General features: G+C 65.6%; 48 protein-coding genes and 1 pseudogene (2 of these 49 cut by a window edge). 21 read left to right on the top strand and 28 right to left on the bottom strand.

Annotation, left to right across the window (positions count from 1 at the left end; genetic code table 11):
* Window positions 1-1,600, top strand: the 3' portion of a protein-coding gene (locus D7S86_RS06405; protein WP_121084689.1) for a SulP family inorganic anion transporter. 119 nt of this gene lie to the left of the window's left edge; 1,600 of the gene's 1,719 nt are visible here — the last part of the coding sequence; its start codon lies off the left edge, out of view; the stop codon is at window positions 1,598-1,600.
* A 220-nt stretch (window positions 1,601-1,820) separates the two neighbouring features.
* Complete coding sequence (locus tag D7S86_RS06400) at window positions 1,821-3,197, top strand: MFS transporter (protein ID WP_240648017.1); 1,377 nt, start codon at window positions 1,821-1,823, stop codon at window positions 3,195-3,197.
* A gap of 39 nt (window positions 3,198-3,236) precedes the next feature.
* Here the strand turns inward: D7S86_RS06400 and D7S86_RS06395 are convergent, their stop codons facing one another.
* Both D7S86_RS06395 and D7S86_RS06390 read right to left on the bottom strand, forming a co-directional pair.
* On the bottom strand, window positions 3,237-4,322 hold the full coding sequence (locus D7S86_RS06395) for a hypothetical protein (protein ID WP_121084685.1): 1,086 nt from the start codon (window positions 4,320-4,322) through the stop codon (window positions 3,237-3,239).
* 94 nt (window positions 4,323-4,416) lie between these two features.
* Complete coding sequence (locus D7S86_RS06390) at window positions 4,417-5,427, bottom strand: DMT family transporter (protein ID WP_121085247.1); 1,011 nt, start codon at window positions 5,425-5,427, stop codon at window positions 4,417-4,419.
* Between the two features lie 364 nt (window positions 5,428-5,791).
* On the opposite strand from D7S86_RS06390, the gene D7S86_RS06385 reads away from it, so the two are divergent.
* Entirely contained in the window at window positions 5,792-6,709 is a 918-nt protein-coding gene (locus tag D7S86_RS06385; protein WP_121084683.1) for a LysR family transcriptional regulator, read from the top strand.
* A gap of 400 nt (window positions 6,710-7,109) precedes the next feature.
* Entirely contained in the window at window positions 7,110-7,337 is a 228-nt protein-coding gene (locus tag D7S86_RS30615; RefSeq protein WP_121085246.1) for a transcriptional regulator, read from the top strand.
* A 40-nt stretch (window positions 7,338-7,377) separates the two neighbouring features.
* Here the strand turns inward: D7S86_RS30615 and D7S86_RS06375 are convergent, their stop codons facing one another.
* The 4 genes from D7S86_RS06375 to D7S86_RS06355 form a co-directional block, all read right to left on the bottom strand.
* Window positions 7,378-7,623 carry a hypothetical protein gene (locus tag D7S86_RS06375; protein ID WP_121084681.1) on the bottom strand — a complete coding sequence of 82 codons (246 nt, stop codon included), beginning with the start codon at window positions 7,621-7,623 and terminating at the stop codon, window positions 7,378-7,380.
* 269 nt (window positions 7,624-7,892) lie between these two features.
* Window positions 7,893-8,354: a hypothetical protein gene (locus D7S86_RS06365; RefSeq protein WP_420813208.1), complete on the bottom strand. Its 462-nt coding sequence runs from the start codon at window positions 8,352-8,354 to the stop codon at window positions 7,893-7,895.
* A 204-nt stretch (window positions 8,355-8,558) separates the two neighbouring features.
* Window positions 8,559-9,464, bottom strand: coding sequence for a ferritin-like domain-containing protein (locus D7S86_RS06360; protein WP_121084679.1), 906 nt, complete (start codon window positions 9,462-9,464; stop codon window positions 8,559-8,561).
* Between the two features lie 251 nt (window positions 9,465-9,715).
* Window positions 9,716-10,366: a helix-turn-helix domain-containing protein gene (locus D7S86_RS06355; RefSeq protein WP_240648015.1), complete on the bottom strand. Its 651-nt coding sequence runs from the start codon at window positions 10,364-10,366 to the stop codon at window positions 9,716-9,718.
* 324 nt (window positions 10,367-10,690) lie between these two features.
* On the opposite strand from D7S86_RS06355, the gene D7S86_RS06350 reads away from it, so the two are divergent.
* From D7S86_RS06350 to fhuB, 3 genes are read left to right on the top strand one after another with little or no spacing between them, the layout of a single operon-like run.
* Window positions 10,691-12,994 (top strand): TonB-dependent siderophore receptor, encoded by a 2,304-nt coding sequence (locus D7S86_RS06350; protein ID WP_121084675.1) that lies wholly within the window; start codon window positions 10,691-10,693, stop codon window positions 12,992-12,994.
* Window positions 12,988-14,025 carry an ABC transporter substrate-binding protein gene (locus D7S86_RS06345; protein ID WP_158601874.1) on the top strand — a complete coding sequence of 346 codons (1,038 nt, stop codon included), beginning with the start codon at window positions 12,988-12,990 and terminating at the stop codon, window positions 14,023-14,025. Before D7S86_RS06350 ends, D7S86_RS06345 begins: the two co-directional genes overlap by 7 nt.
* Window positions 14,022-16,058, top strand: a complete 2,037-nt coding sequence (gene fhuB, locus D7S86_RS06340) for a Fe(3+)-hydroxamate ABC transporter permease FhuB (protein WP_240648014.1) — start codon at window positions 14,022-14,024, stop codon at window positions 16,056-16,058. The genes D7S86_RS06345 and fhuB overlap by 4 nt, the downstream gene beginning before the upstream one ends.
* 135 nt (window positions 16,059-16,193) lie before the next feature.
* On the opposite strand, the gene D7S86_RS06335 is transcribed toward fhuB, so the two are convergent.
* Window positions 16,194-16,430, bottom strand: coding sequence for a hypothetical protein (locus tag D7S86_RS06335; RefSeq protein WP_147432239.1), 237 nt, complete (start codon window positions 16,428-16,430; stop codon window positions 16,194-16,196).
* 188 nt (window positions 16,431-16,618) lie between these two features.
* Window positions 16,619-18,418 carry a methyl-accepting chemotaxis protein gene (locus D7S86_RS06330; RefSeq protein WP_205962755.1) on the bottom strand — a complete coding sequence of 600 codons (1,800 nt, stop codon included), beginning with the start codon at window positions 18,416-18,418 and terminating at the stop codon, window positions 16,619-16,621.
* 396 nt (window positions 18,419-18,814) lie between these two features.
* Between D7S86_RS06330 and D7S86_RS06325 the strand changes: the two genes are divergently transcribed.
* The gene (locus tag D7S86_RS06325) at window positions 18,815-19,585 is read left to right on the top strand and encodes a helix-turn-helix domain-containing protein (RefSeq protein ID WP_240648013.1); all 771 of its coding nucleotides are present in this window, start codon (window positions 18,815-18,817) and stop codon (window positions 19,583-19,585) included.
* 4 nt (window positions 19,586-19,589) lie between these two features.
* Here D7S86_RS06325 and D7S86_RS06320 read toward each other — a convergent pair whose 3' ends face one another.
* The 3 genes from D7S86_RS06320 to acs form a co-directional block, all read right to left on the bottom strand.
* Window positions 19,590-21,608 carry a sodium:solute symporter family protein gene (locus tag D7S86_RS06320; protein WP_121084669.1) on the bottom strand — a complete coding sequence of 673 codons (2,019 nt, stop codon included), beginning with the start codon at window positions 21,606-21,608 and terminating at the stop codon, window positions 19,590-19,592.
* A gap of 69 nt (window positions 21,609-21,677) precedes the next feature.
* Entirely contained in the window at window positions 21,678-22,091 is a 414-nt protein-coding gene (locus D7S86_RS06315) for a DUF4212 domain-containing protein (RefSeq protein WP_121084667.1), read from the bottom strand.
* Between the two features lie 117 nt (window positions 22,092-22,208).
* Window positions 22,209-24,191: an acetate--CoA ligase gene (gene acs, locus D7S86_RS06310; protein ID WP_121084665.1), complete on the bottom strand. Its 1,983-nt coding sequence runs from the start codon at window positions 24,189-24,191 to the stop codon at window positions 22,209-22,211.
* 523 nt (window positions 24,192-24,714) lie between these two features.
* On the opposite strand from acs, the gene D7S86_RS06305 reads away from it, so the two are divergent.
* The 5 genes from D7S86_RS06305 (at window position 24,715) to D7S86_RS06285 (ending at window position 29,501) form a co-directional block, all read left to right on the top strand.
* Window positions 24,715-25,614: a DMT family transporter gene (locus D7S86_RS06305; protein ID WP_121084663.1), complete on the top strand. Its 900-nt coding sequence runs from the start codon at window positions 24,715-24,717 to the stop codon at window positions 25,612-25,614.
* A gap of 199 nt (window positions 25,615-25,813) precedes the next feature.
* Window positions 25,814-27,337, top strand: coding sequence for a fumarate hydratase (locus D7S86_RS06300; protein ID WP_121084661.1), 1,524 nt, complete (start codon window positions 25,814-25,816; stop codon window positions 27,335-27,337).
* A 336-nt stretch (window positions 27,338-27,673) separates the two neighbouring features.
* Window positions 27,674-28,153: a bacterioferritin gene (gene bfr, locus D7S86_RS06295; protein ID WP_121084659.1), complete on the top strand. Its 480-nt coding sequence runs from the start codon at window positions 27,674-27,676 to the stop codon at window positions 28,151-28,153.
* A 23-nt stretch (window positions 28,154-28,176) separates the two neighbouring features.
* Window positions 28,177-29,034, top strand: coding sequence for a glutamate racemase (gene murI, locus D7S86_RS06290; protein WP_121084657.1), 858 nt, complete (start codon window positions 28,177-28,179; stop codon window positions 29,032-29,034).
* A 227-nt stretch (window positions 29,035-29,261) separates the two neighbouring features.
* Window positions 29,262-29,501: a (2Fe-2S)-binding protein gene (locus D7S86_RS06285; protein ID WP_121084655.1), complete on the top strand. Its 240-nt coding sequence runs from the start codon at window positions 29,262-29,264 to the stop codon at window positions 29,499-29,501.
* Between the two features lie 458 nt (window positions 29,502-29,959).
* Here D7S86_RS06285 and D7S86_RS06275 read toward each other — a convergent pair whose 3' ends face one another.
* Window positions 29,960-31,003, bottom strand: a complete 1,044-nt coding sequence (locus tag D7S86_RS06275) for a LysR substrate-binding domain-containing protein (protein ID WP_121084651.1) — start codon at window positions 31,001-31,003, stop codon at window positions 29,960-29,962.
* Between the two features lie 391 nt (window positions 31,004-31,394).
* Between D7S86_RS06275 and D7S86_RS06270 the strand changes: the two genes are divergently transcribed.
* From D7S86_RS06270 to hemP, 3 genes are all read left to right on the top strand, one after another.
* The gene (locus tag D7S86_RS06270; RefSeq protein ID WP_121084649.1) at window positions 31,395-31,799 is read left to right on the top strand and encodes an OsmC family protein; all 405 of its coding nucleotides are present in this window, start codon (window positions 31,395-31,397) and stop codon (window positions 31,797-31,799) included.
* A gap of 218 nt (window positions 31,800-32,017) precedes the next feature.
* Window positions 32,018-32,500, top strand: coding sequence for an SRPBCC family protein (locus D7S86_RS06265; RefSeq protein ID WP_121085242.1), 483 nt, complete (start codon window positions 32,018-32,020; stop codon window positions 32,498-32,500).
* A gap of 210 nt (window positions 32,501-32,710) precedes the next feature.
* Window positions 32,711-32,923 (top strand): hemin uptake protein HemP, encoded by a 213-nt coding sequence (hemP, locus tag D7S86_RS06260; RefSeq protein WP_121084648.1) that lies wholly within the window; start codon window positions 32,711-32,713, stop codon window positions 32,921-32,923.
* Between the two features lie 348 nt (window positions 32,924-33,271).
* On the opposite strand, the gene D7S86_RS06255 is transcribed toward hemP, so the two are convergent.
* From D7S86_RS06255 to uvrB, 5 genes are all read right to left on the bottom strand, one after another.
* Complete coding sequence (locus D7S86_RS06255) at window positions 33,272-34,687, bottom strand: 4Fe-4S binding protein (RefSeq protein ID WP_121084646.1); 1,416 nt, start codon at window positions 34,685-34,687, stop codon at window positions 33,272-33,274.
* A complete protein-coding gene (locus D7S86_RS06250) occupies window positions 34,684-35,520 on the bottom strand; it encodes an FTR1 family iron permease (protein WP_121084643.1) in 837 nt (278 codons plus the stop codon). Before D7S86_RS06250 ends, D7S86_RS06255 begins: the two co-directional genes overlap by 4 nt.
* A gap of 51 nt (window positions 35,521-35,571) precedes the next feature.
* Window positions 35,572-35,907, bottom strand: a complete 336-nt coding sequence (locus tag D7S86_RS06245; RefSeq protein WP_121084642.1) for a cupredoxin domain-containing protein — start codon at window positions 35,905-35,907, stop codon at window positions 35,572-35,574.
* Between the two features lie 16 nt (window positions 35,908-35,923).
* Entirely contained in the window at window positions 35,924-36,472 is a 549-nt protein-coding gene (locus tag D7S86_RS06240; protein WP_121084639.1) for an iron transporter, read from the bottom strand.
* A gap of 288 nt (window positions 36,473-36,760) precedes the next feature.
* A complete protein-coding gene (uvrB, locus tag D7S86_RS06235) occupies window positions 36,761-38,851 on the bottom strand; it encodes an excinuclease ABC subunit UvrB (protein WP_121084637.1) in 2,091 nt (696 codons plus the stop codon).
* 156 nt (window positions 38,852-39,007) lie between these two features.
* Between uvrB and D7S86_RS06230 the strand changes: the two genes are divergently transcribed.
* On the top strand, window positions 39,008-40,207 hold the full coding sequence (locus D7S86_RS06230; protein WP_121084635.1) for an amino acid aminotransferase: 1,200 nt from the start codon (window positions 39,008-39,010) through the stop codon (window positions 40,205-40,207).
* Window positions 40,208-40,409: 202 nt separating this feature from the next.
* On the opposite strand, the gene D7S86_RS06225 is transcribed toward D7S86_RS06230, so the two are convergent.
* Together D7S86_RS06225 and D7S86_RS06220 are read right to left on the bottom strand one after the other, a co-directional pair.
* A complete protein-coding gene (locus D7S86_RS06225; protein WP_121084633.1) occupies window positions 40,410-41,636 on the bottom strand; it encodes a patatin-like phospholipase family protein in 1,227 nt (408 codons plus the stop codon).
* 221 nt (window positions 41,637-41,857) lie between these two features.
* On the bottom strand, window positions 41,858-42,643 hold the full coding sequence (locus D7S86_RS06220; RefSeq protein WP_121085241.1) for a 3-hydroxybutyrate dehydrogenase: 786 nt from the start codon (window positions 42,641-42,643) through the stop codon (window positions 41,858-41,860).
* 423 nt (window positions 42,644-43,066) lie between these two features.
* On the opposite strand from D7S86_RS06220, the gene D7S86_RS06215 reads away from it, so the two are divergent.
* Window positions 43,067-44,038 (top strand): potassium channel beta subunit family protein, encoded by a 972-nt coding sequence (locus tag D7S86_RS06215; RefSeq protein ID WP_121084631.1) that lies wholly within the window; start codon window positions 43,067-43,069, stop codon window positions 44,036-44,038.
* Between the two features lie 156 nt (window positions 44,039-44,194).
* Window positions 44,195-45,040, top strand: coding sequence for a 23S rRNA (adenine(2030)-N(6))-methyltransferase RlmJ (locus tag D7S86_RS06210; protein WP_121084629.1), 846 nt, complete (start codon window positions 44,195-44,197; stop codon window positions 45,038-45,040).
* Window positions 45,041-45,246: 206 nt separating this feature from the next.
* On the opposite strand, the gene D7S86_RS29445 is transcribed toward D7S86_RS06210, so the two are convergent.
* From D7S86_RS29445 to D7S86_RS06175, 6 genes are all read right to left on the bottom strand, one after another.
* Window positions 45,247-46,410, bottom strand: coding sequence for a hypothetical protein (locus D7S86_RS29445; protein ID WP_158601873.1), 1,164 nt, complete (start codon window positions 46,408-46,410; stop codon window positions 45,247-45,249).
* A 117-nt stretch (window positions 46,411-46,527) separates the two neighbouring features.
* The gene (hydA, locus tag D7S86_RS06195; protein WP_121084623.1) at window positions 46,528-47,994 is read right to left on the bottom strand and encodes a dihydropyrimidinase; all 1,467 of its coding nucleotides are present in this window, start codon (window positions 47,992-47,994) and stop codon (window positions 46,528-46,530) included.
* A gap of 221 nt (window positions 47,995-48,215) precedes the next feature.
* Window positions 48,216-49,715: an NCS1 family nucleobase:cation symporter-1 gene (locus tag D7S86_RS06190; RefSeq protein WP_121084621.1), complete on the bottom strand. Its 1,500-nt coding sequence runs from the start codon at window positions 49,713-49,715 to the stop codon at window positions 48,216-48,218.
* Between the two features lie 114 nt (window positions 49,716-49,829).
* A complete protein-coding gene (gene preA / locus D7S86_RS06185) occupies window positions 49,830-51,116 on the bottom strand; it encodes an NAD-dependent dihydropyrimidine dehydrogenase subunit PreA (protein WP_121084619.1) in 1,287 nt (428 codons plus the stop codon).
* Between the two features lie 117 nt (window positions 51,117-51,233).
* Entirely contained in the window at window positions 51,234-52,595 is a 1,362-nt protein-coding gene (locus D7S86_RS06180) for an NAD(P)-dependent oxidoreductase (protein ID WP_121084617.1), read from the bottom strand.
* Between the two features lie 110 nt (window positions 52,596-52,705).
* Window positions 52,706-53,968, bottom strand: coding sequence for a Zn-dependent hydrolase (locus D7S86_RS06175; RefSeq protein WP_121084614.1), 1,263 nt, complete (start codon window positions 53,966-53,968; stop codon window positions 52,706-52,708).
* Between the two features lie 545 nt (window positions 53,969-54,513).
* On the opposite strand from D7S86_RS06175, the gene D7S86_RS06170 reads away from it, so the two are divergent.
* Both D7S86_RS06170 and D7S86_RS06165 read left to right on the top strand, forming a co-directional pair.
* The gene (locus tag D7S86_RS06170; protein WP_121085240.1) at window positions 54,514-55,239 is read left to right on the top strand and encodes a TetR/AcrR family transcriptional regulator; all 726 of its coding nucleotides are present in this window, start codon (window positions 54,514-54,516) and stop codon (window positions 55,237-55,239) included.
* Between the two features lie 154 nt (window positions 55,240-55,393).
* Complete coding sequence (locus D7S86_RS06165; protein WP_121084612.1) at window positions 55,394-55,882, top strand: VOC family protein; 489 nt, start codon at window positions 55,394-55,396, stop codon at window positions 55,880-55,882.
* A 130-nt stretch (window positions 55,883-56,012) separates the two neighbouring features.
* On the opposite strand, the gene D7S86_RS06160 is transcribed toward D7S86_RS06165, so the two are convergent.
* From D7S86_RS06160 to D7S86_RS06150, 3 genes and pseudogenes are all read right to left on the bottom strand, one after another.
* Window positions 56,013-56,162, bottom strand: a complete 150-nt coding sequence (locus tag D7S86_RS06160; protein ID WP_121084611.1) for a DUF3563 family protein — start codon at window positions 56,160-56,162, stop codon at window positions 56,013-56,015.
* A 456-nt stretch (window positions 56,163-56,618) separates the two neighbouring features.
* Window positions 56,619-57,002 (bottom strand): annotated as a pseudogene (cueR, locus tag D7S86_RS30115) (Cu(I)-responsive transcriptional regulator); the annotation flags it as partial.
* Between the two features lie 10 nt (window positions 57,003-57,012).
* Window positions 57,013-57,671: the end of a heavy metal translocating P-type ATPase gene (locus D7S86_RS06150; RefSeq protein WP_121084607.1), read on the bottom strand. The gene runs 1,588 nt beyond the window's last position; only the last 659 of its 2,247 coding nucleotides appear in the window; its start codon lies beyond the right edge, outside the window; it ends in the stop codon at window positions 57,013-57,015.

Genomic DNA, 57,671 nt, shown 5'->3' with positions numbered 1-57,671 from the left:
TATCCCTCAAGTGCTCGGCTATGCGCGCATCGCGGGCATGCCGACGGTCACGGGCCTCTATACGGCGTTCCTGCCGCTCGTCGCCTTTTCGGTGTTCGGGGCGTCGCGCCATCTCGTCGTCGCGGCCGATTCCGCGACCGCCACGATCTTCGCGAGCCGCGTCTCGACGATGGCGCCGATGGGCAGCGCCGAATATGTGACGCTCGCCGGCACGCTTGCGCTGCTGACCGCCGCGCTGCTGCTGCTCGCACGAATCTTCAAGCTCGGCTTTCTCGCCGACTTCCTCTCGCGCACGGTCCTGCTCGGGTTTCTGGCCGGCGTCGGCGTCCAGGTCTCGATCGCGATGCTCGGCGACATGACGGGCATGACGGTCCCGTATCCGTCGTCGCGCAGCCTCGCGCAATTCGTCTACGTCGCCGGGCATCTGCCGCAGATCCACACGCCGACGATCGCGCTGACGGCGCTCGTCGTGGTCGCGATCCTCGGGCTCAAGCGCGTGTTGCCGCGCGTGCCGATTCCGTTGATCGCCGTCGTCGCGAGCATCGTCGCGAGCCGGTCGTTCGATTTCGCGGCGCACGGCATCACGGTGCTCGGCCCTGTCGCCGGGGGCTTGCCCTCGCTTCGCTTCCCGATCGTCACCTGGCAGCAGTTTCTCGACCTGTTGCCCGTCGCGGCCTCGTGCTTCGTGATGATCGTCGCGCAAAGCGCGGCGGCCACGCGCGTGTTCGCCGAGCGATACCACGAGACCGTCGACACGAACGCCGACATTCTCGGGCTCGCGGCGGCCAACGCGGTCTCGGCGTTCAGCGGGTCGTTCGTCGTCAACGGCAGTCCGACGCAGACCGCGATGGCCGATCGCGCGGGCGCGCGCAGCCAGCTCGCGCAACTCGCGTTCGCGGCCGTCGTCGTCGTCGTGCTGCTGTTTTTGAGCGCGTGGCTCCAATACCTGCCGCACTGCGTGCTCGCGGGCATCGTCTTCACGATCGCGCTCGGCCTCGTCGATATCCGGGGCCTGCGCGGCGTCTGCGCCGAAAGTCCCGGCGAGTTCACGCTCGCGCTCGTCACGGCCGCCGCCGTCGTGCTGATCGGCGTCGAGCACGGCATCCTGCTCGCCGTCGCGCTGTCCCTGTTGCGGCATGTCCGGCACAGCTACCATCCGCACACGATGGTGCTCGAACCCGCCGAACCGAACGGGCGCTGGCTGCCCGTGCCCGCGAAGCCGGGCATCATGACGGCGCCGGGCCTCATGGTCTACCGCTTCGGCGCGGACCTGTTCTTCGCGAACGATCACTTCTTCGCGCTCGAAGTCACGCGGCTCATCGACGCCGCGCCCGACGCGATCCGCTGGTTCATCGTCGACGCGGGTGCGATCACGGACCTCGATTACTCCGCATCGCGCACGCTCGGCGAGCTCATCGAAACCCTGCACGCGCGCGATATCGCGATCGTGTTCGCGCGCGTGAGCCGCTATCTGCGCGAGGACATGGACCGCCACGGGCTCACACGGATCATCGGCGAGCCGCGGATTTTCTCGACAATGCACGAGGCGCTCGCCGCCGCGGGCGTCAATGCGGCGCTCCACGAATCGAGCCTGATGTGAAGACCCGCATTCACACGCTTAATGCACGAGGCGCTCGCCGCCGCAGGCGTCAATGCGGCGCTCCATGAATCGAGCCTCATCTGACGTGCCCACATTCACGCGCTCAATATTCGACATTCCGGTTTCCGGCGGCGCAAATCCGCCATACTCGCGCGGCGGACCATAGCCGCGCGGCCGGGCCGCCCCAGGTCCGGCTTACATAATCATGACGGAGACAACGATGAGCCCCTCGCAGACGATTGACGTCGGTCGCGTGATCGACAGCGGCCGCACCAACGCGCGCCAGATGACGTTGCTGATCCTGTGCGGCCTGTGTCTCGTGCTCGACGGTTTCGACGTGCAATCGATCGGGTATGTCGCGCCCGCGCTGATCCATGCGTGGGGCGTCCCGAAAGCCGCGATGGGCCCGGTCTTCGGCGCGAGCCTGTTCGGCCTGATGGTCGGCGCGCTCGGACTCAGCCTGCTCGCCGACCGGATCGGCCGGCGCCCCGTGATCATCGGCGCGACGTTCGCGTTCGGTTGCCTGATGCTCGCGACCGCCGGCGCAACGAGCATCCAGACGCTGCTCGCGCTGCGCTTCGTCACCGGTCTCGCGCTCGGCTGCATCATGCCCAATGCGATGTCGCTCGCCGGCGAATTCAGCGCCGCGCGCTTCCGCGTCACGAGCATGATGCTCGTCTCGTGCGGCTTCACGTTCGGCGCGGCGGCCGGCGGCTTCGTGAGCGCGGCGCTGATTCCCGCGTTCGGCTGGCCGTCGGTGTTTATCGCGGGCGGCATCCTGCCGTTGTGCCTCGCGATCGCGATGGTCTTCGCGCTGCCCGAATCGATCCAGTTTCTCGTGCTCAAGCAGCGCGTGACGGGCCGCATGCGCGAGAAAGTCGTCGGCTGGCTGCGCGATTTCGACCCGTCGCTGCCGATCGACGCCGACACGCGTTTCGCGGTCGCCGAACAGGCCCACGGCGGCGTGCCGGTCGCCGCGTTGTTCTCGCGGGGCCGCGCGGCGTTCACGGTGCTGCTCTGGATCGTGAACTTCATGAACCTCATCAATCTGTACTTCCTGTCGAACTGGCTGCCGACGCTGATTCACGACGCGGGCTACGACACGCGCACCGCCGTGCTCGTCGGCACGACACTGCAAGTCGGCGGCGTGATCGGCACCGTGCTGCTCGGCCGCATGATCGAAAAGCTCGGCTTCGTGCGCGTGCTCGTCTGCTCGTTCGCGCTCGCATGCGTGTCGATCGCCTTGATCGGTCAGACCGCGCACGCCCTGTGGCTGCTCGGCGCCGTGGTCTTCGTCGCGGGCTTTTGCATCGTCGGCGGACAACCGGCCATCAACGCATTCGCGGGCATCGGCTATCCGACCGATCTGCGCGCGACGGGCATCGGCTGGAGTCTCGGCATCGGCCGCATCGGCTCGGTCGTCGGACCGGTCGTCGCGGGTCAGCTCATCGCCTGGAACTGGTCGACGCCGTCGTTGTTCTTCGCGGCCGCGGTCCCCGCGCTCGCGTCGGCCGTGCTGATGGTGCTGCTCGGCCGCGCGACGCCGCGCGCGGAGAACGCCGGCTCGATTCGCGAGGCGATGCACGCGAGTCATTGAGCACGGCGCGCGCGGCGATGCGCATCGCTACGCGCGTCGCTAGTTAGCCGGGATCGTCACGATCGGCGCCTTGGTGTCCTGCGTCGCCTCGGCAAGCGCGATGATGTTCTGCACGACCGTGAACGCGTACTTCGAATCGAAGTCCGCGCGGTCGATCCAATACCAGTTCGCGTCGTATTCGATCGCGACATACGCGCCCGACGGCGCACCCGATCCTTCGTGCACGACGACCGTCGGACGCGTTTCGCCGCCGACGAGATGCACGGTCGGCTTCGTCTCGCCGCCGGCGATCGCGTCGTCGGGCACTTCGATCTGCGCACCGAGATTCGAGAGGATGCCGAGCACCGACCGCGTGACCATCGTGATCGTCGCGCCGCGCGGCGCGCTCGCGCCCGATGCGTTGACGATCTCGTAGGTCGCGGCGGTCTCCGGCAAATGCAACAAGCGACGCACGGTATCGATGTCCTGCCGGTTCTGCGCGGGCTCCGTCGTCGTGTTCGCGCCGAGCGTCAGCGAAATATGCTGGACCTTGTCGACATCCTTGTATTCGAGCGTCAATTCGCCCGCGAGCTGCAAGCGCCGCAGCGCGCGCAACAGCTCGAAGAAGCCCGGCGATCCGTCGCTGTTCGCGCCGCCGAGCGGCGCCGCGTTCTGCAGATCGCCGATCGATTGCACGGCCACGCGCAACAGCAGATCGATCGGCATGCCGCTGTCCGCCAGCGGCAGGATCAGCGACGTCGGCAACGGCCGGATATAGGCCGTCGCATAGGCCTCGCCCGTGACGGGCGTGAACGTGAACGTCGGATGGTTCGCGTAGGAGAACGTCGCCGTGCCCTCGGCGTAATTCGGTATCGAGCCCGAGCCGAGATTCAGGATCGGACCGCCGCTTGCGTCGAAGTTATAGGCCGCGATGATCTGGCTCACGGTCACGAACGAGGGCGCATCGCCGAAGCGCAGGCCGACGACCGTCGCGAGCATTTCGCGCTTCTTCGCGTCGCCGAGCGCGCGTTCGTAGTTGACCTGATCGGCACGCAGGCGCGACGGCCCGACGGTCGAGCATCCCGTCACGAAGATCGAGCATGCGCAGACGAGCGTTGCGCGGCTTACCCAAGCGAATGAAGTCATCGGTTTGCGGAGCGTAGAGTCGAAACGTCCCGCACATCAGCAAGCCGCGTACCTCGACCTTGCTCCGCATGACCGACGTGAGGCTCCGATGCGCTCAGGCCGCGACGCGTCGTCGCGCATCGCTCTCGTCGCGCGCATCGCGTGTGCCGTTCGCGCTTACGGTTCGCTCGAAGCCGACCGCAAGCAGCGACGCGACGACGATCAGCGTGCCGCCGATCCAGCCGATGACGGACATCCGTTCGCCGAGCCACAGGCAGGCAAACAGCGCGCCGAACATCGGTTCGCTGCCCATGAGCAAGGCGACACGCGTCGGGCTGCTGCGGCTGACCGCGTAGTTCTGGACGAAGAACGCGAAGACGGTACATCCGACGACGAGATACGCGATGCTGCCCCAGAACGCCCCATGTCCGGTCCATCCGGGCAATGGCGGCCAGTGACCATGACCATGACCATGACCACTACCGTGCGCGAGCGCGAGTCCGAGCACGATGCAGCCGAGCGACACGATGCAGGCCTGCGCGGCGGTCAGCGTCAACGGCGGGACCGCGTTCGCCTTCATGACCCGTTTCGACGCGCACGCGCTCAAGGCGCGCAACGCGGCCGCGAGCACCATCAGCCCGTCGCCGGGCGTGAACGCGAAGCCGCCGCCAAGCAGTAACGCACCGAACAGCGAAAGGCCCGCGGCGATCCATTCGATCGGTCGCGGCGCGCGCTTGAGCCACGCCCATTCGATCAAAGGTGTCAGGACCACGCACAGACTGATCAGGAACGCGGCGTTCGACGCATGCGTCAGCGAGACGCCGAACGTCTCCGCGAGAAAAATGCCGAGCATCAACAGACTCGCGCCGACGACGCGCGCAATCGCGGCGCGCGGCAAGGACACGAGCACGCGCAAAGCGGGCGACAGCACGACGCACGTGATGCCGAAGCGCAACGCGAGCAGGCCGAGCACCGGATAGATCAGGAGCGCGCCTTTGACGACGCCGTAACTCGTGCCCCAGATCAGCGCGACGGTCACGAGCAGCGCATCGATCAGGCGGGAGTGGGCGGCGACTCGGGCGCCGGCGCGCGAGGCGCGGCGGGACACAGCGAACACGGTATGCATGGGCGAGCGACCTTGGCGATAGGTCGACATTGTCCGGCCTCGCATCCGGCGCGATAATACGGCCCATCCGAATATCATTGATGCTTGAAATGCACAGATACACGGTGACGGAACGACGCGGCGGCCCGCCGGAATGCCTGGACTCGCCGTCCGGATTCAATGCAGTGGCTCGATGCAGTGGTCTGAGGCATTGGCCTGATGCAACGGCGCGAGGCAATCACCGATGCAGCGGCCTGATCCACGGACCCGATTCCCAAACTCAATCCCTCGACGCCATGCCCTGACCCGACGGCCGGACCGCACGGCACAGCGCCGGTCCGATACGTGCCGCGCCGGATCCCCGAGCCTTTGACGACGCCCCGCCATGAACCCGAACGATCTTCTCGGCTTGCTACCCGATCTCGCGACCTTCGCACGCGTCGTGGAGACGGGCAATTTCTCGGTTGCCGCGCGCGAACTCGGCACCACGCCGTCGACCGTGAGCCGGCAGATGAAGCGGCTCGAACACGCGCTCGGCGCGCGCCTGCTCGAACGCTCGACGCGCAGCATCCGACTCACCGAATCGGGCGCCGAGATCTATCGGCACGCCGAGGCGATGGTCGCCGCGGCCGCGAGCGCGGCCGACGCGGCGGGCCGGCTCCAGGAACGTCCGCAGGGCCGTGTCCGCGTGAGCGCGCCGATCTCGCTCGCGCGCAGCGTGATTCACCCGCTGATTCCCGGATTTTTGCGGGCCTACGCGGACGTCGACGTCCATCTGATGTTCACCGATCACGACGTCGATCCGATCCGCGACGCCGTCGATCTCGTGATCCGGCCGACCCCGACGCCGCCTCAGGGGCTCGCCGCGCGCCGGCTCGGCGCGATCCGCTGGATGCCGTGCGCCTCGCCCGGCTATGTACGCGCGCGTGGCGCGCCGACCGCCCCGCGCGATCTCGCGCATCACGATTGCCTCTATCTTGGCGAGACCGTGGACGACAACCGGCTCACATTCCGGCGCGGCACGCACACGCAGAGCGTCGAAATCCGGGGCCGGTATCTGGCGAACGATGTCGATGCGCGGCTCGACGCCGCGCGTCAGGACCTGGGCATCGCGATCCTGCCCGAATTCGCCGTGACGGACGCCTTGCGCGACGGCCTGCTCGTGCACGTATTGCCCGACTGGTCGCTCGAACCGCGCGCCTATAGCGGTCCGGTCTGGCTGCTCTATCCGCCGAATCGATATCTGCCACCGAAGGTGCGCGTGTTCATCGACTGGCTCGCGGCCCATCTGACGACGGACTGAACGCGAACGCGTGTCCTGATGAGGTGCGTATCGATCGATCTCATGCCCGACGGTCTATCGATGCGTGTTCGATATCTGTTATCGACATAGTCACATATCAAGACGGCAAACTCGAATCGCGCTGGATAGTCGTACGTGATGGTCATGCGCGATAGTCGCGAGTGATAGTCGCGAGTGATAGTCGCGAGTGATAGGCAGGCAGAAGATGACGCACCCGTCATCTTCCTTCGAACGCGTGACAACAACTGTGCGCACGCCGAAGGCCTTCGTCGCCCTAAAGCAGGCGGCATTCGATGAACAAAGCGCGAACCCGTTGATATCGATAGCGAAAAAGATCGTTTCCGTCGTTCAGGACCGATGTGTAGTCTCAAGCTACGTTGTCGCTCTGTCGCAGGTAACCATGATCCAAGCTCGCTCTCAAGCGCTTTCCTACAAGGGGTATCACCTCGCAGTCGAGGCACGCCCCGTATTCAACGGGTTGTTCGCGGCCAGCTTGACGCTCGATCCCGCCGATGCCCCCGGTGCGAACCCGATCCATTTCGACGCCGTCGACTATTTCTTCGAGCCCGATCACGCGCTGGCTTACGGTGCGCGTTGGGGACGCCTGTGGATCGACCAGCGGGCCTAGGCGGTCAGATAGGGATCGGCACGCGCGGCCGGCGCCCGCATCAACGCCCGTGCGTGAATACCGATGTCAAATGGCGCACGACTTCGCCGAACGCGCCGCTCACAGCGGACGTGAGCGATCCATGCGTCACGCCATGCATTTCCCGTTCGACGCACGCGAGCACCACCGCGATCAACAGCACAGCGACGACGCGTGTGACGGACGCGGACGCACGCGGCGCCGCGCCCGATGCGGGGTCCGCTGCGTCGTCGAAACGGGGAGACTCGCGATATCCGGAGACCTTCATGGCGTGGGCTCGCTCGGCTGGCATGCCCATAGTGTCCGTGAACGCCGAGCGACGCCGAACCATCGATTTCGCCTATCGATATCGCGGCCGCATCTAAGTCGCCCGCATCTAAGCCACCCGTATCTAAGCCACCCGTATCTAAGTCGGCCGTATCTAAGTCGGCCGTATCCAACTCGGTCGCGTCTAGGTCGGCCGTCAGACGCGGCCCCACCCCGTCGTGCGCGATAGGCCGCGTGTGCCGCGCCGGCGCCTTGCACACGGCCACGCCTCTACTTGCCCGACACGACGATCTTGAGTCGCGTATCGCCGGCCGTCGTCGCTGAAATTTCCGTGCGCGCACCCTTGGCACCGATGTAGAAATGCTGGAGTCCGGGCGTGTTCTGGTCGTGCGTCGCCTGAGGCAGACACGCGGCGATATCGGCCGCGACGGCTTGCAATGCGTCGGCGACCGAGCCCGCGCCGGGATTCGACGACCATTGGCATTCGTAGGTGTCGTGCGATCCCGTACATGAGGCGTCGGTTCCATACGGCTGAGCGACCGCACGTCCGTCGTCGGGGCCGAGTGTCGCGAAACCTTGCGGCGCGGCGGAAACAATGCGCTTGAGCGCCGCGCACGGATTCGGCGTGTCGTCCGCGCGCGATACGAGCGGCGCGGCGAGGACCCAGGCACCCAGCCCCATGACGATCGCGCGAACGGCCGTTTGTCTGATCGTGTGTTTCGAGCGTTTCATGATCGATCCTCCGCGTAGAGCAAAACCGCGTCGGACGCGCCACGTCACCTTGACGCGGCGCACACGGAAAGCTCGGGCCGCGAGGCCTCCGACACGCCTGCACAACAGCAAGAAGCGCGCCGCGGGGACCGTATCGCGGCCCTCGATCATTTCGAATCGTTACATCACCGGCATGCGTTCACGCAGTTGTGCTTCGTGCCTGCCCTAGCGAACAAACTTGCGTACCACGCGCGCGAGAAACGGCACGATGCGCGGCCGCAGCAAACGTGTGTCGTAACCGGCCATGCGGCGCGCGTTCTCTTCGAGGCACAGATCGATCATCTGCGCGAGACCCAATGCGTCGCCGACAGCGCCCGTCCCGCTGACCGTGAAATTCGTGTCCTGCTTCGCGTCGCCCGCGACGGCGTCCTTGTCGACACCCTTCGCGATACCGATCCGCTCACGCACGAGATGCACCCAGACCGCGGCCGTCTTCAACGCAAACCAGGGCCGTCGCCACCACGGCATATTGCGTCGGTACCACGCGGCCCAGTTCACGAAGAACAGGATATGGCGGCCTTCCTCCTGGATGACGGGCTCGAACGTCTCGACGAGTTCAGGCGGGAAATACCCGGAGCGCCGCGCGACCTCGAACAGGCCGAACGCAAAAAAGCTGTCGATGCACTCGCCATACCCGATCGCCATCCAGCCCCACTCGGGGTCCGTCGGCGGCGGATAGTCGGGCTCGGGAGAAAGCGTAATACCGTATGCCTCGACCAGCTTCGAGAGCACGGCCTTATGGCGCAGTTCCTCGTTGCCGTCCATCTCGAGCGCGCGCCGCAGCAAGGGGTCGTCGATCGTCTTCGCAAAGGTCTCGACGCTGATCGAGGCACTGCCTTCCTTCTGAACCGCCATGTCCCAGATCGGCAACGACGTCACGCGTTCAAGCGCATCGGGCGAGAGCGCCGGCCAATCGATCACCGCGGGTTTGTAGGGGTTGTGCGTCTCGAGCAGCATGTCGCAGAACATCTCGAGATGCGCGCGCGAGCCGATCTTGATGTGTCCGGGGTCGGGGTGGGACCAGTTCCGCATGGCGTGATCGGCTTGACCTTGCAGCAGGACATCGGACATGGGCATCCCTGTTGTTCAAGTGAAATGCGACACGGGGTACAGGCCGGCTCAAACACGACGCGCCGCCATCGAATGAGGATAGGTTAGCCAAACGCAAGCTTTCACGCAGTCCATGGATTCGGCACACCCCGTCGCAAACGTGAGCGGCGAATGCAGACGACGGCACGTGCACCCGCATAGGAGTGCCCGCATACAGGCGCCTGCATACACGCACGCACCTACGCGCAAACAGATCCGCAGGCAGGTTGGCTTCAGCTCTTCAAATAGCGCTGCGGCGTTTCACCCATCGCCCTCTTGAACATCGTGATGAATGCGCTCGAATTCCGGTAGCCGAGCTCGGTCGCGATCGTCGCGACGGCGAGGCCGCGCGCGAGGCGCGACACCGACTCGACGATCCGTAACTGCTGACGCCACTGACCGAACGTGAGGCCGGTCTCCGTCTTGAACAGACGGCCGAGCGTGCGCTCGCTCGCGCCGACGCGCTCGCCCCACTCGTCGAGCGAGTCGGTATTCGACGGCGCGGCGAGCAAGCCCTCGCAGATCTGCCGCAATCGCCGATCGGTCGGCAAGGGCAAGCTCCCTTCGAACGACTCGCGCGCACCGCGCATCTCCTCGATGAGCAAGGGCGTGATCAGCTCGGTCTTGAGCACGGAGTCCGAGCGCCGCTCCTCGACCATCGTCGTGACAAGCTCGCGCAACAGCGCCGAAATGACGAGCACGCGGCAATCGCCGCCGCGCCACGGCGACATCTCGGGCTCGAAGTAGACGCTATAGACCGTCGTATCGCCGATCGCCTGCAATTCATGCCCGACGCGCGAAGGCAACCAGAGCCCCCGATGCGGGCCCAGCGTCCATGCGCCCGCCGGCGTGATCACGCGCAGCACGCCGAACGTCGAAAACACGAATTGCGGCTGCTGGTGCGAATGCCAGCTTTCACTATCGCCATCACGATAATCATATGCACTCGCTATGATCGGACGCGATAGACGCCGGTATTGGGTGCCCGACAATTGTTGCCAGATGTCGCTCAAGGCCTCACCTCGTGGAACTTCCTGATCGAATCGCCAAAAGATGGCGGTTTCTCGAAATTGAATGACGATACGTCGCGGAACGCACGCACGTATTCTATGCCCCGGCGCGTTGAGTTGCGAACTAAGGTAGTAATGATTCTCAATAACAACTCAAATGACGTGCATCGAACACTGGCTTAACCGGGAACGAACGATATGAAACGGGGAAGAATTCAAGGCGCGCCGCGCGCGCATCGGCCCGCTGCGGGGCGCACGGCAGGCTTGCGGCGCCGCGCGGTGCCGCTCGCGATCGCACTGCTGCTCACCGACGCCGCATGGGCGCAATCAGCCGTGAGCGTGCCGGGCGCCGCTGCGTCGGGCGCCGCTGCGTCGAGCGCCACCGCACCGGCCGCCGCCTCGGATGCGACGGCGACCGATCAGCCATTGCCGGCCGTCGTCGTGACGGGCCAGCGCGCCGCCGACGGCGCCACGACCGGCTATGTCGCGCAAACGAGCACCACCGCGACGAAAACGTCGACGCCGCTGATCCGCACGCCGCAATCGGTCTCGGTCGTCACGCGCGACCAGATGGACATCCAGGATCCGCAAAGCGTCGCGCAGGCCCTGCGCTACACGTCGGGCATCAATCCCGAACAACGCGGCACGAACACCGATTCGCTCGAATATCTGTACGCGCGCGGCTTCCTCGTCGACGAGTTCTGGAACGGCCTGCGTACGCCGGGCCCCTCGGGCGGCTTCGGCTTCAACGTCACGAGCTTCGATCCGTACATGTTCGAAAGCATCGACTACGTGCACGGGCCCGCGTCGGTGCTCTACGGCCAGTCGTCGCCGGGCGGCATCGTCAATCTCGTGAGCAAGATGCCGACGTCCGATCCGTACCACGAGATCGGCTTCCAGACCGGCAGCTACGGACGCGTCCAAGGGTTCTTCGATTTCAGCGGACCGCTCGACAAGGACGGCACCCTGCTCTATCGCTTGACGGCCGATGGCTTCGACACCGGCACGCAGACCGACTTCGTGCGCGAGCAACGCATTGCGATCGCGCCGACGATCACCTGGCGGCCCAACACCGATACGTCGCTGACCGTCTTCGCGAACTATCAGAACGATCCCGAGGCGGGCATCTACAACTCCGTACCGGCCGTCGGCACGGTGCTGCCGGGCGTCGTGCAGTTGCCGCGCAGCTTCGATCCGGGCGAGCCCGACTACGACAGTTTCCGCAAGACGCAGGAATCGATCGGCTACACGTTCGAGCATCGCTTCGACGACACGTGGTCGGTCAAGCAGAGCTATCGCTTCCTGCATAACGACCAGACCGTTCAATACGTCGCCGACGATCTCGGCTATGTCAACAACGGCACCGAATTGGCGCGCGAGCCGTATCTGAACACCGGCACGGTCAACGCGCACACGCTCGACAATCAGGTCACCGCGCACTTCGCCACGGGCGCGCTCGACCATGAAGTCACGGCCGGACTCGACTATCAGAACATCCAGTTCGACCACTACTTCCTCTTCTCGCTCGACAATTCCCCTTCGTTGAGCGTGACGAACCCTCAGTACGGCCAGTCGATCGCGGCGCCGACTTTCGTCGCCGGTACATCGGGCGCGGAATCGGTCCGTCAGCTCGGCACCTATGCGCAGGACCATATCGATATCGGACACTGGTCGTTCCTCGGCGGCATCCGCGAGGACTGGACCGACGAAGACTTCGACTCGTATCAGAACGGCTCGCAGACGCATCAATCGAACCGCGCGTTCACATGGCGCGTGGGCGGCGTCTATCAGTTCGACTCCGGCATCGCGCCGTATGCGAGCTACTCGAAGTCGTTCCAGCCTCAAGTCGGCACCGACTACTACGGCAATGCGTTCGCGCCGACGACGGGCGAGCAATACGAAATCGGCGTCAAGTTCCAGCCGCATAACGCGACGAGCTTCGTGACCGTCTCGGCATTCCATCTGACCGAGCAGAACGTGCAGACGCCCGACCCCGTGCACTTGGGCTACGAGGTGCTCACGGGCGAGATCCGTTCGCAGGGCTTCGAGGCCGAGGCCCATGCAAGCCTCACGAACAACCTCCAGCTCATCGGCAGCTATACGTACACGAACCTGCTCAACACGAAGAGCAACGATACGAACGCGGGCAAGGTCCCGGTCGGCATTCCGCGCAATACGGCATCGCTCTGGGCCGACTACACGATCGATTCGAGCGTGCTCGGCGGCATGCTCGCCGGGGTTCAGGCCGGCGCGGGCATTCGCTATATCGGCGGCTCATACGGCGACCCCACCAATACGCTCTACACGACGTCGGCCACGCTGATCGACATCGCGCTGCGCTACGACCTGGGCCGCGCGTTCCGTTCGATGCACGGCTGGACCGCGACGCTCAACGTCAGCAATCTGCTCGATCGCCAGTACATCGCCTCGTGCCAGAACGATCTGATGTGCACGTGGGGCGAAGGCCGCCTCGTGCTCGCGGGGGTCAAGTATCAGTGGTAAGTCCGAACGGTCCGGCCAGCGCGCGCCGGCGCGCGCTGCTCTCGGCAATCGGCGCGGCGTGCGTCTGCGCGCCCGCGCGATCCGCGCTCGCTGCTGCTGCGTCGGCGTCGGCGTCGGCGTCGGCGGCCGACCGCACGATCGCCGACGCGGCGACGCCCATCGCGTCCGACGCGCATCGCGACGCCGGCGCGAACACCGGTGCCGCACCGCGCATCATTTGTCTCGACTGGCGGCTCACGGAACTGCTGGTTTCGCTCGGCGTGACGCCGGTCGGATCCGCGAACCCCGACGGGTTTCGCGCGCAGTTCCCGGCCTCGCCGCTGCCGCGATCGGTCGTTGACGTCGGCCTGATCTTCCAGCCGAACCTCGAACTCATGCGCGCGCTCGCGCCGTCGCTGATCCTCGCGACGCCCGCGCACGCCTCGCTCATGGCGTCGCTCGAACGCGTCGCGACGGTCCGCGTGATCGGCTCGCCGGGCTCGGGAAAACCGTACGCCGACGCCTGCGCCGATCTCCGCGCGCTCGGCGCGCTGCTCGGTCGCCCGACACAGGCACAGCGCGCGATCGACGCGACCGATGCCGCGCTCGACGCATGGCGCGATCGTATCGCCGCGTCGCCACGCGCCGCGCAACGGCCCGTGCTCGTCGCGCGCATCGTCGATCCGCTCGGCTGCCGTCTTTATGGTTCGACCAGTCTCTACGGCGATGTGCTCGCGCGCATCGGCGTGCGCAACGCATGGCACGCGGACGTCAACGGCGCGGGTTTCGCGACGGTGTCCGTCGACGCGCTCGCCGATCTGCAGGACGCGATCCTCGCGTATTTCGCGCCGCTGCCCGTCACGGTCTCGCGCGCCATGTCGCAAAGTCCGCTCTGGCGCATGCTGCCCGTGATGCGGCCCGGCCGCCAGGTCGCCCTGCCTTCCGCACCGCCGAACGGCGGCATCGCGTCGGCCGCGGCGTTCGCCGCCTCGCTGTCGACCGCGCTGCTCGCGCTCGCCGCGGACCGTCCCTCCGACGCACGCGGTCCATGAAGATGCTCACCCTTTCCACCCGCACCGGAACCGATCGTCCGACGCTGCGCATCGCGCTCGGTCTGTTCGCGCTCGCCGCGATGCTCTGCGCATACCGGCTGCACACGCTCGCCCCGCTGTCCGAATGGGCACGCGCGCTCGTCGCGCCCGACCCGCTCGACGCGCGACAGTTACTGCTCCACGACAGCGCATTCCCGCGCATCGCCGTCTGCCTGCTCTGCGGCGCGGCGCTCGGGCTTGCGGGCGCCGTCATGCAGCACGTCCTGCGCAATCCGCTCGCCGAACCGACCACGCTCGGCGTGTTCCCGGGCGCCTATCTCGCCGTGGCCGTGGCGACGGTGTTCGCGCCGTCGTGGCTCGATGCGGGACGCGAACTCGTGGCCCTCGCGGGCGCCGGCCTCGCGCTGGCGCTCACGCTCGCGATCGCCGCGCGGCGCGGACTCTCGACGCTGTCGCTGATCCTCGGCGGCATGATCGTGAACCTGTGCTGTTCGGCCACGTCGCTCGCACTCGCGATCCTCTACTACGACAAGCTCGAACTGCTCAACGTCTGGTGCGGCGGCGCGATGGCGCAACAGGACTGGCACGTGGCGGGCGGTCTGCTGATCCGCTTCGTGCCGTGTCTCGCCTGCATCGGCGTGTTGATGCGTCCGCTTTCGGCGCTCGACGCGGGTGACGACGTCGCGATGGGGCTCGGCGTCCCGCTTCGTGCGACGCGCGCGCTCGCGCTGGGCATCACGCTGCTGATCACCGCGTTCGTCGTCAGCGCGGTCGGTGTCGTCGGCTTCGTCGGGCTCGGCGCGCCCGCGCTCGCGCGTCTCGCGGGCGCGCGCCGTCTGCGCGACCGGATGATCTGGGCGCCGTGCCTCGGCGCGGCCTTGCTCTGGCTCGCCGACGATATCGCGCAAGCCCTGTCCGGCACGCGCGGCGTGCTCGTGCCGACCGGCGCGGTCACGGCATTCGTCGGCGCGCCGCTGATGCTCGCCCTGATCCCCCGGCTGCGTCGAAACGTCGCACGCCCCGCCGCCGCCACTTCAACGCCGCGCCCCGCGATGCGCGCGATCGATCATGCGGGCATGCCGTCACGCGCGATCGCGATCTGCGTCAGTCTCACGCTGCTCGCGCTCGCGCTGTCGATCGGCGTCAGTCGCGACGCGCACGGCTGGCATGTCGACACGGCGGCCTATGTCGGATCCGTGCTCGATCTGCGCATGCCGCATGCGATCGCCGCGCTGTCGGTCGGCGTGCTGCTCGCGCTTGCCGGCGCGATCCTCCAGCGCATGACGGCCAATCCGATGGCGAGTCCCGATCTGCTCGGCCTGAGCGCCGGCGGCACGCTCGGCGTGACGCTCGCGCTGTTCGCGAGCCAGGCGCCCGATGCGCGCGTGCTGCTCGAAGGCTGCGCGCTCGGATGCGCCGCGACGCTCGGCGTGCTGCTCGTCGTCGCACGGCGGACCGCGCAATCGCCCGACGCGCTGCTGCTCGCCGGTCTCGCGATCACGACGCTGTTGCAAGGCGTATCGACACTCGCGATGGCGAGCGGGAATCCGCGCCTCATGGTCTTGTTGAATCTGCTTGTGGGTTCGACCTACGGCGTGACGCCGTGGATGGCGGCGTGCGTCGCCGCGTTCGCCGCGGTCGCGCTCGCCGGCGTGCCGCTGATCCGGCGCTGGCTCGACATCGCGCCGCTCGGCGCACCCGTCGCGCGTTCGCTCGGACTCGACGTCGCGTCGTGCCGTCTCGTGCTTGTCGCCTGGAGTGCGCTGATGACGATGGCCGCGACCCTCGTGGTCGGCCCGCTGTCGTTTGCGGGACTCATCGCGCCGCATATCGCGCGCTCGCTCGGCGCGCGGCGGCCGCTCGCGCTGCTGTATGCGTCCGCCGCGATCGGCGCCTGCATGCTGTGCGTGTCGGACTGGCTCGCGCGGTGGGTCATGTTTCCGCGCGATATGCCGGCCGGCGTCATCGCATCGTTGATCGGCAGCGGGTATTTGATCGTCCGGATGATCGCGCGCGACACGCATGACGCGTGACGCACCCTCGTCCATCGCACGCCGCGCGAGCGACGCACGCGCGCTCGCGTACGCAGATACGCGCTCGCCCAGGCGAGGTCGCCGGCCCATGGACTTCGATCTGTCGCCCATACGACCGCGCGATGCGGCGCGCGATCAGCTCGCGTAGTAGTTGACCACGTACTGCGTCACACGATTCGCTTCGGCCAGACTGAACGCCTCGACCCGCTGCAGCTTCAGATCGCGGATCAGTTGCTGAAGCGCGCGATGTCCGGCCATCCGATAGGTCGGCGTGTTGATTTCGACGCGCTCGTTCGCGCCGCCCGACCCCGTGCGGACCATCGAGTGAAGCTTCTCGATCGCCGACCGGTCCGAGACAAAGTAGATAGCCATAAGGGTCTGCGCTACGCGGAGAGGGGGCGGCATCGGCGCGTCGCGCGCGGGCCGACGATTCGGCTCGCCATCGACCCGACGCGACGTCCGTCAAGCGCGATGCACACGCGATCGCGGTCCGTCACGACGCGCTCCGTATCGGCGAACCGTCCAAGGCGGACGCATGCGCGGCCGCCAGAACCGGTCGTTCAGAACGTGGCCCACTGCTCGGCGTCGGCATCCTTACCGCCCGCGGCGAGCGCCGTGTCGGGACGCGGGTCGGGACGCGGATCGGGTCGCGGGTCCGGACGCGGATCGGGTCGCGGGTCCGGACGCGGATCGGGCCGCGGTGCGCTTGCCGCCCGCGCCGCGCCCGCGCCCAGCGCAAGAGGCTTGGCCTTCACGTGCGCCTTCGCGGGCCGCGCGGCCGACCCGAACCGCTTCGGCAGCGCCATCGGCGACAACGACGTCCGGCCGCCGATACGGAAGAACGTCATGTCGGACTTCATCTTTGACGCCTGTTCTTCGAGCGACTGCGACGCCGCGGCGACCTGTTCGACAAGCGCCGCGTTCTGCTGCGTGACTTCGTCGATCTGGCTGACCGCCTGATGTACCTGGTCGATGCCCTTGCTCTGTTCGTCCGACGCCGCGGAGATCTCCGAGACGATGTCCGATACACGGCCGATCGCGGCGATCACCTTGTCCATCGTCTCGCCAACGTCGGTGGCCTGCCGCGCGCCGAGCTGGACCTTCGTGCTCGATGCCTCGATCAGCTCCTTGATCTCCTTGGCCGCGCCGGACGCGCGCTGCGCAAGCGTGCGGACCTCGCCCGCCACGACCGCGAAGCCGCGGCCCGACTCGCCCGCGCGCGCCGCCTCGACCGCCGCGTTGAGCGCGAGGATATTCGTCTGGAACGCGATCCCCTCGATCATCCCCGTGATTTCCGCGATCTTTGCGGAATCGGCGCGGATCTCGCTGACCGTCGTGACCATCATGCCGACCGCGGCATTGCCGGCCTCGGTCATATCGCTCGCATTGCGCGCGAGCATGTCGGCCTGACGCGCGTTCTCCGCGTTCTGCCGCACGGTCTCGGTGAGTTCGGTCATGCTCGCGGCCGTCTGTTCGAGCGACGCGGCCTGTTCCTCGGTCCGCGCCGACAGATCCATATTGCCCGCCGTGATCTGCCCCGACGCCACGGTGATCGAGTCACTCGAGTCGCGGATATTCGCGACGATGCCCGATAGCTGCGCACTCATGCGCTTCATCGATTCAAGCAATTCGCCGATCTCGCCGCCACAGTCGATGACGACTTCCGTATCGAGTCGGCCCTGCGCGATTTCACCCGCGATATCGGTCGCGTAGCGCAGCGGCCGCAAGATGCTGCGGATCATGTAGACCGCCGTGCCGAACGAAAGCAGCAGGCTGAACGCGATGATCGAGCACAGCAAGCTCATATCGCGCTGCACCTGATCGGCCGCATCCTTTTGACCTTGATCGGCTTGCATAACGTTGATCATGACGTCGGCGTCGAGCTGCGTCGCCAAATCCTTGCCGATCGGTGCGACATTGCCCGTTTGATATGCGCCCGCCTCGTCATACTTTCCCTGGTCGAGCAAGACCAGTTCCTGCAGGACGGTTTCGCGAAACCGCGGCAACACCGCGTCGACCTTGTCCGCGACGGCATGTTCCTTGTCGCTCGTGATCCCCGCCGGGTAATACGCCTTCCACTGCGCGTCGAGCCGCGCGAGCGAATCGCGCACCTGTTGCGACGACGTGTTGTTGTGCTCCGCTTGCATGCGCCACATCGCCAGACGCCCCGTCAGCATGCTCGCGCGCACGTCATTGAGTTGACTGATCGGCGTCACGTTCCCGGTGAAGACGCCGCTGAGCGTCTCGCTGAGCCGATAGACGCCTCGCACGCCGAATCCGCCCACGATCAGCATGCCGAACAGGCCGATCAACACCGTGACGATGATTTTTGCCTTCACCGTCGAAAGAATTTGATTCATCAAGATTGCACCCAAGAATTCGCCACACGACGCGCGATGCACGCGCGTCGTTGCACAGACCCCAATCGGCCGTTCGGCGCGCGAATCCCTTTCCGCATGCGCCCGTGCAAGGTGGCGATGATGCGATGACCTCAAACCCGAAAGTTTGACGACCGTCAGAGTTCGATCATCTCGATTTCATATCGGCGTCCGGATTCAATCGGATACCGAAATGATTGGATTCGATCGATTTTTGTCTTGACGAATCGCAAGTCGATTAATTTGATGAACATCTATGCTGGACTTGTGGTCGAAGCCGATCTTGACAATCATCGATACGATTGTTTTCAAGACAAAACGCGTCGCGCATCATGGATGTCGGCGCGCCCCGACCGCATTCAAGTATGGAGAAAATCGATGCCGCGCTGTTCTCGCTGCCCGCTGGCCCCGCTGTGCATTCCGACGGGTCTTGGCCAAGACGAGATCGGGCCGCTCGACGTCGAGATCGATCGCCGCGTCCGGATTCGCAAGGGCCAGCCCTTGTTTCGGCAGGGCGACGCGCATGCGCGCATTTACGCCGTGCGTTCCGGCACGCTGAAGGCACATCGCTACATCGAAGACGGGCGCGAGCAGACCACGGGCTTTCGGATGCAGGGCGACGTGCTGGGACTCGACAGCATCGACGAACCGCACCATGTGTCGACCGCGACCGCGCTCGAGGACTCCGAGATCTGCGCGTTGCCCGGCGCACGCGCGTCGGCCGATCATGCTCGGCCGGCCCTGATCGAGCGCCAGTTGCTGCGTCTCGCGAGTCGCGAGATTCGCCGCGACGACGCCGTGCGTTTCACATTGAGCGCGATGAGCGCCGAAGGGCGCGTCGCGTGGTTTCTGCTGAGTCTGTCCGAACGCTTCACGGCACGCGGGTATTCGGGTGTGGAATTCAATTTGCGCATGACGCGCGACGATATCGGCCGCTATCTCGGCATCCAGCTCGAAACCGTCAGCCGTTCGCTCTCGCGCTTCACGAACGAAGGATGGGTCGCGATCGCGCATCGGCGCGTGCGGCTGCTCGATCGCGATGCGCTCGGACGCATCGGCGCGGGCGCCGCCCCCGACAATGCGGCACACGCGGCCGCCGCGCGCGCGATTTCGCCGACCGCCGTATTGAGCGCGAGCATGTTCGTCTGATCGCTCACGGCTGCCGCAAGTGATCGACCAGCGCGAGCGTTTTCGGATCGGGGCGGCGATCGAGCAGGCTCGTGACAATCGACACCATGAAGCCCGCCGGGATACCGAACGCGCCCGATGCGATCGGCTCGATGCCGAACCAGCGCGGACCCGCGAAGCCGGTCACGCGCGTCAGGAACGGATACGTCGAGACGATGTAGTAGACGCAGACGCCGAGTCCCGCGAGCATGCCGAGGATCGCGCCCTTGCGTGTCATGCGCCGCCAGAAGATCCCGAGCACGAGCGCCGGGAACAGGCTCGATGCCGCGAGCGAGAACGCCGCGCCGACGAGGAACAGGATGTTCCCGATATTGAGCGAGGCCGTATAGGCCGCGAGCAACGCGACGCCGAGCAACACGAACTTCGACGTCGCGACACGCTTCTGGCTGCTCGCGTTCGGATCGACCATGTAGTAGTAGACGTCGTGCGATAACGCGTTGGACACCGTGAGCAGCAAACCATCGGCCGTCGACAACGCGGCGGCCAGCGCGCCCGCCGCGATGAGTCCCGAATAGACATACGGCAAGCCCGCGATTTCAGGCGCGGCGAGCACGATCATGTCGGGCTGCATCGACAATTCGCCCCAATGCACGATGCCGTCGCCGAGCACGTCGTGCACGGTCAGCAACGACGGCTCGATACGGCTCCATTGCACGACCCATTGCGGCAGATCGCTGAACGGGCGTCCGACGAGCGAAGTCAGCACGTCGTACTTGATGAGCACCGCCAGCACGGGCACGGTCAGATAGAACAGCGCGACGAAGAACAGCGTCCACCCGACCGAGCGACGCGCGGACGGCACCGACGTCGTCGTGTTGTAGCGCGTCAGAATATGCGGCAGGCTCGCCGTGCCGATCGTCAGACACAACAGCAACGCGACGAAATTGAGTTTGTTCGCGCGTTGCTCCGTGGCATCGCGCGATGGAAACGGCGTGCTCATCGGCACGGGCGGCGCGGCGCGCGCCAGCAGTTCGTCGCGCTCGGCGCTCCACCGGTTCGCGGCATCGGCCGGATCGCGCGGATACGTCGCGAGCGCCGCACGCAAGGCGTCGATCTCGCGCAAGGGCCCGTTTTCGCGGCGTAATTCGGCGATGTGCGCACTCAACGCATCGCGCTCGCGAACATACGAACCGGGCAGTTCGGCAATGCGTTCGTCGACGGCCTGCGCGCGGCGCAGGTAATACGCGCGCACGGCGCGCTCGGTGCCGTCGTCGCGCAGCCGTTGCTCGAGCGCGTCGATGCGCTGCATGAGCCGTCCGTAGTTCACCTGCGGCACATAGCCGAGACCGTCGCGATGCGCGATCAGCGAAACCGGCAACAGAAAGGCCGTGATCAGAATGATGTATTGCGCGACCTGCGTCCACGTCACCGCGCGCATCCCGCCGAGAAACGAGCAGACGAGCACGCCCGCGAGACCGCAAAAGATGCCGATCGAGAAGTCGACGCCGATGAAGCGCGTCGCGATGAGCCCCACGCCCTGGATCTGCGCGACGAGATAGACGAACGAGCAGAGGATCGCCGCGAAGACCGCGATGCCGCGCACGACGTTGCTCGAATAGCGTGTCGCGAGAAAATCGGGCAGCGTATAGCGCGCCATCTTGCGCACGTACGGCGCGAGCAGCAGCGCGACAAGACAATAGCCGCCGGTCCATCCCATCACATAAGCGAGCGCGCTATAGCCCGTTGCGTAGAGCGAACCCGCGAGGCCGATGAACGACGCCGCCGAGAGCCAGTCGGCCGCGGTCGCCATGCCGTTGAGCGCCGACGGCACGCGCCGGCCCGCGACGTAGTACTCGACGAGATCCGACGTGCGCGAAAACACGCCGATCAGCGCGTAGACGGCAATCGTAATGAACAGGAATACATATCCGATCCAGACGCCGGGTCCGTTCGCGCGTTCGATCCGCGCGAGGATCGCGATGAATGCGAGAAACCCGAGCGCGAACATCGCATAGTTTCGGAGGAGCCGTTGCGTCTCGTTCATTGTTCTTGTCTCGATCTGCGAGGCCGATCGGCACGATGCGATCGCTGCGACTCGCTTGACGCCGCACGATCAACGCGGCGGCGTCTGCGCGTTCGCGCGGGCGTCGATGCGTGCGTGGGGGCCGACGTGGGTCCGTCCATCGGCGCGCGCGTTGGCGATGGCGGTACGCAGACGCCGGTCCGCGAACGTCATGGCGCCGATATACGTGCCGACGAGTGCGAGATACGCGATCGTCGCGCCTTGCGCGCCGACATAGAACGGCAATGGCCATCCGGCGAACCGGATCGGCTCGATGCGTTCGGCGATCAGCGGAACGCCGAACGACACGAGCGTGCCGATGCCGAGCAACACGGCGATCAAACGGACATTGAAGCGCCAGTACGCGCGGCGCGCGGCGGCGATCGCGACGTCCGCGACGATGCCGGTCTCGATGTCGCTTGCGCGGTCCGCCGCGTTGCGCGCCTCGTCATCGAAAGCCGGCATGAGCGATGTCCGTTCGTGTGGAGTCGACGTGCCGCGGCGCCTTGGACGCACGAGACGGCGGGCTCGCGCAGACATCGCGCCCACCGTCCCGAACGTGCCGCGTGCGCGTGCGGCGCTTTATTTCGCCTCGCCGAGCTGCTCGAGGATCGCGGGGTTCTCGAGCGTCGAGACGTCCTGCGTGATCGCCTCGCCCTTGGCCAGCGAGCGCAGCAGGCGGCGCATGATCTTGCCCGAGCGCGTCTTCGGCAGGTTCTCGCCGAAACGGATGTCCTTCGGCTTCGCGATCGGTCCGATCTCGCGCGCGACCCATGCGCGCAGTTCGTTCGCGATGCGCGTCGCGTCTTCGCCCGAAGGACGCGTTTGCTTGAGCACGACGAACGCGCAGATCGCCTCGCCCGTCGTGTCGTCGGGCCGGCCGACCACGGCGGCCTCGGCGACGATCGGATTCGCGACGAGCGCCGATTCGATCTCCATCGTGCCCATCCGATGCCCCGCGACGTTGAGCACGTCGTCGATGCGGCCCATGATCGTGAAGTAGCCGCGCTCGGCGTCGCGCACCGCGCCATCGCCCGCGAGATAGAGCCGGCCGCCGAGCTCCTCGGGGAAATAGCTCTTCTTGAAGCGCTCGGGGTCGTTCCAGATGGTCCGGATCATCGACGGCCACGGCCGCTTGATCACGAGAATGCCCCCCTGACCGTTGGCCACGTCGCCGCCCGCCTCGTCGACGATCGCCGCGGCGATGCCCGGCAACGGCAAGGTGCACGAACCCGGCACGAGCGGCGTGACGCCCGGCAGCGGCGTGATGACGTGGCCGCCGGTCTCGGTCTGCCAGAACGTATCGATGACGGGACAGCGGCCGCCGCCGACTTCCGTGTGATACCAGACCCAGGCTTCGGGATTGATCGGCTCGCCGACCGTGCCGAGGATGCGCAGCGACGACAGATCGTAGTTTTTCGGCGCGACCTTCGGATCGGCATCCGACGCCTTGATCAGCGAGCGGATCGCGGTCGGCGCCGTGTAGAAGATCGTGACCTTGTGCTTCTGGATCATGTCCCAGAAGCGGCCCGCGTTCGGATAGGTCGGCACGCCTTCGAAGACGACCTGCGTCGCGCCGACGGCGGTCGGGCCGTACGCGATATACGTGTGTCCCGTGACCCAGCCGATATCGGCCGTGCACCAGAACACGTCGGTCGGCTTGATGTCGAACGACCAGCGCATCGTCAGCGCGGCCCAGAGCAGATAGCCGCCCGTGCTGTGCTGGACGCCCTTGGGCTTGCCCGTCGAACCCGACGTATAGAGGATGAACAGCGGGTGTTCGGCGCCGACCCACTCGGGCTCGCAGGTCGTCGATTGCGACGCGACGAGCGTCGCGAGATCGATGTCGCGGCCGGCCTGGTAGGCGACGTTGCCGCCCGTGCGGCGATAGACGACGACGTGGCGCACGGCCTCGGTGCCTTCGAGCGCGAGCGCTTCGTCGACGATCGACTTGAGCGGCAGAACCTTGCCGCCGCGCACCTGTTCGTCGGCCGTCAGCACGACGACCGCGCCCGCGTCGACGACGCGTTCATGGAGCGACTTCGACGAGAAGCCGCCGAACACGACCGAGTGCGTCGCGCCGATCCGCGCGCAGGCCTGCATCGCGACGATGCCTTCGATCGACATCGGCATATAGATGACGACGCGATCGCCCTTCTTGACGCCGAGGCTGCGCAGGCCGTTCGCGAGCTTGCAGACGCGCGCGAGCAGGTCCTGATACGTGACGCGCGTCACGGTGCCGTCGTCCGCTTCGAAGACGATCGCGGTGCGCTCGCCGAGCCCCGCTTCGACGTTGCGGTCGAGACAGTTGTACGAGACGTTGAGCGTGCCGTCCTCGAACCACTTGTAGAACGGCGCGTTGGATTCGTCGAGCCCCTTCGTGAACGGCGTATGCCACGCGAGCTGTTCGCGCGCGAGACGCGACCAGAAGCCTTCGTAGTCGCGCTCGGCTTCAGCCGTCAGTTTGAGGTAGGCGTCCATCCCGGAGATGGCGGCCTTCGCAACGAGCGCTTCCGGCGGATTGAAAACGCGGTGCTCTTGCAGAACCGATTCGATCGCAGACATCCACTGCCCCTATTTGAATTAAGCGTCGTGCGCCTTCGGGCGGCACGGCCCGCCGCGGGCGCGGGGCCCGGCGGCGCATCTCGATGACGGCCGCTTGGCTGACCGTCATTGTCTCCTTGGCCGACATCGCCGTTCGTTCGCGCCGCCGCGCGCCGATGCGTCGATAGGTCGACGCGCATCGCGCGGCCTGGCGGACCAACGCCCGATGAGGGCACGCCCACGATAAGCGAGCTCGCTTACCTGGCGCTTACTGCCATGCGTACTGCCGTGCCGGGCCGCCGTGGCGCGTCGATCCGCCGCGCAGGGCGACCGATCCGCTCCCGCGCCGACGCGGCTCGCTCATCGGGCCGTACACGCGACATTGTCCGCCGAGACGCACCGTCCGTCAGTCTTGCCCCGCTACCCTGCCCGGCGGCGCCCCGGACCGGCCCGCCGCGCAAGTGGACCCGATATGTGGACCCGATATCGCCGGCGCGCCTACAATCCTAGCCGATCTATCCCCATCGTTTAACCGGGTCTTGCCTTGAATCGCTATGTGCTGTTCCTGATCGCGTCGATGCTGTTCGTCGGAAGCAATGTCGGCATCGGCAAATCGATCGTGGCGACTGTGCCGATCCTGCTGTTCGCGCTGCTCCGCTTCGTGGTCGCCGTCGTCGTGCTGGCGCCGCAATACCGTCTCGCCAAGATGCGCCGCGTCTCGCGCGGCGAGTGGATCAATCTGTTCCTGCAGGCCTTGTTCGGCACGTTCCTCTTTACGCTGCTGATGCTCGGCGGCGTGCAGCGCACGACCGCGGTGGCCGCGGGCGTGATCACGAGCACGATCCCGGCCGTCGTCGCGCTGCTCGCGTGGGTGTTCCTGCGCGAACGCCCGGGCGCGCGCGCCGTCTCGGCCATCGTGCTCGCCGTCGTCGGCGTCGTGGTCGTCACGCTCGCGCGCGAGTCCGGTCAATCCGACGCGTCGGGCGCGAGTTCGCTGACGGGCAATCTGATGGTGCTCGGCGCGGTGTTCTGCGAATCGACGTATGTGATCCTTTCGCGCCGGCTGACGCAAACGCTGTCGCCCCTCGATATCTGTGCGTACACCCACGCGTTCGGGCTCCTGCTCATGGCTCCGTTCGGCATCGTCTCGCTGATCGGCTTCGACTTCGCTTCGGTGCCCGCGCAGACCTGGCTCATGATCGTCTGGTACGCGCTGTCGGCAAGCATCTTCTCGTTCTGGCTCTGGATGAAGGGCATTCGGCACGTGCCCGGGCAACTCGCGGGCGTGTTCACGGCGATGCTGCCCGTGGCGGCCGCGACGTACGGCATCGTCGTGCTCGGCGAGCGGCCGACGCTCGCCCACGGCATCGCGCTCGCCTGCGTGGTCGGCGGCATCGCGATCGCGAGCCTGCGCCCGCGCAAGACTCGACCGGCCGCGCCGTAACGCCCGCGAGCGGGCGGCACCGGCGCCGGTACCGCTACCGGGACTGCGCAGCCGGACGGGTGCACGGTACAATTGCGCGTTTTCCGCCGGCACGGCGAAGCGCGCGCACTCGACCGCGTGCGCGTCGTCGCGGCCCATAAAAAACGCCCCGCGACGCTACGAACGGTCCGCGCGGCCCCTCCTCACAAGCAGAACCGTCATGACCGTCATCAAGCAGGAAGATCTGATCCAGAGTATTGCCGACTCGCTGCAATACATCAGCTACTACCACCCGCTCGACTACATCCAGGCGCTGGGCCGCGCATACGAGCGCGAACAGAGCGTCGCGGCGAAAGACGCGATTGCGCAGATCCTGACCAACAGCCGGATGTGCGCGGAAGGCCGCCGCCCGATCTGCCAGGACACCGGCATCGTGACGATCTTCGTCAAGATCGGCATGGACGTTCGGTGGGACGGCGCGACGATGGGCGTGACCGACATGATCAACGAGGGCGTGCGCCGCGGTTACACGCATCCGGACAACGTGCTGCGCGCATCGATCGTGAACCCGCCCGAGGGTGCGCGCAAGAATACGAAGGACAACACGCCGGCCGTGATCCATTACGAGATCGTGCCGGGCAACACGGTCGAGGTGCAAGTCGCGGCCAAGGGCGGCGGCTCCGAGAACAAGTCGAAGTTCGCGATGCTCAACCCGTCCGATTCGATCGTCGACTGGGTGCTCAAGACCGTGCCGCTGATGGGCGCGGGCTGGTGTCCGCCGGGCATGCTCGGCATCGGTATCGGCGGCACGGCCGAGAAGGCGATGCTCATGGCCAAGGAATCGCTGATGGATTCGATCGATATCCAGGACGTCATCGCGCGCGGTCCGAAGGACTGGGCCGAAGAGCTGCGCATCGAACTCTATGAAAAGGTCAACGCGCTAGGCATCGGCGCACAGGGTCTCGGCGGCCTCGCGACCGTGCTCGACGTCAAGATCCTGTCGGCGCCGACCCACGCGGCGAGCAAGCCGATCGCGATGATCCCGAACTGCGCCGCGACGCGTCACGCGCACTTCGTGCTCGACGGCTCGGGCGTCGCCCGCCTCGACCCGCCGCCGCTCGACGCCTGGCCGAAGGTCAACTGGACGCCGAACACCGAAACAAGCCAGCGCGTCGACCTGAACACGCTGACGCCCGAGCAGGTCGCGGCGTGGAAGCCGGGCCAGACGCTGCTGCTGTCGGGCAAGATGCTCACGGGCCGCGACGCGGCGCACAAGCGCATCGCCGACATGCTCGCCGCGGGTCAGACACTGCCGGTCGACTTCAAGAACCGGGTGATCTATTACGTCGGCCCCGTCGATCCGGTCCGTGACGAGGCGGTCGGTCCCGCAGGCCCGACAACCGCGACGCGGATGGATAAATTCACCGAGACGATGCTCGCGCAGACCGGCCTGATCTCGATGATCGGCAAGGCCGAGCGCGGCCCGGTCGCGATCGAGGCGATCCGCAAGCACAAGGCCGCGTATCTGATGGCGGTCGGCGGCGCGGCCTATCTCGTCTCGAAGGCGATCCGTTCGGCGAAGGTGCTCGCGTTCGAGGACCTCGGCATGGAAGCGATCTACGAGTTCGACGTCCAGGACATGCCCGTGACGGTCGCCGTCGATTCGAACGGCACGTCGGTCCATCAGACCGGCCCGAAGGAATGGCAGGCCAAGATCGGCAAGATCCCCGTCGCGACGGCGTGATCGATCGGTTCGATCGGTTCGGATAGCGCGCGCAAGCGCGCGCGTCATCCGCCGCGGCACACCCGGCCGCCCCGCCGCCGCGTACGCGCGGGTCCGGCATGCCCGCCCCCGTGCGGCATGAATCGATCGACGCGCGGCGCAGACGTGACAGCGAACGCGCCTGCTCACGGATCGGCCGGCACGGGCGATGCGGTACGACACGCTTGGGCGGTCAAGCAGAAAACAAACGCCCGTGCACACGATCGTCAATTTGACGTCGTTGTGGCCTTAAAAGACAGCTATGTTTAAGCTTGCGTCCACGCCCCCAGGAATTGCGATAGTCAGGAGCTAAAGAAAATGCAAGGCGATAAAAAAGTCATCGAATATCTGAACGCCCAGCTCAAGAACGAGCTCACCGCCATCAATCAGTACTTCCTGCACGCACGGATGTATCAGCATTGGGGACTCGACAAGCTCGGCAAGCATGAGTACGACGAGTCGATCGGTGAAATGAAGCACGCGGACATGCTGATCCAGCGGATTTTCATGCTCGACGGCCTGCCCAATCTCCAGGATCTGCACAAGCTGCTCGTCGGCGAAGACACCGTCGAGATTCTCAAGTGCGACCTCAAGCTCGAACAAATCTCGCAAGGGACCTGCAAGGAGGCGATCGCCTACTGCGAGTCGGTGCGTGATTTCGTGTCGCGCGAAATCTTCGTGACGATCCTGCAGGACACGGAAGAGCATATCGACTGGCTCGAAACGCAGATCGACCTCGTCGAGAAGGTCGGCCTGCAGAACTACCACCAGTCGGGTATGGCCTCGTTCGAGTCCTGATTCCCGCGTTCGACGCTACGGCCATGATCGATTCGCGCGGTCCGGTCGGGGTCTTCGACTCCGGCCTCGGCGGACTCTCGGTGCTCCGCGCCGTCCGGGCCTTGCTGCCGCACGAGGACATCGTCTACGTCGCCGATTCGGGCAACGCGCCGTACGGCGGACGCGACGACGCGTTCATCATCGAGCGCTCGCTCGCGATCAGCGAATGGCTGCTCGGCCAGCACGCGAAGGCGATGGTCGTCGCGTGCAACACGGCGACCGCGCAAGCGGTCCATCTGCTGCGGACCTTGAGTCCGATCCCGCTCGTCGGCGTCGAGCCGGGCCTCAAGCCGGCGGCCGCGATCTCCAAAACGGGGGTCGCGGGCGTGCTGGCGACCGCATCGACATTGCGCAGCGAAAAATTCCGGCGCTTGCTCGACGAACATCAGACGCGCTGCCGCTATCTGTGCCAGCCCGGCCTCGGGCTCGTCGAGATGATCGAGCGCGGCGACACCGATTCTCCCGCCCTGATGGCGCTGCTCGAGCAATACCTCGCGCCGATGCTCGCCGAAGGCGCCGACACGCTCGTGCTCGGCTGCACGCACTATCCGTTTGTCGATACGGCCATCCGGCGCATTACGGGCGATCGCCTGACGATCGTCGATACGAGCGCCGCGATCGCGCAGCAGCTCGCGCGCTTGCTCGGCCGTCCGCTCACGCAAGCCGAATCGACCCCGGACGCGGCCGACCGTCCGCAAGGCCGGGTCCGGCTGTGTACGACGGGCGATCCGGAGCCGCTCGCGTATGTCGCGCGGACGCTGCTCGGACTTGAACAATCTGTCGAGATCCTTTCGATCCCTTCTCGCCATACCCACGACGGCAGCCCCGCGGTGTCGGTATAAATCGCTCGCGCCGCGTCGTGCGCGCGTCGATTTAACGCGTTGATCCTGAAGACTTTCACGGGTTCTGCTCGAATCGGCGCCGCCGCATCGGCGTGCCGATCGGGATCCCGCCCCCCATTGAATAACCCTGCTCGCGACCTGTTACAAAAAACGTGTAGACGGCACTTGCTCGCCACCAAGGATCTGAACAATAATAATTCGCATTAACGCTCAACGAGTTCCGAAGCATGATTGTGTGTGTCTGCAAGTCGGTGTCCGACCGCCATATCCACGGGGCCATCCGAGAAGGCGCCGAGTCGTTCGAGGAACTGCAATTCGAGTTGGGCGTTTCGCTTTGCTGCGGCAAATGCGAAGGTCATGTGCGCGGCATGCTGGAGGAAAGCGGCCTGTGCGCGACGGGCTGCCTGCACAAGGGCGAAGCCGTCGCCAGCGCGCCGATCCAGTTTTACGAGCGTGTAGCGGCCTGATCGCCCACGCGCGCGGCCACGCCGCGCAACGTCCTCGGTCCGCGTGACGCGCGGGCCTGCATCCCGATCTTCTCCCCAGCGCCCTGTCCGAGGGCTGCTTCGACGCCTTTTCCGCTATCCAAAAGTAAAGGCCCCCGCGTCGCGGGGGCCTTTGTGTGTGCGCACGCAGCGCATTCGGGCTTAGAGGTGACAGGCAACCTCATGTGGGTGCAGATCCCCTCCATGGCGGGATTGCCGTCGTCGACACGGTAACCGCCGTTCGCCCTATCGGGCTCACTAAGGATAGTGGCCTCTGTCTTCCGCACGGGCACCCCCAGTGCAAAAGTGCGTCTTCAATATAGACACGATGACCCGACGCGCCAAAGAACCATCGGTAATGTGCGACCCGTCGCAAATAGATTATTCGACGATGGCGCTGACGGGCCCGCGCGCGACTCGACAGCCTGCCGCGCCCGCCCCTATTCGACGATCTGCCCGAGCGAATCGCGGATCGCCTCGGCCGACGTCGTGTGAGAAGCGAGGATCGCGCGTTCGTGGATCGACAGGCGCGATTCGTCGAGCGAGCCGTCCGCGTTGCGCGGACATTTGGGCACATCGGGATCGCGAAACGCTTCGACGAGAAAATCGACGAACACGCGCACCGCGGGCGTGAGTCCTTGCCGCGACAGAAACACCGCATAGAAATTCGGTTGCGGCGACGACCATCCGGGCAGCACCGGCACGAGCGACCCTTCGGACATCGCGGTCGCGAAGTTCATTTCGGGCAGCACGGCGATGCCGATCCCGGCCTTGACGCTGTTGAAAATCGTGCCGATATCCGCCGTCACGAGACGCGGCGAATGCGGCACGTCGTGCGACTCGCCCGTCGGACTCACTAGATGGAATACATGACGGCCGTCCTCGACGGGCACATCGAGCGTATCGAATCGCGCGAGATCGTCGAGGCCCTTCGGCCGCCCGACCCGGTTTAACAAGGACGGCGCCGCGACGAGCAACTGCGTCGTCGTCATCAGCGGCCGGACGACGACGTTCTCGCTGCGCGGCGGTTCGGAGCGCACGCGCAGGGCCACGTCGATGCCGTCCTCGTAGAGATCGACGACACGGTTCGTCACACGGACCGAGATCCGAACCTCCGGATATTGGCTTAGAAAGCGCGGCAGAATCGGCGAAAGCAGCATATGCGAGACCGTCACCGGGCAACTGACGCGCACGGTACCGCGCGGCGCTTCGCGCAGTTGCGAGACCGTGTCGAGCGCCGCGCGCGCTTCGCCGAGCATGGCCGCGCAGTGCTCGTAGAACACGCGCCCGGCCTCGGTCAGCGCGAGTCGGCGAGTCGAGCGTTGCAGCAGCCGCACGCCGAGCTTCGCCTCGAGGTCGGACAGCCGGCGCGAGAGTCGTGACTTCGAAATACCGAGCACGCGCTCCGCCGCCGAAAATCCGCCGTGTTCGACGATCTGCGAGAAATACATCAAGTCGTTCAGATCGTGTGTCTGCCAATCCATAACTGTTCGCGCCGTGTGTCCGGCGTACGCACGATGCGCTTCGCCGGTGACCTGCCATCGAGATGCAACCGCCGTTATGATATTCCGCAACGGCTTGGGCGGCACGCGGCCATCCTGTCCACGGGTCGTCGCGCGCTTGCGCTGTCGTAAGACTGGACGGTCTCGGTAAGGTCGGCGGGTCACCAGCTCACCCGTCGCCGGGTCACCACGGATCGCCAGGTCCCCGGGTCGGTGGTCGGTGGTCGGTGGTCGGTGGTCGGTGGTCGGTGGTCGGTGGTCGGTGGTCGGTGGTCGGCAGGTTAGCGCCTCAGCGGATCAACAAGTCGGCAGATTGGCACGCCACGAGGCGTCGCCGGCATGCCGCACACTTTATTTTTTGATGGAGTTTCCGATGGAAGTCACCCAGGTCAGCGCCACGCTCGAGGGCCCGAACTACCGTGTACTGCTCGACGACGGCCACCATACGTGGCTCGGCGACGAGCCCGAGGCGGTCGGCGGCGGCGACCGCGGTCCGACACCGTTTGCATTGCTGCTTTCGAGCCTGGGCACCTGTACGGCGATTACCGTCAAGATGTATGCCGAGCGAAAAGGCTGGCCGCTCCACCGTATCGAGGTCAAACTGGCATTTTCATCGGACGCCAACGGATCGACGATCGATCGCGAAGTCGCCGTGTTCGGCGCGCTCGACGACTCACAACGCGAGCGCTTGCTTCAGATCGCGAATGCTTGCCCGGTCCATAAAGTGCTGAGTAAGCCGATCGAGATCCGCACGACGGCCGCCGACGTCGCCGTCTGAGGACGCCCGCGAAGTATCGACTGACGCGCGACGCCTGTCGCCAAACCGAGATTGACGGGTTGCAGGGTTCGGATGCGCCGCGTGTGCCGCACCGGGCGTGCGTATCGAATCAGCCATGTGTCGTGCGCATCGTGTGCGATGGACATTGCACCGGCGGCGCGTCAAGACGGCGCGTCAAGACGGCGCGTCAAATACCGCAAAGAAAGGAAGCCGTACCCTTGAATTTCGAACATCTGATCCAGATCAACGATCCGCTGAACCCGTTGCTCGATCCGCTGACGCGCGAGGAGGTCTGGCAAGGCTTGCTGCTGCGCGTCGAGAAGCCGCAGTTATTTGTCGCCGGACTCGACCAGTGCACGATCTTGCGTCGTGACGGCGACACGATCGAACGCGAGCTCAACTATGGCGTCGCGAAGGTACGCGACCGCGTCACGCTGACACCGAGCGAACGCGTGCGCTATGAGATCGCCGCCACGGACTCGCATGTCGGCGGCACGCTGACGATGACGATCGAAGCCCCCGACGAACTCCAGTTGTTCCTGCGCTTCGAATACGCGACGACGCTGCCCGAACCGCGCGGATCGGATGACCGGCAAACGATGGAAATCGTCAAATCCGCGTATCGCGAAGCCGATATCGATACCGTGCGCCTGATTCGCCAGTTTGCTCACGCCGGCCAACTCTCGGGCAGGCTCCACTAACCGACCGGAACGCCGCGCATCGACCCGGTCGCCCCCCTCGCCGCGACACAAACCCCGTCCGTCACGCGGGTCACATGACCCGCTTGCGCGCTGCTCCCCGATGGAAATGTAAAAAGCTATCGAGACGCGCAGGCCATTTAAACGGTCAACTTGCTAACGAGAATCGTTCTCATTACTATTGATTCATCGAAAGCAAGGAGCTGCCAGAACATGAACCTGAGCAACCCGCTGTCCCGCCCCAAATTGAAGCTACGCTCGGCCATCGCGAACAAGGATGCGGGCGGCGCTCCGGCCCAGACAGGTGAACGCGCGCTGAGCAGCGCGACCCTGCTGCAAGGCCAGACCACTGTCAATATTCACCACAACGGCGTGCGTTATCAATTGCGCTCGACCCGTAACGGTGGCCTGATTCTGACGAAGTAACGTCGTACCGAGTATTGTGGGGACCACCCTCTCGCAGGGTGTTCGGCTAGCCAGCCCACCTGGCCCGTTGACGCAAAAGACTAGACCCCTTCGGGCGTTGACGATCCACCAGCTAAGCAAGCCACGCCATTTTTTTGTCCCGACACATTGACCATGCACTAGCCGAACGGCCGCATGGACACTTAGGAACCCGCCCGGCGACCATGCCGGGCTCGCAATGTCGAACCCCTCGCTTCATGTCATTGAAGCGAGGGGTTTTGTTATTTGCGGCCCGAGATTAATAGACACAAGCAAGCGCGAGCAAGCGCGAAACGAGCATGTCGTACATGCCGACGCGCCCGCCGTCCCCTACCAATGCCAGAACATGAGCCACCACGCGCTGTCGACCACGGCCAGCGCGGCGGCGAAACACGCGAGCGCCGCACCCTTCGCGATCCAGTTCGCCGAGTGGCGGCCGACGACACGCACCGCGAGCCATGCACTCCACGTGTTGGCGATGCCCAGAATCAGCACGCGCACCGCGGATGCCCAGCTCAGGTCGAGATGCTCGGCCTTGAGAATCGTCAGCGTCGTCGCGGACAGGCCGAGAAACACCCCCGTGCCGGCCAGCGGAATCAACGCCTGTGCAAGGTGGTGGAGGCGCGTAAAGCGCCACGCGCCCAAGGCCCGGTTCCCGAGCGCGAGCAAGGCCAGCAGCGCGGTCCCGTAGACCGCGCCCGTCGCGAGGATGTAGCCGACGACGAGTCCGCCGTCGAGCCACGAAAACACGTCGTTCTGGTCCGGATAGTGTGTGAGCAGGAACCACGGCGCACTCGTATCGAGCGGCCAGAGGATATTGCGATCGATGAGCCAGCCCGCGAAAAACTGCTTGAGCTCGACGAACCACGGACTCGCGGTCCAGTGAAACGCCCCGATCGCAATCCCGAGCAGACCGTAGAGGATCAACGCGGTATCCCAGGCATTCGCCTCTTTCTCGCCGAAATGCACGACTTCCGTCGTCGGCGAGCGCAGGCTCAGCGCAATGGCGTCGCGATGTCCGCTGCAGCGCGCGCACATATGGCAGTCGGCATTGCCCTTCATATTGCGCAGCGGCACGAGCGGCGCGCAATTGATCGGGATGACGCGATGGCCGTGTTCGCCGTCCTTGTACGAACGCTTCCACGCGAGTTCGTCGACCTTGTAGTGAAACGGCGCCAGCCGCGCGAGCAGCGAAAACACGCCGTTGACCGGGCACAGATACTTGCACCAGACCCGCTTCTCGCGCCCATACAGATAGCCGATCACGATCGCCGCGGCCGTCGAACCGCCGAGCACGAGCAACACGGCCTTCGGGTACTGATAGACGCTGACCATTTGCCCATAGACCGTCGTCAGCGCGAACGCGACGAACGGCCAGCCGCCCCAGCGCATCCAGCGCGGGATCGCGGCGCCGCGGCCGAACTTGCTCGCGAACTCCGACAGCGTCCCCTCGGGACACAGTACGCCGCACCAGATCCGCCCGAGCAGCACCATCGACAACAGCACGAACGGCCACCAGATGCCCCAGAACACGAACTGCGCGAAGACCGTCAGGTTGTTCCAGATATGGGCGGTATCGCCGGGCAACGGCATCACGGCGGGCACGATGATCAAAATGCCGTAGACGAGCACGACGAGCCACTGAATCGCGCGGATGCTTTTCGCATGGCGCTGCATCCAGTCGCCGAACCGGGCCAGCCGGGTTCGATGGGATTGACCGAGCTCCGGCCCGAGCAGCGTGCTCATGCGGCGTGCTGTTGCGCCTGCTGCGCCGAACGGGCCCAACGCGTGAGCGCCCAGATCACGGCCCAATAGACGAGATACGCGACGACGTTCGTGACCGACGGATGTGCGCGATAGCCGGTCAGCGTCGCGACGAGACCGCCGAACGGATGCGAATCGTCGAGAATCGCGCTCGTATCCCAGAGCGTGCTGCCCGCGGGCAACAACTCCTTATCGATGAGCTTGTCGACGCCGAGTTCGAAAAGACCCGCCGCGAGGAAAAACAGCATGATCTCCGTCACGCGGAAGAACGCGCGCCACGAGAAGTACTTGCCGCCGAGCTGGAACACATAAAAGCTCAGGAACGCGAGGCCGAGCCCCAGCACGATCGCCAGCAACTGCATGCCGTCGACATGGCCGTTCTGGCCGAGCCCGATCCCGTAGAGAAAGATGACCGTTTCGCTGCCCTCGCGCGCGATCGCGAGTGCGACGAGAACCGTGATGCCCCACCAGTTCGCGTCGCGCGTGCTGCGTTCGAGCGAGGCTTCCATCTCGCGCTTGAGCGTGCGGCCGTGCTGGCGCATCCAGAGCACCATCTGCACGACGAGCACACACGCGACAAGCACCATCGCGATCTGGAAATAATCCTGCGCGTCGCCCGACATCGCCTCGGTGAACCACACGAGCGCGGCGCCGAGCGCCACGGCCGCGAGCACGCCGAGTCCGACGCCGGCCCACAGATAAGGCAGTCCCTTTCTCGCCGTCGCGTCGCCGTTGCGCAGCCACGCGTAAAGAATGCCGACCACAAGCAGCGCTTCGACACTCTCACGCCAGACAATGAACAGGATCTGCCCCATCAACCACCTCCTTCGTAGTGCTTCCTAGCCCTTCCCGGGACCTCGGTATCGCTATTTCGCGACGATGACGCCCTGACCGGTGGCCTGGTTGAAATCGTCGAAGAACTTGTACTCGCCCGGATCGAGCGGCGCGATCACGACGAACGACTCGCCGCCCGGCGCCAGGACTTTTTCCTTGCGCAACTGGACGCTCTCGAACTCGACGGCGCTGGTGCCCGAGTTCTTGATCGCGATCTTGATCCGCTTGCCGGCCGGCACCTCGATACGCGTCGGCGACACCTTGCCGTTCGACATATCGAGCTGAAACGTCGGCAGATCCTCGGCATGGGCAAGGCCCGACAACGTGGCGGTCAGCGCGAGCAGCGCGATCTTGCTGTTGACTTTCATGCTTGCCCCCGGCAGATCAGTAACCGCCCTTCTTGCCGATGCCCGCGAACGGGAAGTCGTATTCGAGCGTAATGGGCTTGAACCACGGACCCACGCCGGTTTCCTTGTCGACGTGACGGCCGAACGCCATATGGCCCATCTGCATCGGCGGTTCGACGACGAGCTTCAGATGATATTTGCCCGGGCCGAACAGCTTGACGTTGTCGCCATAGTGCGGACCGTCGTCGGCGACCATCGGCATCAGGTCGCCCTTGAGCGTTTGCGTCGAACCGACCTTCGTGAGTTCGTAATGGACCTGCAGATAAGGCATCCAATCGCCTTCGGCGAAGCCCGTCGGATTGTTCTTGACCGCGTGAATATCGGCCTCGAGGTGAACGTCCGAGTCCGATGCCTTGCGCATCATGCCTTCGGGTTCCATCGTGATCGGCTGCAGATAGACCGCGCCGATCTCCATGCCGCCTTGAATCGCATGCTGGCCAATCGGATATTCGGCAGCCTGCGCATTCATCGATGCGAGGGCGGCAAAGCCTGCGATCGCCATACCGGCCCACACGGCCTGTTTCATTTTTACCGTCATTCACGACTCCCAGGATTCACGACAGAGATACGACTCATTGCATAGATCGAGGAACAGCGCCGCCTACCTTACAGTTGAATATGCTAGCGGTAAGCTTAATGCGAACTATTCTCAATGACGCGAAGTTTAGCACCGTTCGCGGACAAACACAGTAAAACACCCGTCACAAAAAGGTCACGCGCGAGCCATCGCTGACGCGGCGCGCATCGCAGTGCGTCCGCCGGCGCGCGCGAGGTCGCCGCGCGCCTCGATCACGCCCCGCGCACTGTGTTCCCCTCACAGGGTGCCGGTCATCGACGAATCGCCGACGTTCGCGCCGAAGACGCGCTCGCGAAGCTTCGCGAGCTGGTCGCGCGTCTGGGCCGCCTTCTCGAACTCGAGGTCCTTCGCGTAGTCCATCATCTGCTTTTCGAGGCGTTTGATTTCCTTCGCGAGCTGCTTCTCGCTCATGTCCTCGTACTTCGCGCGTTCCTGTTCCGCCTTGAGCTCGGCCTTCGCCTCGGTCGCGTCGTAAACGCCGTCGATCAGATCCTTGATCCGCTTGACGACGCCGCGCGGCTGAATGCCGTTCGCCTCGTTATGCGCGATCTGCTTCGCGCGGCGCCGCTCGGTTTCGTCGATCGCGCGACGCATCGAATCGGTGATGCGGTCCGCATAGAGAATGGCCTTGCCGTTCACATTACGGGCCGCGCGGCCGATCGTCTGGATCAGCGAGCGCTCGGCGCGCAGAAAGCCTTCCTTGTCGGCGTCGAGGATCGCGACGAGCGACACCTCGGGAATGTCGAGCCCCTCGCGCAGCAGATTGATCCCGACGAGCACGTCGAACGTGCCGATCCGCAGATCGCGGATGATTTCGACGCGCTCGACCGTGTCGATGTCGCTATGCAGATAGCGGACCTTGACCGCATGCTCGGACAGAAAGTCGGTCAGTTGCTCGGCCATGCGTTTGGTCAGCACGGTCACGAGCACGCGCTCGCCGACCGCCACGCGCGCGTTGATTTCGGTCAGCACGTCGTCGACCTGCGTGCGCGCGGGCCGGACTTCGAGCGTCGGATCGACGAGCCCGGTCGGCCGCACGACCTGTTCGGCGACCTGACCCGAGGTGCGTTGCTCGTAATCGGCCGGCGTCGCCGAGACAAAGACGACCTGACGCATCTTGCGCTCGAACTCGCCGAACTTGAGCGGACGGTTGTCGAGCGCGGACGGCAGCCGGAAACCGTAGTCGACCAGGTTCTCCTTGCGCGCGCGGTCGCCGTTGTACATGCCGTTGAACTGGCCGATCAGTACGTGCGATTCGTCGAGCAGCATGAGCGCGTCGCTCGGCAGGTAATCGACGAGCGTCGGCGGGGGTTCGCCGGGCGCCGCGCCCGAGAAATGCCGCGAATAGTTCTCGATGCCCTTGCAGAAGCCGAGTTCCTGAAGCATCTCGAGATCGAAACGCGTGCGCTGTTCGAGCCGCTGCGCCTCGACGAGCTTGCCGTCGCGATAGAAGAATTCGAGCCGTTCGCGGAGTTCTTCCTTGATCGTCTCGATCGCGCGCATCACCGTGTCGCGCGGCGTCACGTAGTGCGACGACGGATAGACCGTGAACCGCGGAATCTTGCCGCGCACGCGGCCCGTCAGCGGATCGAAAAGCTGGAGCGTCTCGATCTCGTCGTCGAACAGCTCGACACGCACCGCCATCTCGGCGTGCTCGGCCGGAAAGATATCGATCGTGTCGCCGCGCACGCGGAACGTGCCGCGCTGGAAATCGGTCTCGTTGCGCGTGTATTGCATCGCGATGAGCCGCGCGATCATGTCGCGCTGCCCCATCCGGTCGCCCTGGCGCAGGGTCAGGACCATCTGGTGATATTCGCTCGGATTGCCGATCCCGTAGATCGCCGAGACCGTCGCGACGATCACGGTATCGCGGCGTTCGAGCAGGCTCTTCGTCGCCGAAAGCCGCATCTGCTCGATATGTTCGTTGATCGACGAATCCTTCTCGATGAACAGATCGCGCTGCGGCACATACGCTTCGGGCTGGTAATAGTCGTAATACGAAACGAAGTACTCGACGGCGTTGCGCGGAAAAAATTCCCGGAACTCCGCGTAGAGCTGGGCCGCGAGCGTCTTGTTCGGCGCGAACACGATCGCGGGCCGCCCGAGCCGCGCGATGACATTGGCCATCGTGAAGGTCTTGCCCGACCCCGTGACGCCGAGCAGGGTCTGGAACGACAGCCCGTCCTCGATCCCCTCGACGAGCGTGCCGATCGCGCCCGGCTGGTCGCCCGCGGGCGGAAACGGCTGGTAGAGCTGATACGGCGAATCATCGAACGTCGCGAACTTCGATTCGTCGAGAGCGGTATCACTTTCCCACGTGTCGGTCATCTTCGATAAAATAGGCGCGGTTGCGCCTGGAATGGGCTGGCCCGTGGCGGGCCGAATTCGACATTCTAGCCCGTTCGCGCAATCAGGTCGGGCTCCCGCGCCCCACCCCGCGACCGTGATTCGCCTTTTTCACCTCTATCTGATCCGAGCAGGCACATGACCTTGTTTTCCGCCGTCGAACTCGCCCCGCGCGACCCGATTCTGGGCCTCAACGAAGCCTTCAACGCCGATTCCCGTACGACCAAAGTCAATCTTGGCGTTGGCGTCTACACGAATGACGAAGGCAAAATTCCGCTGCTGCGGGCGGTTCGCGACGCCGAGAAAGCCCGCGTCGATGCCGCGCTGCCGCGCGGCTATCTGCCGATCGACGGAATCGCTGCCTACGACTCGGCCGTTCAGACCCTGCTGCTCGGCGCCGATTCGCCGCTCATCGCGGCCGGTCGCGTGCTGACGGCGCAAGCCCTCGGCGGCACGGGCGCGCTCAAGATCGGCGCGGACTTCCTCAAGCGCCTGAACCCGAACGCGAAGGTCGCGATCAGCGATCCGAGCTGGGAAAACCACCGCGCGCTGTTCGAATCGGCCGGTTTCGAAGTGCTCAGCTATCCGTACTATGACCCGTCGACGTATGGCGTGAACTTCGCGGGCATGATCGCCGCGCTCGAATCGTACGCGGCGGGCACGGTCGTCGTGCTGCACGGCTGCTGCCACAACCCGACCGGCGCCGATCTGACGCCCGATCAATGGGCGAAGGTCATCGAAGTCGTCAAGGCGCGTCAGCTCGTGCCCTTCCTCGATATCGCGTATCAGGGCTTCGCCGACGGCATCGACGCCGACGCGACGGCCGTGCGTCAGTTCGCGAAGGCCGACCTCGACTTCTTCGTGTCGAGCTCGTTCTCGAAGTCGTTCTCGCTGTACGGCGAGCGCGTCGGCGCGCTTTCGATCGTGACGTCGAGCAAGGACGAATCGGCACGCGTGCTCTCGCAGCTCAAGCGCGTGATCCGCACGAACTACTCGAATCCGCCGACGCACGGCGGCTCGATCGTCGCCGCGGTGCTCAGCAGCCCCGAACTGCGTCAGACGTGGGAAAACGAACTCGGCGAAATGCGCGACCGGATCCGCACGATGCGCACGTCGCTCGTCGACAAGCTCAAGGCCGCGGGCGCCTCGCGCGACTTCGGCTTCGTCGCCCAGCAACGCGGCATGTTCTCGTACACGGGCCTGAGCACCGAACAGGTCGATCGCCTGCGCACCGAGTTCGGCATCTACGCAGTCGGCACGGGCCGGATCTGCGTCGCGGCGCTCAACACGAAGAACATCGACGCGGTCGCGAACGCGATCACCCAGGTGCTCAAGTAAGTCGAAGCAGTCCGGCGCGGAGCCGTGCCGGCATCGCGACACGGCCCACGCGCCGCCGCAGTCACAGGGCCACGCCCTGACCCAGCGCCCCACGGCGCCTTGAGATGCACATCCACCGCTCGGTCTTCGAGCGGCGAGCGGGTGCGTTTCACGGCTCGCGGGGCGTTTGCATTGCGGAACGCGAGACGGACCCTCGCGTGCTTCACCGGTGATCGCGGTGAATATCGTGCGTGATGAAGCCCGCTTCGTTGTCGGGCAAGTCGAGCCAGTCCGGATGATCGAGCGTCGCGCGCATGTCCGCGAGTCCGGTGTCCCAGTGCGCGCGCATCGTCGAGTGTCCGAACTGGAAGTCCTTGAAGTGCCCGTCGTATTCCTTGGCCTGGTAAATCACGTGCACGACGTTGTAGCGTTTGCCGCACGCGAGTTCCTCGGCCACGCGGCACCAGTGATCGTTCGCGCGCACGTCGGGCGGCACGCGATCGAGCACTTGATGGAGGACATGACGGAACCGTTGCGATCGCTGCAACATATCGGTGACGAGACGCGTGCGGCTCGAATACTGGATGTCCTTTTGCCGGCCGCCGACATCGGTCAGATTGTCGGGCACGGGGCCGAGCGCGCTCCATAGATCGACCTGGAACGCGAGCGTGTCGCGGCGCGGCGTCGTCTGCAGCACGCGCGTCAGCGGCGTGTTCGACATCAATCCGCCGTCCCAGTAGTACTCGCCGTCGATCTCGACGGCCGCAAAGCCGGGCGGCAGCGCACCCGACGCCATGAAATGCTCGGCGCGCAAGCGCTCCTTCCGATTGTCGAAGTACACGAAGTTGCCGGTCCGCACATTGACCGCGCCGACCGATACGCGGATGTCGCCGTCGTTGATCCGGTCGAAGTCGCACAAGCGTTCGAGCGTCGCCTTGAGCGGCCGGGTGTCGTACCAGCTCGCGGTCGCGGGGTCGTGCTTGGACAACGGAGACGGCGGCGGCATGCGCGGCACGAAGAAGCCCTTCTGGCCTTCGAGCACGGTCTGCACGGCCTGCCACGTCGTAAAGCCCTTGCGCACGAAGTCGCTCGCATGGAACAGCGCCTCTTCGAGCCCCGACGGCACCGACAGGCCATAGGCCGGCGTACAGACCAATTCCCAGAATTCGACGAGACGTTCGAGACGATGCTCGGGCGGATTGCCCGCGATCAAGGCCGTGTTGAGCGCGCCGATCGAGATGCCCGCGATCCAGTCGGGCGCGATGCCCGCTTCGTCGAGCCCCTGAAACACACCGGCCTGATACGCGCCGAGCGCGCCGCCGCCCTGCAGGACGAGCGCGACGGTTTCGTACGGCGGCAATGCGATGCGACGCCGCGCGTGTGAATGGCGGGGCGCGCCGTCGGGTGATGCGCCGTTGCCCTGTGCCTTGTCATCCGTCGATTCCGCCATATCCGGCCTCCACGATCCGTAAACACGCCACGTCTCAGCACATTGCGGGCCGCGCATTGCAGCGCATGGCAGCGCGCCACGCGGCGCGTGCACATCGACCCGATGGGCGGCCGCGCATGGACGCGCAGCACCGACGCGCCGCCGATACGCCCGCCTGCCGATCGGCCTCGGACGCGGCCGCCCGTGCGGCCGCGCCTCGTCGACTGACTGCCCTCGTCGACTTACTGCATATACCAGCCGTGGCTCACGAGGAACGACTGGCCCGTCAGCGCGGCGCTCGGGAACGTCGTCAGGAACAGCACGGTCTGCGCGACATCCTCGACCGTCGTGAACACGCCGTCAACGGTGTTGCCCAGCATGACCTTGCTGATCACTTCGTCTTCGGTGATGCCGAGCTCCTTCGCCTGCTCGGGGATCTGCTTGTCGACGAGCGGCGTGCGCACGAAGCCCGGGCAGATCACATGCGAACGCACATTGTGCTTCGCGCCTTCCTTCGCGAGCGTGCGCGACAGACCGAGCAAACCGTGCTTCGCGGTCACGTACGCCGACTTCAGCGGCGACGCCTCGTGCGAGTGCGCCGAGCCCATATAGATCACGATGCCGCCGCGATCGTCCTTGTACATGTGCTTGAGCGCGGCCTTCGTCGTCAGGAATGCGCCGTCGAGATGGATCGCGAGCATCTTCTTCCAGTCCGAGTACGCGTAGTTCTCGATCGGATTGACGATCTGGATGCCGGCGTTCGAGATCAGGATGTCGACCGAGCCGAACTCGGCGGCGACCTGATCGATGCCCGCGTTGACCGCGTCTTCGTCGGTCACGTTCATCGCGATGCCGATCGCCTTGCCGCCGCCCGCCTTGATCTCGTTCGCGACCGCATTGGCGCCGTCGAGGTTCAGATCGGCAATCGCGACCGCTGCGCCCGCCTTGGCGAGCACAAACGCGATTTCCTTGCCGATACCGCTGGCAGCGCCCGTTACCACTGCAGTCTTTCCGTCGAGTTGCGACATGGATGAATCTCCTTGTTCGATGAATGGCATGGAAAATCGATTGCGGCAGCGCACACCGACGCGCCCGACGCCCTGCGTCGCAACGCGCGCGCCTGCCGGATAGATGCGCAAGCCCAGCCCTGCGAGGATCGGCAGGCCTGCGGCACCCCCTCGTACGAGCGGTCCGTTGTCACGAAAGCGAACGGAGCCGCGCGTTATTGTGCTCCCGCAGCGTGACATTCGCCGATCAGGGCGGTCAATCGACGGCCGTCGAATCCGTCCACGCGCCGCGCCGGTCGTTTCGACCTAAACCCATACTGTCGGCAGGGTCGGCCCGCGGCCGGCGCGATCCCGTTTACAGTGCTCGCGGTTGCGCGCCCGCATGGAGTCTGCGGCGCGCGACTCGACCTTGATTTACTTCCCCCCATTAGAAGGATGACGTCAATGGAATACCGCCGTCTCGGCCGCTCGGGCCTTCAAGTCAGCGAACTGTCGGTCGGTTCGTGGGTGACGTACGGCTCGCAGGTGGATCAGCGCGCCGCGCGCGAATCGCTGGCCGCCGCCTACGATGCCGGCATCAACTTTTTCGATAACGCCGAGGCCTATGCGGCCGGCGAGTCGGAATCGATCATGGGCCGCGCGCTCAAGGAACTCGCGTATCCGCGCGCCAACTATGTGGTCTCGACGAAGTTTTTCTGGGGCCTCGACAATCGCCCGAACCGGTATCACACGCTGAACCGCAAGTATCTGCTCGACGCGATCGACGGTTCGCTCAAGCGACTCGATCTCGACTACGTCGACCTCGCGTTCTGCCATCGCCCCGATCCGAACACGCCGATCGAGGAAACGGTATGGGCGATGAGCGACATGGTCACGCGCGGCAAGGCGCTGTACTGGGGGACTTCGGAGTGGAGCGCCGACGAGATCCGCGCGGCCTACGAGATCGCCGAGCGTCATCATCTGCACAAGCCCGTCATGGAACAGCCGCAGTACAACCTGTTCCACCGCAAGCGCGTCGAGACCGAATATGCGCGTCTCTATGAAGACTACGGCCTGGGTCTGACGACCTGGAGCCCGCTCGCGTCGGGCTTGCTGACGGGCAAGTACCGCAACGGCATTCCGGCCGGCAGCCGCGCGGGGCTCAAGGGCTACGACTGGCTCCAGCAGCAAGTGCTCGACCCCGCGAAGAACGCGATCGTCGGCAAGCTCGAGGACATCGCGAAGGAACTCGGCACGAACGTCGGCACGCTCGCGCTCGCGTGGGTGCTCAAGAACCCGAACGTCAGCACGGTCATCACGGGTTCGTCGCGTATCGAGCAATTGCACGAGAACCTCAAGGCCGCCGAACTCGCGAAGCGCATCACGCCCGAGATCAAGCAGACGATCGAGGAAACGGTCGGCAACGTGCACCTGTGAGCTTGAGCGTTCCGACGTCCGTCCCGCGTCCCGGTGTCGCGTCGCCTATCCGGTGACACGACCCGCGGCGACGCGAGACGCGCGAAACGCGGCGCACCGCCCACGCGCCGGCGCGCGACTACAATAGCGGCCTTTCCCGTCGCTATCGTTCCGCCCATGTTGAGTTACCGCCACGCGTTCCATGCCGGCAATCATGCCGACGTCCTCAAGCACCTGATCGTCGTGCAGGTGCTCCGGTACATGGCGCAGAAAGACAAGCCGTTCTGGTACATCGACACGCATGCGGGCGCGGGCGCCTACGCGCTCGATTCGGCGCAGGCGACGAAGAACGCCGAGTTCGATACGGGCATCGGTCCGCTCTGGGACCGCACCGACCTGCCGCCCGCAATCGCGGATTTCGTCGACGAGGTTCGCGGCATGAATCCGGACGGCGCGCTGCGGTTCTATCCGGGTTCGCCGTATCTCGCCTGGAACGCGATGCGCGAACAAGACCGCCTGCGCCTGTTCGAGCTCCATCCGACCGAAATCGACGTGCTGCGCGAGAACTTCCGCGACGCCGGACGGCGCGCGATGCTCTATGCGGGCGACGGTTTCGCGGGCATCAAGGCGCTGCTGCCGCCCGCGCCGCGACGCGCGTTCGTGCTCATCGATCCCTCGTACGAAGACAAGAAGGACTACGCGCGTACGATCGAGACGCTCGACGCGTCGATCCAGCGCTTCGCGACCGGAACGTATGCTGTCTGGTATCCGCAGGTCCAGCGCCCGGAATCGCAACGCTTCCCCGAGCAGCTCAAGCGTGTGCTGCCGACCAATTGGCTCCACGCGAGCCTGACCGTGCGCAAGCCGTCCGCCGACGGCTACGGCCTGCACGGCAGCGGCATGTTCGTGATCAATCCGCCCTATACGCTCGAACCGCTGCTCAAGGACACGATGCCGTATCTCGTGCGCCATCTCGGCCTCGACGCGGGCGCGACCTTCAAGCTCGAATCGAAACTGAGCTGATACGCGATCGGCCGTCCTTCGGGACGACGGTCGCGACGACGGCGCGGCCGTAACGGGTCGGGATCGGGTCGGGATCGGGTCGGGATCGGGTCGGGCCGGGGCCTGCGTGTAAGTGCCGGCACCGGTGCCAGGCCAGTGCCAGGCCCATGTGGATGTCTGTCCCGCGCGCAGTCAGTGTCGGCGTCGTGACGAGCGGAACGCTGCCGTCAGACGGTCGGTCCCGACGGCGTGAGGCCGCGAATCGGACCGCCCGCGCCACGACCGGGCGCGACTTGCGACGCCGCATTGGCGGCCGCGGCCGACGAAGCCGACGAGGCCGCGGCGCCTGCCGCAGGTGCCTGGGCCGATGCGCCATATTGCGATGCCCCGGCCGCGGAACCGCCGGCGCCGCTCTGCTGACTCACGCCGCTCGCGTTGCTCTGTTGCGCCGATCCATTCGTGCCGCTCGTCTGAGCCGAACTCCCCGAGCTGCTTTGCTGCGCCGAACTTCCCGTGCCGCTCTGCCGCCCCGAGCTGCTTGTGCCGCTTTGCTGGCTGGCGCTGCTTTGTTGGCTGGATCCTCCGCTCTGCGCCGACGACCGATTCGCACCGCCGGCGCTCTGCGTCGATCCCGACGCGCTACCGGAACCGGTACCGCCGCTCGTCCCGCTCGCGCTTGTATTGCCGTATCGGCTTCCGTTGCTGCTACTGCCGTTGGCACGGGTGCCGCCGCTGTTGCTGTTGCCGCCGTTGGCACCGCTACTGCCGTTGGTGCTTGTGCCGTTGGTGCTTGTGCCGTTGGTGCTCGTGCCGTTGGTGCTCGTGCCGTTGCTCGCGCTGCCATGACCGCTCGTCGTGCCGCCATAGCTGCCCGTGCCGCCATATCGGCTGCCCGTACTGCCGGTACGATTCCCGGTGCTGCCCGCGGCCCCATACGCGCCGCTCCGACCGCCCGTCTGGCCACCGCCATAGCGTCCGCCCGGCGTCACGTTGATATAGGGAACGAATGGCAGATTGCCCGCGTTCTGCGAGCCGTCGTCGCCGGCGGGCCGCGCAGGGGTGGCCGGCGTGGCGGGCGCCGGCGCGCCCTTGGCCTTGGGAGGCGGCTTGAGCGTGATGATCTTGTCGCGCTTGGCCGGATCGCCGCCGACGCGGTCGTTCGGGAACGGCGCGGTTTCGTAGGTGGTCGCGGGCGCGCTCCCGGACACGCCGTTCTCGCTGTCATAGACGGTATCGGGCCGGGTGCCCGACACGCGTCCCGTACTGTCGATGACGACGGCGCCCTGCGCCGATGCGACGCCGGGCGCAAGCGCCACGCCACCCACGACGCCGATCATTGACACGAACACGCGCGCCGCACGCATGCCCCGATATTCTGGACGAGCGTCCATGATTGCTGCCCCGAAAGCCCCAGTCTTGTTTTCCGGGGCCGGATCGGCGACGCGCGCTCGGGTCGATCGACAGCCCCAGGCTGCCGCGGCGACCCTCGCGCGATCGATCGGCACCCCCTAGGCTGCCGTCGCGACGCTCGCGCGCGGCCGATCGACAGCCACCGGTTCCTTCGACTGATTGAGCAACCGGGTTGCCTCGAAGTATGCCGGATTCGGCGGGCGTTTGAGGTATCGTCCCGCGCCGCGCTCGGCACGCAGATCGCCGTCGGTCCAGACGAGCTTGCCCTGCGACACCGTATGCGCGGCCACGCCCCGGACCGTCATGCCCTCGAAGATGTTCGCATCGACGTTCTGATGATGCGTCTTGACCGAGATCGTGCGCGTGGCCTGCGGGTCCCATACGACGAGATCGGCGTCCGACCCGACCGCGACGGCGCCCTTGCGCGGGTACAGATTGAAGATCTGCGCGGCATTCGTCGACGTGACCTTCACGAACTCGTTCGGCGTGAGTCGTCCCGTATTGACGCCGTGATGCCAGATGACCGACATCCGGTCCTCGACGCCGCCCGTGCCGTTCGGAATCTTCGTGAAGTCGTCGCGACCCATCGCTTTCTGCGACGCGCAGAAACAGCAGTGGTCCGTCGCGGTCGTCTGCAGATGCCCCGCGGCGAGCCCGGCCCAGAGCGCATCCTGATGATGCTTGGGGCGGAACGGCGGACTCATGACGTGCGCGGCCGCGCGGTCCCAGTCCTTGTCGCGATAGACCGAGTCGTCGATGACGAGATGGCCCGCGAGCACTTCGCCGAACACGCGTTGCCCTTCGCTGCGCGCGCGCGCGATCGCATCGAGCGCATCCTTGGCCGACACGTGCACGACGTAGACGGGCACGCCGAGCACCTGCGCGATCCGGATCGCGCGGTTGGCCGCTTCGCCTTCGACCTCGGGCGGACGCGAGAGCGGATGGAATTCGGGCCCCGTCATGCCCTTCGCGATGAGCTTGCGCTGGAGCCGGAACACGAGCTCGCCGTTCTCGGCATGCACGGTCGGCAATGCGCCGAGTTCGAGCGCGCGCGAGAAGCTGTTCACGAGAATCTCGTCGTCGGCCATGATCGCGTTCTTGTAGGCCATGAAGTGCTTGAAGCTCGACACGCCGTGCTCGTGCACGAGCGTCCCCATGTCGCGATAGACCGACTCGTCCCACCACGTGACCGCGACGTGGAATCCGTAGTCCGCGGCGGCTTTCTCGGACCAGCCGCGCCAGTCGTTGAACGCCTCCATGAGCGGCTGCTTCGGATTCGGGATCACGAAGTCGATGATGCTCGTCGTGCCGCCCGCGAGTCCGGCCGCGGTCCCCGTGAAGAAATCCTCGCTCGCGACGGTGCCCATGAAGGGCAGCTCCATATGCGTGTGCGGATCGATGCCGCCGGGCATCACATACTGCCCGCCCGCGTCGACGACCTCGGCGCCCGACGGCGCGTCGAGCCCTTCGCCGATCGCGACGATCACGCCGTTCTCGCATAACACGTCGGCGCGATACGTCTGGTTCGCGTCGACGACCGTACCCCCTCGAATCAGCAATGCCATTGCTTCGCCTCCCGATCACTCACCTCAGTGGGCCGGCCCCCGCGGGCCGACTCGAACACGTCAACCGACTCGTCGGGCCGGACCGCGCCTGTGTGCGGCCCGACCCCTGCCAACGTCACCATCGATGCTTCACATCCGGTCGCGCATCGCGCGTCGACACACCGCGACGCGACATCGACGCACACCGCTCAGGCATCCATCACGCTTCGATCACGCTTCCATCACGCATTCGCGATCGTCGGACGCGGGCTCTTGCGCATCTTCATCAGCACGCCGTAGACGACCGCGGCGATGACGAGCCCGATAAACCACGCATACGTATAGATGCTCTTGAACGCATCCGACACGCCCGGGAACGCATCGGGAAACGCCGTGTTCAGAAAGCCCGGCACATTCGGCAGCACGCCGAGCACGAGCGCGATGATCGCGGCGAGATTCCAGCCCTTCTCGTACGAGTAGATGCCGTTCTCGTCGAACAGCTCGCGATGACTGAGCTCGGTTTTGCGGATCAGGAAATAGTCGACGACCATGATGCCCGCGATCGGGCCGAGCAAGGCCGAGTAGCCGACGAGCCACGTGAAGATGTAGCCCTGCGTCGACGCGAGAATCTTCCACGGCATCATGACGATCGCGATGAACGCCGTGATCAGGCCGCCCGCCTTGTACGAAATGCCCTTCGGCCAGAGGCTCGAGAAATCGTAGGCGGGTCCGACGAGATTCGCCGCGAGGTTGCAGCACATCGTGTCGAGCGTAAGGATTACGAGAGCGATGCCGACGCCGACGCCCGTCATGCGGCTCGTCAGATCGACGGGGTCCCAGATCGCCTTGCCGTAGATGACGACCGTGGCCGACGTGACGATGACGGAGACGACCGAAAGCAGCGCCATCGGGATCGGCAGGCCGATCGTCTGCCCGACGATCTGGTCATGCTGGGTCTTCGCGAAGCGCGTGAAATCGGGAATATTGAGCGCGAGCGTGGCCCAGAAACCGACCATCGCCGTGAGACTCGGCCAGAACGTGACCCAGAACAGGCCGGCTTTCTTGCCGCCCTCGGCGAACTGCGACGGCATCGAGAGCATCGTGCCGATGCCGCCCGCCTGCGCGCAGGCCCACCAGACGAGCGCGATACACATGACGACCTTGATCGGCGCGGACCAGCTTTCGAGTCGACGGATCGAATCCGTGCCGTGCACGATGAAGTAGAGCTGGATCGCCCAGAAGATCAGGAAGCAGACGGCCTGCCCGGCCGAGATCCCGATGACCGGCAGCGGCGAGCCCTGCAGCACGTTGCCGAACAGGATGTTCGCGAGCACGTAGATCGCGCTGCCGCCGAGCCACGTCTGAATCCCGTACCAGCCGCACGCGACGATCGCGCGCAGCAACGCGGGCAGCTTCGCGCCCTGCGTGCCGAACGAACTGCGCACGAGCACCGCATACGGAATACCGTGCTTCGCACCCGCATGACCGATCAGCAGCATCGGGATCAACACGATCGCATTGCCGAGCAGCACCGTGCCGACCGCCTGCCACGGCGACATGCCTTGCTCCGTGAGGCCGGCCGCCAGCATATAGGACGGAATGCACATCACCATTCCGACCCATAGCGCCGAGAAGTGATACCAGCGCCATGTCCGCTGCTCCGGGCCGGTCGGCGCGAGGTCGTCGTTGTACAGCTCGCTGGCTGTCGCCAGACCGGCCGACTGCCTGTCGTTTTGCGTCATGAGTGTGCTCCGTCAAGTGTTGGGTCGAATTGTTGTTCTGGAATCACGTCCGGTGCTGCCCTTGCGTTGCCCTCGGTGCTGCTTGCTGCGTCATGCCGATTTCGCGCCCATGCGTCATGCCGCCTTCGCGTCGTCCGATGCGTTGACGCGCATCGGATTGTTCGGGTGTTCGGTCCAGTTTGCATAGCCGCCCGTATCGACGCGCTCCATCGTGATGCATCCGTCGACGGGACACACATGGAGGCATAGATTGCAGCCGACGCAATCCGCGTCGACGACTTCGAAATGACGCTGACCATCCTTGCTGCTCGTGATGGCCTGATGCGATGTGTCTTCGCATGCGATATGACAGAGCCCGCATTGGATGCAGCGGTCCTGGTCGATACGCGCCTTGATATCGTACTTAAGATTCAGATATTGCCAATCGGTGGTGTTCGCTACGGCGCGCCCGCGGAAATCGTCGAGCGTCGCATAGCCCTTCGAATCCATCCAGTTCGACAGTCCGTCGGCCATGTCCTCGACGATCCGGAAGCCGTAGTGCATCGCGGCCGTGCAGACCTGGACGCTGCCCGATCCCAGCGCGATGAACTCTGCCGCATCGCGCCATGTCCCGATGCCGCCGATGCCCGAAATCGGCAGCCCGGGCGTCTGCGCGTCGCGCGCGATTTCGGAGACCATGTGCAGCGCGATGGGTTTGACCGCGGGACCGCAATAGCCGCCGTGCGCGCCCTTGCCGTCGACGACCGGCGTCGGCGCCATCAGATCGAGATCGACCGTCACGATCGAATTGATCGTGTTGATCAGCGACACGCCGTCCGCGCCGCCGCGATACGCCGCGCGCGAGCCGAGCCGGATGTCGGTGATATTCGGCGTGAGCTTGACGAGGCACGGCAGACGACTGCCCTCCTTGACCCAGCGCGTGACCATTTCAATGTATTCGGGGACCTGCCCGACCGCCGAACCCATGCCGCGCTCGGACATGCCGTGCGGGCAGCCGAAATTCAACTCGACGGCGTCCGCGCCCGCGTCCTCGACCATCGGCAGGATCGACTTCCAGTCCGCTTCGTTGCACGGCACCATGAGGGACACGATCATCGCCCGATCGGGCCAGTCGCGCTTGATCTGGCGAATCTCCGCGAGATTGACGGCAAGCGGCCGATCGGTGATGAGCTCGATATTGTTGAAGCCGGCCATGCGCTGGCCGTTCCACGTCGTCGCGCCGTAGCGCGAGCTCACGTTGACGACGTGCGGGTCGAGACCGAGCGTCTTCCAGACGACGCCGCCCCAACCCGCCTCGAATGCGCGGTTCACGTTATAGGCTTTGTCCGTCGGCGGCGCGGAGGCGAGCCAGAACGGGTTCGGAGAACGAATGCCGGCGATCGTGCAAGTCAGGTCTGCCATGGCGAGTCCTTTGCGATGCGGGGTGTGCGGCCGGGGTGCGTCGAGGACGCGCGCGGCCGTCGTGTTCGTCGAATAGGTGTCCAGCGTGCGCGGCCTGTGCGTGGCTCAGGTCCGCACTCAAGCGGCGCGAGGCAAGGCGGCGTTCAACGCGCGGTCGATCGCGGCCGCCGCGCGCTTGCCGTCCTCGACGGCCTGCACGGTCAGGTCGAGACCCGTCTGCGCGCAATCGCCGCCGGCCCATACGCCGCGCAACGAGGTCGCGCCGTGCGCGTCGACTTCGATCTTCGCGCCGGATCGCGCGAGCAACTCGAAGCCCGCGCCAAACGGCACGAGCGTCTGCCCGATCGCCGTGAGCACCGTGTCGGCCGCCACCGTGAACGTATCGCCCGTGCCCTTGAGCGCACCGTCCTCGACGACGGTCTGCTCGAACACGACACCGGTCACCACGCCGCCGTCGGCGAGCACACGCACCGGGCGCGCATGGTCGACGATCGTGACGCCGTTCTTTTGCGCGAACTCGCGCTCGGCCCACGTCGCGCTCATCGATTCGAGCCCGCGCCGGTAGACCATCGACACGCTCTGCGCGCCGAGCTTGCGCGACTGCACGGCCGCATCGACCGCCGTGTTTCCGCCGCCGATCACGACGACGCGCCGGCCCACGGGCAGCGTCGAAAGATCGCGCGTCTGCCGCAGCGTCTCGATGAAATCGACGGCGGACCGCACGCCCGCGAGTCCTTCGCCGTCGACGCCGAGCGCATTGACGCCGCCGAGTCCGATCGCGAGAAACACGGCGTGATAGTCCTGACGAAGCTGTTCGAGCGAGACGTCCTTGCCGAGCGCGACGCCGCATTTGAGATCGATGCCGCCGACCGAGAGCAGCCAGGCGATCTCGCGCTGCGCGAAATCGTCGACGGTCTTGTACGCGGCGATGCCGTATTCATTGAGACCGCCGGCCTTGCCGCGCGCGTCGTAGATCGTCACGCGATGGCCGTCGAGCGCGAGCGTGTGCGCACACGCGAGCCCGGCCGGGCCGCCGCCGACGACGGCGATATGGCGTCCGGTCTCGGGCGCGCGGCGAAACAGCGACGTGCCGCTCGCATAGACCCAGTCGGTCGCATGACGCTGAAGCGCGCCGATCTGCACGGGCTGACTTTCCTGCGTATTGCGCACGCATGCGCCTTCGCAGAGGATCTCGGTCGGACACACGCGCGCGCACATGCCGCCGAGCGGATTCGCCGCGAGGATCGTCGTCGCGGCGCCCTTGAGGTTGTCTGTCTGGATCTTGCGGATGAACGACGGAATGTCGATCCCCGTCGGACACGCGTTGATGCACGGCGCGTCGTAGCAGAAGTAGCAGCGGTTCGCCGCGACGAGCGCCTCGTCTCGCGAGAGCGGCGGCGCGACGTCGTCGAATTGCCGCGCCAGTTGTTCGGCCGTCAGACGGCCGCCCGCGATGTCTCCGGTTTCCTTGAATCGCATAGTCATCCTATGTGGGTAAAGGACTTCTCGCACGGTCATGGCCGTGCGTATTGGATATGGGGTGTGACCGGTAGCCGAGCGCGTCGGAGACGCACTCGGGCAACGCGCGCCTAGCGCTCCGACGCGCGCTCGAGAATCGCGTGCAGCAGCACGTTCGCGCCCGCCTCGATCCACTCGGGCTTGGCGTCCTCGACCTCGTTATGACTGATCCCGTCGATGCACGGCACGAAAACCATCGACGTCGGCGCGACCTGCGACAGATAGCACGCATCGTGTCCCGCGCCCGAGACGATGTCGCGATACGAGTAGCCGAAGCGCTCGGCCGCCGCGCGGACCGAATTCACGCAGGCTTTGTCGAACGCGATCGGCGCGTAGTAGAAGATCTGTTCGATCGCCATCTCGAGCTTCGCGTCGGCGACGATCTTCGCGGCGCCTTCGCGGAGTTCGGCATCCATCTGCTTGAGCACGGCATCGTCGGGATGACGGAAATCGACCGTGAAGAACACGCGGCCCGGGATCACGTTGCGCGAGTTCGGATAGACCTGCATCATGCCGACCGTCGCGCAGGCGTACGGCGCGTGCGCGAGCCCGATCCGGTTGACGAGATCGACGATCCGCGATGCGCCGAGCAGCCCGTCGCGACGCCGGTTCATCGGCGTCGGGCCCGCATGCGACTCCTGACCCGTGAGCACGATCTCGTACCAGCGCTGCCCCTGCGCATCGGTGACGACACCGATCGTCTTGTTCTCGGCTTCGAGAATCGGCCCTTGTTCGATATGCAGCTCGAAGGCCGCATGGATCGGACGGCCGCCGACCGGCAGATCGCCCGCATAGCCGATGCGTTCGAGTTCTTCGCCCATCGTCTTGCCGTCGACGTCCTTGCGCGAGAGCCCGTATTCGAGTGTGAAGACGCCCGCGAACACGCCCGATGCGACCATCGCGGGCGCGAAGCGCGAGCCTTCTTCATTGGTCCAGATGACCGTCTCGATCGGATGCTCGGTCTCGATGTCGAGGTCGTTGAGCGTGCGGATCACCTCGAGCCCGCCCAGCACGCCGTAGATGCCGTCGAAGCGGCCGCCCGTCGGCTGCGAATCGGCATGGGAACCGGTCACGACGGGCGGCAGCGCGTCGTTGCGGCCCTTGCGGCGCATGAACACATTGCCCATCTTGTCGACGTTGACGGTGCAGCCGGCCTCGCGCGCCCATCGGACGATCAGGTCGCGGCCCTGCTTGTCGAGATCCGTCAACGCGAGACGGCAGACACCGCCTTTCGCGGTCGCGCCGATCTTCGCCAGTTCCATGAGGCTCGCCCAGAGCCGCTCGCCGTTGACGTGGGTCGCGCTTGTCAACGCTGCTTCGGTCACTGCATTCATCCGCATCTCCTAGTGGGGTCGTCACCGCATCGGCCGATCCGCACCCGGCACAGGCCGAACTCGGATCGCATCGATACGGCCTGGTCCGTGGCGCCACGGCACCGGAATGGCGATTCCGTGAACCGTTGCGCCCTGCCGTCGCGCGCCGCGCACACGTGCGGTGCAGCGCTCGACGCATCCGGGTTCAGACATTTCCGCAGCGGCTTCGTGTTCGCCTCTTATCCTGTCCGCTTGGACAGGTTGTAGACGATTTCGAGAGCAATTTCAAAGCGATATCGAACCACGTGCTAAGCAAATCTCCACGCGAGAACCATGCCCATCCGAATCGATTCGGCGTATACCCCGACGCCGCGATCGACATTCGCCGATCTGCCACAGCGGCCGCGACGCAGCGATTGAAATCAGACAACCGTCTACAATGGCCCTCACGCCCCTCGTGCGTGGCGTGCGTTCGGACGGCCGCGCGCGAGCGTAGAAGCGGCATCCGCGACGTCAGGGGCCTAAGCGGAATCCACGGAATCCATCGAAGATGCGTGATCGAAGCCATGCGTGAAGAAGACACCGAGGTCGTCGCGCCGGTCCTCGAGACCGGCGGCAAGCACGGAGCCAAACCTCGCCGCCGCAAGGCGCATATCCGGGAAAGTAATGAGGCGCAATTGCTCGCGTGCGCCGAAGCCGTGTTCGCCGAGAAGGGATTCGACGGCGCGAGCACGTCGATGATCGCCGAGCGCGCGGGTCTGCCGAAGGCGAATCTTCACTATTACTTCCCGACGAAGATCCTGCTCTACCGGCGCGTGCTCGAAGATCTCTTCGAAGACTGGCACAAGGCCGCCAACACGTTCGACGCGAGCGACGACCCGGTCGCCGCGATCGGCGGCTACGTGCGCACGAAGATGGCGCTGTCGCGGCGACGGCCGCTCGGTTCGAAGGTCTGGGCCAACGAGATCACGCACGGGGCCACGCATATGCACGACATTCTCGTCGAGCGCGTGAAGCCCTGGATGGATACGCGGATCGTCGTGATCAACGACTGGATCGCGCAAGGCCTGCTCGCGCCGATCGATCCGCAGGCGCTGCTGTTCATGATCTGGGCGACGACGCAGCACTATGCGGATTTCGAATCGCAGATCCGCGCGCTCTCGGGTCCGCGTCGGCTGAGCCAGCAAGGTTTTGAAGAAACGACCGAGCAGGTCGTCGACATGATCATCCGGGCCTGCGGCGCGCGCGCGCCGTTGCACGAGGCGAACCTCTGCGCGTCCGCGGCGAGCTGAACGCGCATGGGCGTTCAGGCGGCGCGCCGGATGCCGGCGCCGGCGCGCGTACTTGTGCTCTCGCTGCACTATTCGACTTCAGCGATCCTGTCGGCCGCTGCATAAGGCAGCGTGAGGTCCGGTACGACACCGGATTCCGGCTCCGCTTTCAGACATGGCTAACGCGACCCTCGACCATCTCGCCTTTCCGAGCTTCGATGCGGCGGCGACGCATCGCTTCTACACCGAGGTCATGGGGCTGCCGCTCGTGCGCGCGTCAAGCGGCGTGAGCGCGCAATGGCGGCGTCCCTACCTGCTCTTTTCGTATGCGCTCGGCAATGGCACGCGCTTGAGTTTCTTTGAATTCGACGGGATCGAGCGTCCCGAATCGGACGGCATGCCGCGCGATATCCGGCACCTCGGACTCAGCGTACCGAGCGCGGAAGCGTTTGATCAGTGGGTGGCGAAGCTCGATCGGTGCGGCGTCGAGTTCGCGATCGAACGTCATGTCGACGGACGTCATGCGTTCTTCTGCGATCCGAACGGCGTCATGTTCGAGATCGCGGTCGCGCCTAGCGAGCCCCCGCAAGGCAAGCGCCCGGCCCCGCCGCAAAAGGTCATCGAGCAATGGATCGATGCGCGGCGGCAACGTCAGGACGTCTGAGCGGCACGACAGACAAAGACAGCGGATCGACGACCGGCACAAGGCCGCGTGGCGGCAGCGCCTGCGCGGCCGTCCGCCGCGCATCGATCGACGGGCCGCGCGGGCGGCCCGTCAAACAGTCAGCCCGCGATCAGCGCGAATGCCAGCCGTTCTTGTCGTAGGTGCGGATGCGGTCTTCGAGATCGTAGATGTCGCGCGACGATGCAAGCAGCGCTTCACGGCGCTTGCGTTCAGCCTTTTCGAACCAGGCGTTGAGCAGGACGAGGAACGGTGCAAACATGGTCTTTCTCCGGTGAAGAGCCTTCGAGCGAGCCCGAAAACTCCGGCGATTCCCCTAAGGGAAATCCCTAATCAAATTCAATGATTCGGAGTATAGAGAGAATTGTGCGGCGCATGATGAATTCGCCGCATGTCTTGCATAGACGATCGGAATGATATGTTTTCGCGCGCCTTATCGGTCGTTTGAAAGAGCAAAGAACGACAGGTAAAAAGCTTTATAAACAAAAAATTACAATCATTCCTGATGACCGGAATCGGTATCCTGGCGAGGTAACGAATCCGCGCGTTTCCCCCGGGTTCGATCTGAATGCGGCGCACCAGATTTTTGGCGTGCGCGCACGTCGTCCGGATCTGTTGCGCACGCGCGACACGCATCGCCGGACACCGCCGTCGGCGCCGCGTGCGCAGGGGACGCGGCGCGTGTCCGGCGCGACGCCGGCGACGCCTCGGACACCACCTCGGCAAGCCCTTCGAGGATCGGGCAATCCGGTCGCGCGTCGCCATGACAGGTCGACGCGAGATGCGCGAGCGCGTCGCGCATCGACACCATCTCGGCAATCCGGCGATCGAGATCGGACACGTGCGCGAGCGCGATCGCCTTGACCTCGGCGCTCGCGCGCGCATGGTCCTGCCAGAGCGCGAGCAGCCGTCGCACATCCTCGACCGCGAAGCCGAGCCGGCGCGCCTGTCGAATAAAGCGCAGATGATGAAGATCCGATTCGCGATAGGTCCGATAACCGCCCTCGGTCCGCGCCGTCGGATGCACGAGGCCGATGCTTTCGTAGTAGCGAATCATCTTCGCGCTGAGCCCGACGGCCTTCGACGCCTGTCCGATATTCATGAGCGACTCCTTATCCGCCGCGTGCGGGCCGCCAGCGCCTGAGCCAGAGCGCGTTGACGACGACGCAGACGCTGCTCGCGGCCATCGCGCCGCCGGCGACGATCGGCGTGAGCAAGCCGAAGACGGCGAGCGGAATGCCCACGACGTTGTAGACGAAAGCCCAGAACAGGTTCTGCTGGATCTTCCGATAGGTCCGGCGCGAGATCTCGAGCGCATCGGCGACGCGCGAGAGATCCCCGCGCATCAGCGTGATCCCCGCCGCGTGCATCGCGACATCGGTTCCGCTGGCAAGCGCGATGCCGACATCGGCCGCCGCGAGCGCGGGCGCGTCGTTGATGCCGTCGCCGACCATCGCGGTCACGGCGCCGCTCGTGCGCGCCTCGACGACGCGCGCGGCCTTGTGGGCGGGCAGCAATTCGGCCTCGACGTGATCGATGCCGAGCGCATCGGCAATCCGCGCGGCGGCCGGCGCATTGTCGCCCGTCAGCATCGCGCAGCGGATGCCGAGCCGGTGCAGACGTCCGATCGCCTCGGGTGCGCTCGGACGGATCGTATCGGCAAAGGCGAACCATCCGAGCACGCGCGGCAGCGGCGCGGTCTCGGCGAGCCACGAGACCGTGCGCCCCTCGGCCCGATGCGCGCGCGCATCGGCGAAGCGCGCGTCGTCGA

It is taken from the genome of Pararobbsia silviterrae, assembly GCF_003628125.1.
Lineage (GTDB): Bacteria > Pseudomonadota > Gammaproteobacteria > Burkholderiales > Burkholderiaceae > Pararobbsia > Pararobbsia silviterrae.
Note: the sequence above shows the minus strand (reverse complement) of the source record. Positions and strands in the feature narration are given on the sequence as shown.

Bases quoted from the DNA above. Each gene is read 5' to 3' on its own strand.
- D7S86_RS06360 (WP_121084679.1), bottom strand. From the start codon at position 9,464: ATGTCCGATGTCCTGCTGCAAGGTCAAGCCGATCACGCCATGCGGAAC.
- D7S86_RS06180 (WP_121084617.1), bottom strand. From the start codon at position 52,595: ATGCGATTCAAGGAAACCGGAGACATCGCGGGCGGCCGTCTGACGGCC.
- D7S86_RS06315 (WP_121084667.1), bottom strand. From the start codon at position 22,091: ATGCCGGCTTTCGATGACGAGGCGCGCAACGCGGCGGACCGCGCAAGC.
- D7S86_RS06365 (WP_420813208.1), bottom strand. From the start codon at position 8,354: ATGAAACGCTCGAAACACACGATCAGACAAACGGCCGTTCGCGCGATC.
- D7S86_RS06335 (WP_147432239.1), bottom strand. From the start codon at position 16,430: ATGGCTATCTACTTTGTCTCGGACCGGTCGGCGATCGAGAAGCTTCAC.
- D7S86_RS06220 (WP_121085241.1), bottom strand. From the start codon at position 42,643: ATGTCGCAACTCGACGGAAAGACTGCAGTGGTAACGGGCGCTGCCAGC.
- D7S86_RS06230 (WP_121084635.1), top strand. From the start codon at position 39,008: ATGACCTTGTTTTCCGCCGTCGAACTCGCCCCGCGCGACCCGATTCTG.
- D7S86_RS06385 (WP_121084683.1), top strand. From the start codon at position 5,792: ATGAACCCGAACGATCTTCTCGGCTTGCTACCCGATCTCGCGACCTTC.
- hemP (WP_121084648.1), top strand. From the start codon at position 32,711: ATGAACCTGAGCAACCCGCTGTCCCGCCCCAAATTGAAGCTACGCTCG.
- D7S86_RS06175 (WP_121084614.1), bottom strand. From the start codon at position 53,968: ATGAATGCAGTGACCGAAGCAGCGTTGACAAGCGCGACCCACGTCAAC.
- D7S86_RS29445 (WP_158601873.1), bottom strand. From the start codon at position 46,410: ATGGACGCTCGTCCAGAATATCGGGGCATGCGTGCGGCGCGCGTGTTC.
- D7S86_RS06395 (WP_121084685.1), bottom strand. From the start codon at position 4,322: ATGACTTCATTCGCTTGGGTAAGCCGCGCAACGCTCGTCTGCGCATGC.
- bfr (WP_121084659.1), top strand. From the start codon at position 27,674: ATGCAAGGCGATAAAAAAGTCATCGAATATCTGAACGCCCAGCTCAAG.
- D7S86_RS06245 (WP_121084642.1), bottom strand. From the start codon at position 35,907: ATGAAAGTCAACAGCAAGATCGCGCTGCTCGCGCTGACCGCCACGTTG.
- D7S86_RS06375 (WP_121084681.1), bottom strand. From the start codon at position 7,623: ATGAAGGTCTCCGGATATCGCGAGTCTCCCCGTTTCGACGACGCAGCG.
- D7S86_RS06170 (WP_121085240.1), top strand. From the start codon at position 54,514: ATGCGTGAAGAAGACACCGAGGTCGTCGCGCCGGTCCTCGAGACCGGC.
- acs (WP_121084665.1), bottom strand. From the start codon at position 24,191: ATGTCTGCGATCGAATCGGTTCTGCAAGAGCACCGCGTTTTCAATCCG.
- D7S86_RS06160 (WP_121084611.1), bottom strand. From the start codon at position 56,162: ATGTTTGCACCGTTCCTCGTCCTGCTCAACGCCTGGTTCGAAAAGGCT.
- D7S86_RS06165 (WP_121084612.1), top strand. From the start codon at position 55,394: ATGGCTAACGCGACCCTCGACCATCTCGCCTTTCCGAGCTTCGATGCG.
- murI (WP_121084657.1), top strand. From the start codon at position 28,177: ATGATCGATTCGCGCGGTCCGGTCGGGGTCTTCGACTCCGGCCTCGGC.
- D7S86_RS06390 (WP_121085247.1), bottom strand. From the start codon at position 5,427: ATGCATACCGTGTTCGCTGTGTCCCGCCGCGCCTCGCGCGCCGGCGCC.
- D7S86_RS06285 (WP_121084655.1), top strand. From the start codon at position 29,262: ATGATTGTGTGTGTCTGCAAGTCGGTGTCCGACCGCCATATCCACGGG.
- D7S86_RS06255 (WP_121084646.1), bottom strand. From the start codon at position 34,687: ATGAGCACGCTGCTCGGGCCGGAGCTCGGTCAATCCCATCGAACCCGG.
- uvrB (WP_121084637.1), bottom strand. From the start codon at position 38,851: ATGACCGACACGTGGGAAAGTGATACCGCTCTCGACGAATCGAAGTTC.
- preA (WP_121084619.1), bottom strand. From the start codon at position 51,116: ATGGCAGACCTGACTTGCACGATCGCCGGCATTCGTTCTCCGAACCCG.
- D7S86_RS06210 (WP_121084629.1), top strand. From the start codon at position 44,195: ATGTTGAGTTACCGCCACGCGTTCCATGCCGGCAATCATGCCGACGTC.
- D7S86_RS06240 (WP_121084639.1), bottom strand. From the start codon at position 36,472: ATGAAACAGGCCGTGTGGGCCGGTATGGCGATCGCAGGCTTTGCCGCC.
- D7S86_RS06250 (WP_121084643.1), bottom strand. From the start codon at position 35,520: ATGGGGCAGATCCTGTTCATTGTCTGGCGTGAGAGTGTCGAAGCGCTG.
- D7S86_RS06225 (WP_121084633.1), bottom strand. From the start codon at position 41,636: ATGGCGGAATCGACGGATGACAAGGCACAGGGCAACGGCGCATCACCC.
- D7S86_RS06300 (WP_121084661.1), top strand. From the start codon at position 25,814: ATGACCGTCATCAAGCAGGAAGATCTGATCCAGAGTATTGCCGACTCG.
- D7S86_RS06400 (WP_240648017.1), top strand. From the start codon at position 1,821: ATGAGCCCCTCGCAGACGATTGACGTCGGTCGCGTGATCGACAGCGGC.
- D7S86_RS06270 (WP_121084649.1), top strand. From the start codon at position 31,395: ATGGAAGTCACCCAGGTCAGCGCCACGCTCGAGGGCCCGAACTACCGT.
- D7S86_RS06215 (WP_121084631.1), top strand. From the start codon at position 43,067: ATGGAATACCGCCGTCTCGGCCGCTCGGGCCTTCAAGTCAGCGAACTG.
- D7S86_RS06350 (WP_121084675.1), top strand. From the start codon at position 10,691: ATGAAACGGGGAAGAATTCAAGGCGCGCCGCGCGCGCATCGGCCCGCT.
- D7S86_RS06190 (WP_121084621.1), bottom strand. From the start codon at position 49,715: ATGACGCAAAACGACAGGCAGTCGGCCGGTCTGGCGACAGCCAGCGAG.
- D7S86_RS06320 (WP_121084669.1), bottom strand. From the start codon at position 21,608: ATGAACGAGACGCAACGGCTCCTCCGAAACTATGCGATGTTCGCGCTC.
- D7S86_RS06325 (WP_240648013.1), top strand. From the start codon at position 18,815: ATGCCGCGCTGTTCTCGCTGCCCGCTGGCCCCGCTGTGCATTCCGACG.
- D7S86_RS06275 (WP_121084651.1), bottom strand. From the start codon at position 31,003: ATGGATTGGCAGACACACGATCTGAACGACTTGATGTATTTCTCGCAG.
- hydA (WP_121084623.1), bottom strand. From the start codon at position 47,994: ATGGCATTGCTGATTCGAGGGGGTACGGTCGTCGACGCGAACCAGACG.
- D7S86_RS06330 (WP_205962755.1), bottom strand. From the start codon at position 18,418: ATGAATCAAATTCTTTCGACGGTGAAGGCAAAAATCATCGTCACGGTG.
- D7S86_RS30615 (WP_121085246.1), top strand. From the start codon at position 7,110: ATGATCCAAGCTCGCTCTCAAGCGCTTTCCTACAAGGGGTATCACCTC.
- fhuB (WP_240648014.1), top strand. From the start codon at position 14,022: ATGAAGATGCTCACCCTTTCCACCCGCACCGGAACCGATCGTCCGACG.